The organism is uncultured Polaribacter sp., assembly GCF_947500975.1.
Taxonomy (GTDB): domain Bacteria; phylum Bacteroidota; class Bacteroidia; order Flavobacteriales; family Flavobacteriaceae; genus Polaribacter.
Genome location: NZ_CANMUE010000002.1, coordinates 115,343 through 173,013, shown reverse-complemented (window position 1 = coordinate 173,013; position 57,671 = coordinate 115,343). Strand labels below are relative to the sequence as shown.

The 57,671-nt window shown below is 28.3% G+C and carries 56 protein-coding genes (2 of these 56 running past the window's edge); 16 read left to right on the top strand and 40 right to left on the bottom strand.

The window, feature by feature from the left end; genetic code table 11:
- The 4 genes from murQ to Q0733_RS02780 all read left to right on the top strand — a co-directional run.
- Positions 1 to 239, top strand: the 3' portion of a protein-coding gene (gene murQ, locus Q0733_RS02795) for an N-acetylmuramic acid 6-phosphate etherase (protein WP_298779102.1). It extends 574 nt beyond the left edge of the window; only the last 239 of its 813 coding nucleotides appear in the window; the start codon falls outside the window, past its left edge; the stop codon is at positions 237 to 239.
- Positions 236 to 487 carry a DUF6095 family protein gene (locus tag Q0733_RS02790; RefSeq protein WP_298778700.1) on the top strand — a complete coding sequence of 84 codons (252 nt, stop codon included), beginning with the start codon at positions 236 to 238 and terminating at the stop codon, positions 485 to 487. Before murQ ends, Q0733_RS02790 begins: the two co-directional genes overlap by 4 nt.
- 2 nt (positions 488 to 489) lie before the next feature.
- On the top strand, positions 490 to 1,485 hold the full coding sequence (locus tag Q0733_RS02785; RefSeq protein ID WP_298778698.1) for a DUF6695 family protein: 996 nt from the start codon (positions 490 to 492) through the stop codon (positions 1,483 to 1,485).
- 169 nt (positions 1,486 to 1,654) lie between these two features.
- Positions 1,655 to 2,569: a hypothetical protein gene (locus tag Q0733_RS02780; RefSeq protein WP_298778696.1), complete on the top strand. Its 915-nt coding sequence runs from the start codon at positions 1,655 to 1,657 to the stop codon at positions 2,567 to 2,569.
- A 183-nt stretch (positions 2,570 to 2,752) separates the two neighbouring features.
- On the opposite strand, the gene ettA is transcribed toward Q0733_RS02780, so the two are convergent.
- From ettA to Q0733_RS02715, 13 genes are all read right to left on the bottom strand, one after another.
- Positions 2,753 to 4,444, bottom strand: a complete 1,692-nt coding sequence (gene ettA, locus Q0733_RS02775) for an energy-dependent translational throttle protein EttA (protein ID WP_298778694.1) — start codon at positions 4,442 to 4,444, stop codon at positions 2,753 to 2,755.
- A 53-nt stretch (positions 4,445 to 4,497) separates the two neighbouring features.
- Positions 4,498 to 4,680: a CAL67264 family membrane protein gene (locus tag Q0733_RS02770; protein WP_298778692.1), complete on the bottom strand. Its 183-nt coding sequence runs from the start codon at positions 4,678 to 4,680 to the stop codon at positions 4,498 to 4,500.
- Between the two features lie 90 nt (positions 4,681 to 4,770).
- Positions 4,771 to 5,367 carry a hypothetical protein gene (locus Q0733_RS02765; protein WP_298778690.1) on the bottom strand — a complete coding sequence of 199 codons (597 nt, stop codon included), beginning with the start codon at positions 5,365 to 5,367 and terminating at the stop codon, positions 4,771 to 4,773.
- Between the two features lie 75 nt (positions 5,368 to 5,442).
- Positions 5,443 to 8,013 carry an ATP-binding protein gene (locus Q0733_RS02760; protein ID WP_298778689.1) on the bottom strand — a complete coding sequence of 857 codons (2,571 nt, stop codon included), beginning with the start codon at positions 8,011 to 8,013 and terminating at the stop codon, positions 5,443 to 5,445.
- 445 nt (positions 8,014 to 8,458) lie between these two features.
- Positions 8,459 to 10,483, bottom strand: coding sequence for an NADPH-dependent 2,4-dienoyl-CoA reductase (locus tag Q0733_RS02755; RefSeq protein ID WP_298778687.1), 2,025 nt, complete (start codon positions 10,481 to 10,483; stop codon positions 8,459 to 8,461).
- 197 nt (positions 10,484 to 10,680) lie between these two features.
- Positions 10,681 to 11,550, bottom strand: a complete 870-nt coding sequence (locus Q0733_RS02750) for a pirin family protein (protein ID WP_298778685.1) — start codon at positions 11,548 to 11,550, stop codon at positions 10,681 to 10,683.
- The gene (locus tag Q0733_RS02745) at positions 11,547 to 11,984 is read right to left on the bottom strand and encodes a MarR family transcriptional regulator (RefSeq protein WP_298778683.1); all 438 of its coding nucleotides are present in this window, start codon (positions 11,982 to 11,984) and stop codon (positions 11,547 to 11,549) included. Before Q0733_RS02745 ends, Q0733_RS02750 begins: the two co-directional genes overlap by 4 nt.
- 2 nt (positions 11,985 to 11,986) lie before the next feature.
- Entirely contained in the window at positions 11,987 to 12,235 is a 249-nt protein-coding gene (locus tag Q0733_RS02740; RefSeq protein WP_298778681.1) for a glutaredoxin domain-containing protein, read from the bottom strand.
- A 6-nt stretch (positions 12,236 to 12,241) separates the two neighbouring features.
- Positions 12,242 to 12,772: an NADPH-dependent FMN reductase gene (locus tag Q0733_RS02735; RefSeq protein WP_298778679.1), complete on the bottom strand. Its 531-nt coding sequence runs from the start codon at positions 12,770 to 12,772 to the stop codon at positions 12,242 to 12,244.
- 44 nt (positions 12,773 to 12,816) lie between these two features.
- On the bottom strand, positions 12,817 to 13,224 hold the full coding sequence (locus tag Q0733_RS02730) for an OsmC family protein (protein WP_298778676.1): 408 nt from the start codon (positions 13,222 to 13,224) through the stop codon (positions 12,817 to 12,819).
- Positions 13,211 to 13,576 carry a DoxX family protein gene (locus Q0733_RS02725; protein WP_298778674.1) on the bottom strand — a complete coding sequence of 122 codons (366 nt, stop codon included), beginning with the start codon at positions 13,574 to 13,576 and terminating at the stop codon, positions 13,211 to 13,213. Before Q0733_RS02725 ends, Q0733_RS02730 begins: the two co-directional genes overlap by 14 nt.
- Positions 13,577 to 13,932: 356 nt before the next feature.
- Positions 13,933 to 15,375 carry a glyceraldehyde-3-phosphate dehydrogenase gene (locus Q0733_RS02720; protein WP_298778671.1) on the bottom strand — a complete coding sequence of 481 codons (1,443 nt, stop codon included), beginning with the start codon at positions 15,373 to 15,375 and terminating at the stop codon, positions 13,933 to 13,935.
- A 136-nt stretch (positions 15,376 to 15,511) separates the two neighbouring features.
- Positions 15,512 to 16,894, bottom strand: coding sequence for a trypsin-like peptidase domain-containing protein (locus Q0733_RS02715; RefSeq protein WP_298778668.1), 1,383 nt, complete (start codon positions 16,892 to 16,894; stop codon positions 15,512 to 15,514).
- Positions 16,895 to 17,024: 130 nt separating this feature from the next.
- Between Q0733_RS02715 and dapF the strand changes: the two genes are divergently transcribed.
- The 5 genes from dapF to Q0733_RS02690 all read left to right on the top strand — a co-directional run bounded on the left by dapF (position 17,025) and on the right by Q0733_RS02690 (position 21,107).
- The gene (gene dapF, locus Q0733_RS02710; RefSeq protein ID WP_298778665.1) at positions 17,025 to 17,795 is read left to right on the top strand and encodes a diaminopimelate epimerase; all 771 of its coding nucleotides are present in this window, start codon (positions 17,025 to 17,027) and stop codon (positions 17,793 to 17,795) included.
- Between the two features lie 109 nt (positions 17,796 to 17,904).
- Complete coding sequence (locus Q0733_RS02705; RefSeq protein ID WP_298778662.1) at positions 17,905 to 18,696, top strand: hypothetical protein; 792 nt, start codon at positions 17,905 to 17,907, stop codon at positions 18,694 to 18,696.
- Between the two features lie 62 nt (positions 18,697 to 18,758).
- Entirely contained in the window at positions 18,759 to 19,280 is a 522-nt protein-coding gene (locus Q0733_RS02700) for a GNAT family N-acetyltransferase (protein WP_298778660.1), read from the top strand.
- A gap of 28 nt (positions 19,281 to 19,308) precedes the next feature.
- Complete coding sequence (mltG, locus tag Q0733_RS02695; protein ID WP_298778657.1) at positions 19,309 to 20,337, top strand: endolytic transglycosylase MltG; 1,029 nt, start codon at positions 19,309 to 19,311, stop codon at positions 20,335 to 20,337.
- A 200-nt stretch (positions 20,338 to 20,537) separates the two neighbouring features.
- A complete protein-coding gene (locus Q0733_RS02690; RefSeq protein ID WP_298779099.1) occupies positions 20,538 to 21,107 on the top strand; it encodes a peptidoglycan-binding protein LysM in 570 nt (189 codons plus the stop codon).
- Here Q0733_RS02690 and Q0733_RS02685 read toward each other — a convergent pair whose 3' ends face one another.
- The 3 genes from Q0733_RS02685 to dnaA are packed head-to-tail and all read right to left on the bottom strand — an operon-like array spanning position 21,108 to position 23,717.
- Positions 21,108 to 21,812, bottom strand: a complete 705-nt coding sequence (locus Q0733_RS02685; RefSeq protein ID WP_298778654.1) for an SAM-dependent methyltransferase — start codon at positions 21,810 to 21,812, stop codon at positions 21,108 to 21,110. It abuts the gene before it with no gap.
- Positions 21,813 to 21,818: 6 nt separating this feature from the next.
- On the bottom strand, positions 21,819 to 22,277 hold the full coding sequence (locus tag Q0733_RS02680) for a low molecular weight protein-tyrosine-phosphatase (protein ID WP_298778651.1): 459 nt from the start codon (positions 22,275 to 22,277) through the stop codon (positions 21,819 to 21,821).
- Between the two features lie 12 nt (positions 22,278 to 22,289).
- A complete protein-coding gene (dnaA, locus tag Q0733_RS02675; protein ID WP_298778649.1) occupies positions 22,290 to 23,717 on the bottom strand; it encodes a chromosomal replication initiator protein DnaA in 1,428 nt (475 codons plus the stop codon).
- A 170-nt stretch (positions 23,718 to 23,887) separates the two neighbouring features.
- Between dnaA and Q0733_RS02670 the strand changes: the two genes are divergently transcribed.
- Positions 23,888 to 24,286, top strand: coding sequence for a thioesterase family protein (locus Q0733_RS02670; protein WP_298778646.1), 399 nt, complete (start codon positions 23,888 to 23,890; stop codon positions 24,284 to 24,286).
- On the opposite strand, the gene Q0733_RS02665 is transcribed toward Q0733_RS02670, so the two are convergent.
- From Q0733_RS02665 to Q0733_RS02645, 5 genes are read right to left on the bottom strand one after another with little or no spacing between them, the layout of a single operon-like run.
- Positions 24,275 to 24,886, bottom strand: coding sequence for a YigZ family protein (locus Q0733_RS02665; protein ID WP_298778641.1), 612 nt, complete (start codon positions 24,884 to 24,886; stop codon positions 24,275 to 24,277). The two genes, Q0733_RS02670 and Q0733_RS02665, sit on opposite strands and share 12 nt — an antisense overlap.
- On the bottom strand, positions 24,886 to 25,749 hold the full coding sequence (locus Q0733_RS02660) for an EamA family transporter (protein ID WP_298778638.1): 864 nt from the start codon (positions 25,747 to 25,749) through the stop codon (positions 24,886 to 24,888). The genes Q0733_RS02665 and Q0733_RS02660 overlap by 1 nt, the downstream gene beginning before the upstream one ends.
- The gene (locus Q0733_RS02655; protein WP_298778636.1) at positions 25,746 to 26,354 is read right to left on the bottom strand and encodes an HAD family phosphatase; all 609 of its coding nucleotides are present in this window, start codon (positions 26,352 to 26,354) and stop codon (positions 25,746 to 25,748) included. Before Q0733_RS02655 ends, Q0733_RS02660 begins: the two co-directional genes overlap by 4 nt.
- The gene (gene ribD, locus Q0733_RS02650) at positions 26,347 to 27,390 is read right to left on the bottom strand and encodes a bifunctional diaminohydroxyphosphoribosylaminopyrimidine deaminase/5-amino-6-(5-phosphoribosylamino)uracil reductase RibD (protein WP_367276289.1); all 1,044 of its coding nucleotides are present in this window, start codon (positions 27,388 to 27,390) and stop codon (positions 26,347 to 26,349) included. The genes Q0733_RS02655 and ribD overlap by 8 nt, the downstream gene beginning before the upstream one ends.
- Positions 27,391 to 27,393: 3 nt before the next feature.
- Entirely contained in the window at positions 27,394 to 27,858 is a 465-nt protein-coding gene (locus Q0733_RS02645) for an LEA type 2 family protein (RefSeq protein WP_298778633.1), read from the bottom strand.
- 53 nt (positions 27,859 to 27,911) lie between these two features.
- On the opposite strand from Q0733_RS02645, the gene Q0733_RS02640 reads away from it, so the two are divergent.
- Together Q0733_RS02640 and prmC are read left to right on the top strand one after the other, a co-directional pair.
- Entirely contained in the window at positions 27,912 to 28,403 is a 492-nt protein-coding gene (locus Q0733_RS02640; protein WP_298778629.1) for a GNAT family N-acetyltransferase, read from the top strand.
- The gene (gene prmC, locus Q0733_RS02635; RefSeq protein WP_298778626.1) at positions 28,400 to 29,332 is read left to right on the top strand and encodes a peptide chain release factor N(5)-glutamine methyltransferase; all 933 of its coding nucleotides are present in this window, start codon (positions 28,400 to 28,402) and stop codon (positions 29,330 to 29,332) included. The genes Q0733_RS02640 and prmC overlap by 4 nt, the downstream gene beginning before the upstream one ends.
- Positions 29,333 to 29,828: 496 nt before the next feature.
- On the opposite strand, the gene carB is transcribed toward prmC, so the two are convergent.
- The 4 genes from carB to Q0733_RS02615 form a co-directional block, all read right to left on the bottom strand.
- Complete coding sequence (carB, locus tag Q0733_RS02630) at positions 29,829 to 32,684, bottom strand: carbamoyl-phosphate synthase large subunit (protein ID WP_298778623.1); 2,856 nt, start codon at positions 32,682 to 32,684, stop codon at positions 29,829 to 29,831.
- Positions 32,685 to 32,791: 107 nt separating this feature from the next.
- Positions 32,792 to 32,953 (bottom strand): 50S ribosomal protein L34, encoded by a 162-nt coding sequence (rpmH, locus tag Q0733_RS02625; protein ID WP_144894959.1) that lies wholly within the window; start codon positions 32,951 to 32,953, stop codon positions 32,792 to 32,794.
- A gap of 129 nt (positions 32,954 to 33,082) precedes the next feature.
- Positions 33,083 to 33,505: a hypothetical protein gene (locus tag Q0733_RS02620; RefSeq protein WP_298778614.1), complete on the bottom strand. Its 423-nt coding sequence runs from the start codon at positions 33,503 to 33,505 to the stop codon at positions 33,083 to 33,085.
- Between the two features lie 233 nt (positions 33,506 to 33,738).
- Positions 33,739 to 34,296 carry a hypothetical protein gene (locus Q0733_RS02615; protein WP_298778612.1) on the bottom strand — a complete coding sequence of 186 codons (558 nt, stop codon included), beginning with the start codon at positions 34,294 to 34,296 and terminating at the stop codon, positions 33,739 to 33,741.
- A 120-nt stretch (positions 34,297 to 34,416) separates the two neighbouring features.
- Here Q0733_RS02615 and Q0733_RS02610 point away from each other — a divergent pair, with 120 nt between their 5' ends.
- Together Q0733_RS02610 and yidC are read left to right on the top strand one after the other, a co-directional pair.
- The gene (locus Q0733_RS02610) at positions 34,417 to 36,030 is read left to right on the top strand and encodes a CTP synthase (RefSeq protein WP_298778610.1); all 1,614 of its coding nucleotides are present in this window, start codon (positions 34,417 to 34,419) and stop codon (positions 36,028 to 36,030) included.
- Positions 36,031 to 36,181: 151 nt separating this feature from the next.
- Entirely contained in the window at positions 36,182 to 38,053 is a 1,872-nt protein-coding gene (gene yidC, locus Q0733_RS02605) for a membrane protein insertase YidC (protein WP_298778607.1), read from the top strand.
- A gap of 57 nt (positions 38,054 to 38,110) precedes the next feature.
- On the opposite strand, the gene Q0733_RS02600 is transcribed toward yidC, so the two are convergent.
- The 12 genes from Q0733_RS02600 to Q0733_RS02545 form a co-directional block, all read right to left on the bottom strand.
- Positions 38,111 to 39,076: a glycosyltransferase gene (locus Q0733_RS02600; RefSeq protein WP_298778605.1), complete on the bottom strand. Its 966-nt coding sequence runs from the start codon at positions 39,074 to 39,076 to the stop codon at positions 38,111 to 38,113.
- A 225-nt stretch (positions 39,077 to 39,301) separates the two neighbouring features.
- On the bottom strand, positions 39,302 to 40,117 hold the full coding sequence (locus Q0733_RS02595; protein WP_298778604.1) for an SDR family oxidoreductase: 816 nt from the start codon (positions 40,115 to 40,117) through the stop codon (positions 39,302 to 39,304).
- 81 nt (positions 40,118 to 40,198) lie between these two features.
- Positions 40,199 to 41,851 carry a DNA repair protein RecN gene (gene recN / locus Q0733_RS02590; RefSeq protein ID WP_298778601.1) on the bottom strand — a complete coding sequence of 551 codons (1,653 nt, stop codon included), beginning with the start codon at positions 41,849 to 41,851 and terminating at the stop codon, positions 40,199 to 40,201.
- 63 nt (positions 41,852 to 41,914) lie between these two features.
- Positions 41,915 to 42,805 (bottom strand): DUF4835 family protein, encoded by an 891-nt coding sequence (locus Q0733_RS02585; RefSeq protein WP_298778598.1) that lies wholly within the window; start codon positions 42,803 to 42,805, stop codon positions 41,915 to 41,917.
- Entirely contained in the window at positions 42,798 to 44,009 is a 1,212-nt protein-coding gene (gene coaBC, locus Q0733_RS02580) for a bifunctional phosphopantothenoylcysteine decarboxylase/phosphopantothenate--cysteine ligase CoaBC (protein WP_298778596.1), read from the bottom strand. Before coaBC ends, Q0733_RS02585 begins: the two co-directional genes overlap by 8 nt.
- Positions 44,009 to 44,329: a DNA-directed RNA polymerase subunit omega gene (locus tag Q0733_RS02575; protein ID WP_298778594.1), complete on the bottom strand. Its 321-nt coding sequence runs from the start codon at positions 44,327 to 44,329 to the stop codon at positions 44,009 to 44,011. The genes coaBC and Q0733_RS02575 overlap by 1 nt, the downstream gene beginning before the upstream one ends.
- Positions 44,330 to 44,336: 7 nt before the next feature.
- Positions 44,337 to 45,188, bottom strand: coding sequence for an outer membrane protein assembly factor BamD (locus Q0733_RS02570; RefSeq protein ID WP_298778591.1), 852 nt, complete (start codon positions 45,186 to 45,188; stop codon positions 44,337 to 44,339).
- Between the two features lie 229 nt (positions 45,189 to 45,417).
- On the bottom strand, positions 45,418 to 45,927 hold the full coding sequence (locus Q0733_RS02565) for a ferritin (protein ID WP_298778589.1): 510 nt from the start codon (positions 45,925 to 45,927) through the stop codon (positions 45,418 to 45,420).
- A gap of 14 nt (positions 45,928 to 45,941) precedes the next feature.
- Positions 45,942 to 46,817, bottom strand: a complete 876-nt coding sequence (dapA, locus tag Q0733_RS02560; protein WP_298778586.1) for a 4-hydroxy-tetrahydrodipicolinate synthase — start codon at positions 46,815 to 46,817, stop codon at positions 45,942 to 45,944.
- Between the two features lie 98 nt (positions 46,818 to 46,915).
- Positions 46,916 to 47,440 carry a hypothetical protein gene (locus Q0733_RS02555; RefSeq protein WP_298778583.1) on the bottom strand — a complete coding sequence of 175 codons (525 nt, stop codon included), beginning with the start codon at positions 47,438 to 47,440 and terminating at the stop codon, positions 46,916 to 46,918.
- Between the two features lie 126 nt (positions 47,441 to 47,566).
- Positions 47,567 to 51,217: a M1 family aminopeptidase gene (locus tag Q0733_RS02550; protein WP_298778580.1), complete on the bottom strand. Its 3,651-nt coding sequence runs from the start codon at positions 51,215 to 51,217 to the stop codon at positions 47,567 to 47,569.
- A gap of 104 nt (positions 51,218 to 51,321) precedes the next feature.
- On the bottom strand, positions 51,322 to 52,212 hold the full coding sequence (locus Q0733_RS02545) for an ATP-binding cassette domain-containing protein (RefSeq protein WP_298778578.1): 891 nt from the start codon (positions 52,210 to 52,212) through the stop codon (positions 51,322 to 51,324).
- A 150-nt stretch (positions 52,213 to 52,362) separates the two neighbouring features.
- On the opposite strand from Q0733_RS02545, the gene Q0733_RS02540 reads away from it, so the two are divergent.
- Together Q0733_RS02540 and Q0733_RS02535 are read left to right on the top strand one after the other, a co-directional pair.
- The gene (locus Q0733_RS02540; RefSeq protein ID WP_298778576.1) at positions 52,363 to 53,451 is read left to right on the top strand and encodes a M42 family metallopeptidase; all 1,089 of its coding nucleotides are present in this window, start codon (positions 52,363 to 52,365) and stop codon (positions 53,449 to 53,451) included.
- A 210-nt stretch (positions 53,452 to 53,661) separates the two neighbouring features.
- Positions 53,662 to 54,201, top strand: coding sequence for an NUDIX domain-containing protein (locus Q0733_RS02535; RefSeq protein WP_298778574.1), 540 nt, complete (start codon positions 53,662 to 53,664; stop codon positions 54,199 to 54,201).
- A 16-nt stretch (positions 54,202 to 54,217) separates the two neighbouring features.
- Here the strand turns inward: Q0733_RS02535 and Q0733_RS02530 are convergent, their stop codons facing one another.
- From Q0733_RS02530 to acs, 3 genes are all read right to left on the bottom strand, one after another.
- On the bottom strand, positions 54,218 to 54,970 hold the full coding sequence (locus Q0733_RS02530) for a DUF6503 family protein (protein WP_298778572.1): 753 nt from the start codon (positions 54,968 to 54,970) through the stop codon (positions 54,218 to 54,220).
- Between the two features lie 124 nt (positions 54,971 to 55,094).
- Positions 55,095 to 56,861: an ABC transporter ATP-binding protein gene (locus Q0733_RS02525; protein ID WP_298778570.1), complete on the bottom strand. Its 1,767-nt coding sequence runs from the start codon at positions 56,859 to 56,861 to the stop codon at positions 55,095 to 55,097.
- Between the two features lie 96 nt (positions 56,862 to 56,957).
- Positions 56,958 to 57,671: the final stretch of an acetate--CoA ligase gene (gene acs, locus Q0733_RS02520; RefSeq protein WP_298778567.1), read on the bottom strand. Its footprint extends 1,194 nt past the window's final position; only the last 714 of its 1,908 coding nucleotides appear in the window; its start codon lies off the right edge, out of view; the stop codon is at positions 56,958 to 56,960.

The following is a 57,671-nucleotide window of genomic DNA, read 5'->3' as shown; positions in this document are numbered from 1 at the left end:
GAATGAAAGCTGGTACTGCACAAAAAATAGTTTTAAATATGCTTTCTACAACAACAATGATTCAACTTGGAAAAATTAAAGGAAACAAAATGGTTGACATGCAATTATCTAACAAAAAATTGGTAGATAGAGGTGAAAGAATGTTAGTTAAAGAACTAAATATCAATCAAGAAACGGCAAGTAAATTATTACAGAAATATGGTAATGTTAGAAATGCCATTAAAAATTATAAAAAATGAGTACTGATTTAAACTTATTAGGTAAAGGTTTAATTCGTTTAGGAATTTTAATTCTTCTTTTTATACTTACCCCAATTATTTTAACAATGAGCTTTAAAGCCATAAAAAAATTCACAGAATCTCCTGAAATTTATTTTGCATATGGTTTATTTTTAATCAGTATAATACTATTAATTTTTACTTTATATTTTACATTTAAAACCTTTAAAGTAATTTCTAATGCAATATTTAATAATTATACAAAATAAATATGTCAAATTCTGATGGGATTATCATAATTCTTTCCTATCCAGACACTATAGTAAGACCTGCTTACTGGGAGCCATCAAGTAAAATATGGCCCAAAATAGGGATAGGTAGCAAACATGCTGTACAAGCTGGTCATGCAGCATTGGTTTTAATTAATAAAGAGAATTTAAGCATTAATTATTTTGATTTTGGTAGGTATATTACTACTTATGGTAATGGACGTGTAAGAAGTAAAGATACTGACCCTGAATTAGAAATACCAATTACACCAGAATTTAAAAATGGAGAATTATCAAATCTAAATAATATACTATTATGGTTAGAAAGACATCCAGAAAAAACACATGGAGAAGGTAAATTAATTGTTAGTGTAAATACAAAGATAGATTACAAAAAAGCAGAAAAATATATTAATAATTTAATTAAAAAAAAGGAAATACCTTATGGTGCTTTCATTAAAGGTGGTTCTAATTGTGCAAGATTTGTAACTGAAATCCTTATACAATCATGTAATCAAAAAAAGATAAAACAAAAATTAAAGAGTTCTAACTTGTTAACACCTAGCCCTATTGGAAATGTTATTAAAGGTAATTGTGATAATAAAATATACGAAGTATATAATCAAAAAATAAATGACTATAAAAACAGATCAATTTTAAAAGAATACAAAGAATCATTTTTTAATAAATTTGATGTAGAACCAAATCTAAAAGGGACCGAATTACCTGATAGAGAAATATTTAATTTAGAAAACGGCACCTGGCTTGGTGGTATTGGTAGTGGTGCTTGGTTTCAAATCACTGAACAAATAGATACAAAAAAGTATAAAATTGCTAGATATAATTTAAAGGGAGAAAAAGATTTTGAAGCATTATTTGCAATCAACAAAATAGATTTTAATCCCCAAATAAATTATAGTTTTATACATCCTACAAATTGTGTTGAAGCTTATATTAAGCAAAACGAAAACATTTTTAGTTTTGTTAAAACAAAATAAAAAAAACAACCTAAAACATTTAAAATAAACACTTTACCAACATTTAAAGTTTAGTTATAATAGTTTTAAAACACCTATTTTAAAACTTGGCACGCTATTTGAAATTATCATATCAAATGCGGAAGCCGAAAAGCAATTAGAGTAAGCAAAACAAAAAAAACCATATATTATGAAAAAAAGTGTACTTATTATTTTAGGGATGTTTATGATGGTTTCAACTGTTGAAGCTACAAATAACAAAAATAATCCAGAGAGGTTTAATCTAAATTACTCATACAACAATGCTGTAAATTTTATTGAAAGAGGAATAGAGTTTTATGTTTTTACAAATGGAGATTTTGATTTTGAAACTTATAATTCAAATTATAACAATAGAAATTCTAGATCAAACAGAGTAAGAATTAATAGAGATTTTAATGGTGTAATTAGAAGTGTAGGAAATGTTAATATAAATTATGATTATAGAGGAAATGTAACAAGAATTGGAAACATTTTTATAAGATATAATGGAAATAGACTTACAAATGTAGGAGATTTAAGAGTACGATATGATAGAAGAGGATTTCCTGTCTTTTATGGAAATGTAAAAGAATATTACTATAATGATGGTATTCGTTTTAATATTAATTTTGGTGATGTTTGTGATTATAACGATGCATATTTTTATAGAAACGATTTTAGAAGTAACTACTCTCAATTTAGAGAAGACAATAATTTCTTTTATTATAAAGCAAATAAAAATGCAAAAATTGGAAAAAGAAGTAGAATTTTAAAAAGAAGGAAACCAAGTTCTGTCATCAATAATAGAAAAATAATTTCTAGAAACAATAATAACTCTTATAGAAAATCAAATATTACTAGGAATAGTAATGTTAAAAATGGAACTAAAAGAAATACAAATTCTATTACCAACAGAAATAACAACAATGTAAGAGTAGAAAGAAACACAGGTTCTATAAAAAAAGATGTTAGAAAACATACTAAAAGAACTTCTAACACCAATTTTAATAGAAACATTAAAACTCAAAAATCAGAAAAAAACTCAAGATCATCTTCTGAAAAAGAAAATAGTAGAAAAAATTAAAGTTAAATGTGTATATTTAAATGACTTTAATAGAAAAATCACGCTTTTAAAGCGTGATTTTTCTATTATAAAGAAGATGTTTTACCTATATAAATCTGATAAAATAAATTTAGTTTTGAATGTTATCAAAATATATAGTACCTATCCCAGATTATAAAGCTTCATTTTTAAAATGAGGCTTTTTTATCTAATCAATTTTTTATATTTAATTCGTTTTGGCATTAAATCTCCTCCTAAACGTTTCTTTTTATTTTCTTCATAATCAGAAAAAGAGCCTTCAAAGAAATATACTTCACTATTCCCTTCAAAAGCTAAAATATGTGTACAAATTCTATCTAAAAACCATCTATCGTGACTAATTACTACTGCACAACCTGCAAAGTTTTCTAAACCTTCTTCTAATGCTCTTAATGTATTTACATCTAAATCATTGGTAGGCTCATCTAATAAAAGTACATTCCCTTCCTCTTTAAGCGTCATTGCTAAATGCAACCTATTACGTTCACCTCCTGAAAGTGTATTTACTTTCTTATTTTGCTCACTTCCAGAAAAATTAAAACGACTTAAATATGCACGAGAGTTTACTTGCTTTCCACCCATCATTACCAAATCTTGTCCATCAGAAAAGTTTTCCCAAATTGTTTTTTCGGGATTAATATCTGAATGTGCTTGATCTACATAAGCAATTTTAGCAGTTTCACCTACTTTAAAACTTCCATTATCAGGATTTTCTTCCCCCATAATCATTTTAAAAATTGTTGTTTTACCAGCACCATTTGGCCCAATAATTCCAACAATTCCTGCTTGAGGAAGATTAAATTCTAAATTATCATATAATAATTTATTTCCATAAGCTTTAGAAACACCAGTAGCCTCAATTACATTTGTTCCTAAACGTGGACCGTTAGGAATAAAGATTTCTAATTTTTCATCAACTTGTTTTTGGTCTTGACTCATTAACTTGTCATAATTTTTTAAACGCGCTTTTTGCTTTGTTTGACGACCTTTTGCTCCTTGACGAACCCAATCTAACTCTCTTTCTAAAGTTTTTTGACGTTTAGAAGCAGTTTTGCTTTCTTGCGCCATTCTTTGAGATTTTTGATCTAACCATGAAGAGTAATTTCCTTTCCAAGGAATTCCTTCTCCTCTGTCTAATTCAAGAATCCAACCTGCAACATTATCTAAGAAGTACCTATCATGCGTTACTGCAATAACAGTACCTTTATATTGTGCTAAATGATGCTCTAACCAATGTACAGACTCTGCATCCAAGTGATTGGTAGGCTCATCTAATAATAATATTTCTGGTTCTTGTAATAATAATCTACATAAAGCAACACGTCGTTTTTCACCTCCAGAGAGAACACCTACTTTTTTATCGGAATCTGGTGTTCTTAAGGCATCCATTGCAATTTCTAATTTGGTATCTAACTCCCAAGCATTTGCAGCATCAATTTTATCTTGAAGTTCCGCTTGTTGATTCATTAGTTTTTCCATCTTATCAGCATCTGAATAGACTTCTTCTAAACCAAACATGTCATTGATTTTATTGTACTCATCAAGAATTGCAACTGTTTCTGCAACTCCTTCTTTTACAATTTCTAAAACTGTTTTTTCTGGATCTAATTGAGGTTCTTGTTCTAAATATCCAACGTTATAACCTGGAGAAAAAGTTACATCTCCTTGATAATTCTTTTCTACGCCAGCTATAATTTTTAATAAAGTTGATTTTCCTGATCCATTTAAACCTAAAATTCCAATTTTTGCTCCATAAAAGAAGCTTAAATAAATGTCTTTTAAAACTTGTTTACCTGTAGATTGGTATGTTTTAGATAACTTATTCATCGAAAAGATTACTTTCTTATCATCACTCATTACTTTTATTTTTTTATAAATTTTAAAATGAAAATTGTTATTGAAGACTTATTTTATACTCTTCCTTTTAGGGCGTTAAAAACCCAAGCTATACAGAAAAATCCTATTCCTACTGTTGCAAACCCCCAACCAGCAACATCTTCGTATCTATATGCACCCATTAAAATTAGTACAACTCCCATCAAAATCATTAAAAATGTAGCCCACCCAAGAACTGTATTTTTATTCATACTCATATTATTTTAATTATTTAGTTAGAAAAGCAAATATCGACAATTATTTTTCATTTAAATAAAAAATCCTATGCTTAAACATAGGATATTTATTTACTGCCTTCTTTGTTCCCCTCCTCTACCACCACTTGGTCGAGAGTTTTGATTATTTCTATTCTCAGACTTTTTAGGTTTTAAACTTTCTTTCTTTTTCTTTTGATATTTTAACCATTTTTTATTCTGCTTCTCCGATAATAAACTTTCTAAATCATTATTTAGTTTTATTTCATTTTCATGAACCTCATCTCTTATCGGACGAATTACTTCATCTACTTTTACACGCATTTCTCTTCTACTCTCATTATCATCTCTTTTAGGAAATGAATTTATTACAAGATCAAGGTCTGATAATTTTTCAGAATTTAAAAAAGAAATTTCTCTAATTTTAAAATTATACTCCCTTAAAGCTTTACTAACCTTATATTTAGAATCATCATTTTTTATTTTTAACTTTTTTAAAACTTTATCTATTTCATAATAAAATAATCCAGCCGCTTCACTTGATTTAAACTCTTTAGGCTTTTTGTGATCTCTATCATCTTGTTGATTTTGCATAGAACCACTTCTTTGAACTCCTCCATTTCCTCCCGGGGGTTGAGCATAAAGACTAAAATTTAATAGTAAAATTGCAAAATAAAATATTTTTTTCATTATCAATTAATTAAGTTAATTATTAGTTTTTTAGATGTAAAACATCTAAAAAACTTGTATTATCTTAAAAAATAATTAATTATCATTCATTAATTTTTTAGGACTTACTCCAAAACGACTTTTAAATTTCACAGAAAAATAAGATGCACTCTTTATACCTACTGAATATCTAACACTATTAATATCTGCCTCTTCTTTATTTTTAATTTTTTTATATGCTTGTTGCAACCTCACTTCTAAAATAAATTTTACAGGTGTGAGTCCAGTTATTTTTTTAATTACCCTTTCTAACTTTCTTTTACTAAAATTTGCTTGCTCAGCCATTTTAGTCACTGAATACTCCTCATCATCTAAATGTTCAATTACAAAATCATATAACTGCTTTAACATTTTATCATCAAAAGATTCAACTTGAGTGGTTTCATCTTTTTCATCAAGACTTTCTTGCCAAGTTTTTCTTATTTCTTTATTACTGATTAGGTTATTAATTCTTGCTATTAACTCATTCTTATAAAAAGGTTTAATAATATAATCATCAACTCCAACATTATATGCTTCAATTTTATTTTCTTCATAGTCTAATGCTGTTACCATAATAAATGGCGTATTTTTACCTTTGGAATCTTTTTTTAATCTTTTTCTTAACTCTATACCATTCATCTCTGGCATTAACATATCTGATATTACTAAATCAAAATCATTATTTGTAAATTTTTCTAAACCTTCTACTCCATTCAAAGCAAAAGTACAGTTGTATTTAGGTGATAAAATCTTATTATAATAATCTAATAAATAAGAATTATCTTCAACTATTAATAAATTAATAGTTTTTTCTAATACTTTATCATGAATATTACGATTAAACTTATTTATTTTTTTTGAAATTACTTTTAATTCTGATTGTTCATCATTTTTATTTATTGGTAATGCTACCCTAAAAGTTGTCCCTTCACCTGCTACACTATTTGCAGTAATAGTTCCATTAAATTTATCTATAATATCTTTTACAATTGCTAAACCAATACCAAATCCTTCTGCTTTTTGTTCACCATCTTCTTGATAAAATTTATTAAAAATGTTTTTTTGATTTTGTTTACTTATACCAATACCATGGTCCGTAATATGGATATGAAAAAAATTATCCTTTATAAAAGTATTGAAAAATACTTCTGAGTTTTTTGGTGAAAATTTAATTGCATTATAAACCAAGTTATTAATAACACTTTCTAACTTATCTATATTTGTTAATAAAACATAATTAACAGGCAGGGTTGCATTGTAATTTAGAGTTATATTTTTCAATTTTGCTACACTTTCAAAACAAAAAAACAACATTTGCAAAACTGGTTCTATAATAATGTTTTCTAATGGTAGTTTCTCTTCTGTTTTATTTTCTTTTAGTAGAGTAATTACATCAGACACATTTCTTATAATTTTTTTACTGTTATCTTTAATTATATGAAGGTATTTTTTTGAATCTTCTTTACTTATATTTTTTTCTAAAGACAAATCTAAATATCCTAGTATTAATGATAAAGGTGTTCTTATTTCGTGAGCGATATTTACAAAAAGGGACGATCTAAACTTTTTAAACTCTTGTTCTCTTTTTAATTTAAATCTTAATTTTAAAAAATAAAATTGAAATAATAATACTAAAATTACAAGCAAAGCAATTGCAAATCCAATTAAATTTTTTCTTTTATTTTTTTCAGATAAAACAATTTCCTCTTTCTCATCTTCGGCTATTTCTTTTTCTGTATGACTTACATTTGTAAACGTTTTTATTAATGAATCTTTATGTTTAGTAGTAAAATGTAAAAATTTATTTTTATGAAGGGTGATATTTTTTAAATCATTCTTTAAAATATAATAATCTAATAGATTACTATGAGCTCGAGTTAATTTTTCTAAATCCCATTTTTGTGTATAAAAATTCTCGGCTTTTTTTAAATGAATATAAGCTTTATCTAAGTTATTTGCTTTTGTATACGACTTACCAAGAGTTAAATTAAGTACACTAAGGGTTGCTTTAACCATATTTTTGTACCTTTTATTAGTCTTTATTATTGAATCGTATTTTGCAATTTTAGCAAAATAAATCTCTCCATACTTTATTGCTTCTTTATGATTTGAAACATCATAAGTATAAAAAACTGATAATTCATGAATTGGTAAAATTTCTTTTACACCTACTTTTTTTTCTTTTGCAATTTGAATCGTTTCTTTTAATAATTTTTCAATTTCATCATATCTTTTTTCTCCTCGATATGACATAGCAACAGATTTAGAAGCAACAACATAACGCTCCCATTGATTTTCTTTTCTCAAGTGCTCCATCATTTTGTCTGCATAAATATTGCTATTCTCATAATCAGAAATTAACATATAATAACCAAACAACAAACGATAAACTTTTAATTTATCTTCTGGGTTTTTATAATTATCTTTTGAAAGTCTATTTACTAACTTAGAAGTTAAAAAAGGTTTATGGTCAACCCATAATATTTTTTGTATCGAATCAAATTCTTTTTCAGTAATAACTTTTTCTTCATTACTTCCAATAAAAGTTTCTTTTTTAGGTTGACAACTTAAAAAAGAAATAATAAAACTTAAAATTAGATACTTGTTAAAAAAAATATTTTTCATTGTTTTTATTCAAAAAAATAATTACTTATAACAGTTAATAACTATAGTTTTTAAAATATACTTTCGTAGTAAATAAAGAAATTAAATCTCTATAAAAAAGTAATTTTAAATTTTAGCTGAAGTATAAATAAGAATTTTAAATTAGGGATAAAATAAACTACTGTATGACAATTAATTACTAAAACAAATCAATTAAGAATTAATAAATAATAGTTGTTATTTGTTTACAAAATGTAAATTAATAAAAAAAATGGCGTTTTTGAGAAGAAAATAATTAAAAAAACAAACCTTACGTCGTATTTTAATTAAAATAACGAATTATAAAACTTTAAATTTGATATATAAATTTTTGAGATATTATTGTAATAAATAAAAACCCTCTATAAATTTTAAATGCCCCAACTTAAAACCTTCACTAAAAAAATAAGTGAAGGTTTTTTATATATTATAAAATAGCACCTAATCTAGCCCCTTGATTAATTGCTCTTTTCGCATCTAATTCTGAAGCAAAATCTGCTCCTCCAATAACATGTACATTTCTATTTGCATCTAACAAAGGCTGATATAATTCTTTAAATGGAGTTTGACCTGCACAAATAACAATGTTATCTACCTCTAAAGTTTTTTGTTCTTCATTTTGAGTAAAATGTAACCCTTTATCGTCAATTTTATCATAAGAAACCTCTCCTATGAATTGCACTTTCTTTTTCTTTAATGTTGATCTATGAATCCACCCAGTAGTTTTACCAAGATTCCCTCCAAATTTCCCAGCACTTCTTTTAAACATAAAAATCTCTCTTGGAGATGGATAAACTTCAGTTTTCATTCCTTCAATTCCACTTCTAGCTTCTAAAGTTTTATCAATTCCCCATTCTTTTAACCAAGCATCTATATTTTGAGAAGTAGACTCTCCTTCATGAGATAAGTACTCAGAAACGTCAAAACCAATTCCACCAGCTCCAATTACAGCAACTCTTTTACCAACAGGCTTTTTATGTTTTAAAACATCTAAATAACTCAATACTTTTTTGTTTTCTATACCTTCAATTCTTGGAGTTCTTGGTTTAATCCCAGTAGCAATCACAATTTCATCAAAATCTGATTTTAATAAATCATCTGTAGAAACTTTAGTATTTAGTTTTAATTCAACATTATGCAATTCAATTTGCTTGTTAAAATATCTAAGGGTTTCGTAAAACTCTTCTTTACCAGGAATTTGTTTTGCTATATTAAATTGACCACCAATTTCTTTATCTGCATCAAACAAAGTAACACTGTGCCCTCTTTGTGCAGCAATTGTTGAAGCAGCTAAACCAGCAGGACCAGCACCAATAACCGCTATTTTTTTCTTATTTTCTGTGGGATGATAATTTAATTCTGTTTCATGACAAGCTCTAGGGTTTACCAAACAACTGGCTACTTTTTGTTGAAAAACATGATCTAAACATGCTTGATTACAACCAATACAAGTATTTATTTCATCACTTTTATTTGCCTCGGCTTTATTTACCCATTCTGGATCGGCTAAAAAAGGACGTGCCATAGAAATCATATCTGCATCACCTTCCGATAATATTTTTTCAGCAGTTTCTGGCATATTAATTCTGTTAGAAGTAATTAACGGAATTGTTAATTCTTTTTTCATTTTCTTAGTAACCCAAGTAAATGCGGCTCTAGGAACTGATGTAGCAATCGTTGGTATTCTTGCTTCATGCCAACCAATTCCTGTATTGATAATGGTTGCTCCTGCTTTTTCAATTTCTTTCCCTAATTGAACAACTTCTTCCCAAGAACTCCCTTGTTCAACCAAATCTAACATCGATAACCTGTAAATAATAATAAAATCTTTACCTACAGCTTCTCTTGTTTGTTTTACTAATTCAATTGGTAAACGCATTCTATTTTCATATGCTCCACCATAATTATCTGTTCTTTTATTGGTTCTTTTCGCTATAAATTGATTGATTAAATACCCTTCAGAGCCCATGATTTCTACACCATCATACCCTGCTACTTTTGATAATTTTGCACAGTTTACAAAATCTTTTATAGTTCTTTTTATTCCAGATTGTGTTAATTTAAAAGGCTTAAATGGTGTTATCGGTGATTTTATTTTTGAAGGAGCAACATTAAAAGGATGATAACCATATCTACCTGAATGTAAAATTTGCATACAAATTTTACCTCCTTCTTTGTGTACAGCTTCTGTTATTTTTTGATGATGTTTAGCATGCTTTTTTGTGCTCATTCTTGCCGCAAATGGTCCAGTCCAACCCTGAATATTTGGCGATATCCCTCCAGTAACTATTAAACCTACTCCACCTCTAGCTCTTTCTGCATAATAGGTAGCAATTTTATCAATTCCATTTTTCTCCTCTTCTAAACCTGTATGCATAGACCCCATTAAGATTCTGTTTTTTAAGGTTGTAAATCCTAAATCTAATGGCTCAAAAATATGTTTGTATTTCATCTTTTTATTTTAAATTTATTATGCACGCATAATAGTTATGCAATATATGTTTATTTTATGAAAAGAAAAAGCCAAAGAAATTGATTCTTTGGCTTTTTAAAAGTATTCAACCTTTAGTTTAATACATGGCTGCAACAATTACTAATAATTCATTTTTATTTGTTGATTTAGGAACAATTATCTGTTTTTTTAAACTTCTAATACAAATATCCCATTTTTCCTTGTTGATAATCACGCATTGCTTCTAAAATTTCAGTTTGTGTATTCATTACAAAAGGACCATACTGTTTTATTTTTTCGTTAATAGGCTCTCCTGATAAAATTAATAATGTACTTTTTTGTTTTGCTTTAAATTCAATAAAGTTTCCATCTTTATTAAATGTTATCATTTGATTTTCTCCTTTTATTAAAAATGCGGAGTTATTTACTAAAACTTCTCCTTCTAACAAATAAATTAGGGAGTTATGATTCTCAGGAATTTCAATTTCCATTTGACCATTTTCATCAGCATTTACTGTAAACACATTAACAACAGTTTGAGTTTGTATCAATCCTGTTTTATCAGATTGCTTTCCTGCAATAATATTTAACTTCACTTTTTTATCATCAGAAAAAATTGTTGGAATTTGTTCTTCCTCTAAATGTTGATAATTTGGTGTTATCATTTTATCTTTTGCAGGCAAATTCAACCACAACTGAATTCCTTCTAACTCACCCCCTTTTTTTACAAACTCTTTGGTTGGTGCTTCTGCATGAATAATTCCATGACCAGCAGTTGTCCATTGAACTCCGCCTGCTTTTACAATCATTTCATTTCCCAAAGAATCTCTATGTAACTGTTCTCCTTTAAACAATAAAGTTATAGGCTCAAACCCCCTATGTGGATGTGGCCCTAAATCAAACGGATTGTTAAATTCTGAAATTGCATAAGGTCCATAATGATGTAATAATAAAAACGGATCTACATTTTCTACACCTTCTATTGGTAAAGGTTGACGTAATTTTATCGGCCCCATATTTACTATAGGACTTGTTACTTTATGTTGAATTATTTTTAAATTTTTCACCTTATTTTGTCTAATAAATTACTTAAAATTTCTGCTTCCTCTTCTGTTAAATTTTCTAAAAAAGAGAGGTTTTTATTTTTATCTATTGTAGATAAAATATCTAAACCTGCTTGTGCAATTTTTACATAAACCACTCTTCTATCGTGTTCACAACGCTCTCTTTCAATTAAATTTTTATCACATAATTTATCCATTAAACGAGTTGCATTTGGGGCTCTTTCTATCATTCTGCCTTTTACAATTTGCACCTTAATTTTTTCTTTTGCTCCTCTTAAAATTCTTAATATATTATATTGCTGAGGAGAAATTCCATAAGGTTTAAAAAAAACATTTTCTTTACTACTTAACCAGTTAGAGGTGTATTTAATATTTATAAAAGCCTTAATTTTATTATTAACAAACTTAGATTTTATGTCTTTAGATATATCACCCATATTTATGCTCTTAACTTTAAATCATGCATTATTTTATTAAACTCTTCAGTTGAAGGAGTTAAATAGACTTTATCACCAACAAACAGGGTTGGGAATTTTAAAAGTCCTCCATATAATTTTTTACTGTGTTCTCTTGCATCAAGGTCTTTTGTAACATCTTTATAAATATATGATTCATCTAATGAATTTAAAAAATTTTTAAATGCAACAGTGTAAGCATGACCTTGTTTCCCGTATAAAACTAGTTTCATTTATAATTAATTTAATAATTTTTCGAATTGATTTACTTTATTTTTTAGCTCCTTTACTAAGTCTTCATTTACTATTTTACCGTCTTTAAAATTATCATAAAAATTTGGTAAAGAAAAAGTTGTTATAGAATTTGCTCCCATATGCGGAAAAGATGCGGCTGCGGATTTTAATACAGTTGCTCCACCTCTTCCTCCGGGAGAAGTTGCCATTAATAATAAAGGTTTGTCTCTAAACACTTTTTTTTCTACTCTTGAACTCCAATCAAAAATATTTTTAAAAGCTGCTGTATAAGATCCATTATGTTCAGCTAAAGAAAGTATAAAACCGTCATAATTATCTAATAATGAAGAGAATTTTTGTGCCTCTTTTGGCACTCCATTTTGTTCTTCATCCGTACTATAAATTGGTAATTGATAATCTCTTAAATCAATCACATCAAAAGTAATTTTATCTAAATTTTGTGCTGCAAATATTGCTAATTGCTTGTTGATTGAAGTTGAGCTTGTACTGCCTGCAAATGCTAATATTTTTTTCATTTTGTGTTTTTTAATTCTTACTACTTTAAAAGTTTAAGAAAGGTTTACCTAATTTTTGATTCTATTTCTGTTTCTCCTTTTATCATTTTAGCAACAGGACATTTACCTGCAATATCTAACAGCTTTTTTCTTTGCTCATCTGTAACTTCCTTTTCAAAAGAAATTTCTTCTATCAAAGACTTTTTAATTCCCTTTGGTGTTAATTGCTCTTTTTGAGTAACATTTACAGTTATTCTACCTAAATCCCAATTTTTCCTCTCTGCATATAATCTTAAAGTAATTGAAACACATCCTCCAACTGCAGTTAGTAAATATTCAACTGGTGTTGGTGCTGTATTTCCACCTCCAGAGCTTAACGGCTCATCAATTACCAAAAAATGATTTCTAACTTTAGCTTCTGCTAAATATTTTTTTTCTGTTAAAATAACTTCTGATGTTTTAGTTTTTGCCATTTAACATTTTCTTTTGTGAAAAGTAAGAAATTATTAAAAGAATCAAAGCCAAAATAGCACCTGCTTGTTCTCCATCATTGATCATTATATGTGCAAAAAATGCTAAAATAAAAGCAAAGAAAAAACCTGCATAAGCCCACTCTTTAATTACTTTATTACTAAAAAGCCACAAAACGGTTATACCTAATAACTTTACAATTGCATATGGATAAATAATATAAGTTGGATAACCAAAATTGGTAAACATTAACGCTACTTCAGCGTGATTAAAAAAATACATTCCTGCTGAAAAAAGCATTAATAATGTTAATAAAACTGTAGAAATATAGTAAATAATTTTTGTTATTTTCATTTTTAATATTTTTTAGTATTTAACAAATTTAGTGAAATAACATTTATTTACCAAGGAAAATAAATCCACGGAACTTATTTGAAATAAATAATTGATATTGAGTTAATTATCTAATAGTACAAAACTTAGTAAATAAGCTTAGCCCTGATTGAAACGGCATCCTTTTTATAGTTTCTAAGCAATAATTATATAAAATAAGTAAGAAATTTAGATGGCTAACAAAAAAACTGAATATTAATAACTATAAAAAGATATAGTGAAAAGTAGGAAATTGCTGCAAAAAAAAATCCGAAACAATAAAGTTTCGAATTTTAATCTTCACTCTTTTATTGAATGAATTTTGCACTAAGAATATTTTAATAATATGTAAATCTTCTAACTTTGGCAATGTGTTTTGCTAAACGCATTACTTGATGAGAATACCCATATTCGTTATCATACCAAATGTATATAACAATAGTTTCTCCATCTGCAATGGTTGCTTTACTGTCAAAAATTGAAGGTGCTGTAGTACCTATAATATCTGATGAAACTAACTCATTATCAATGGAATATTTAATTTGTTCTACCAAATCACCTTCTAAAGCATATTTTTTTAATGTAGAATTAATAATGTCTTTAGAAACTATTGTTCTTAATTGTAAGCTTAAAATTGCTAAAGATCCATTAGGTACTGGAACTCTAATTGCATTGGATGTTAATTTACCTGCCAAAACTGGAATGGCTTTTGAAACTGCAGCTCCTGCACCCGTTTCTGTAATTACCATATTTAAACCCGCTGCTCTACCTCTTCTATATTTACCATGCATATTGTCTACCAAATTTTGGTCATTTGTATAGGCATGTATAGTTTCTAAATGTCCTTTTTTTATACCAAAATTATCTTCCAAAACTTTTAAAACTGGTGTAATTGCATTGGTAGTACATGATGCTGCTGAAAAAATACTTTCAGAATCTGGATTGTATAATTTATGATTTACCCCATGAACAATATTGGGGATCCCTTTTCCTGGTGCTGTTAATAAAACTTTACTTGCTCCTTTGGCAACTAAATGCCTTTTTAAAGCAACATCATCTCTAAAAGCACCTGTATTATCAATAATTAACGCCTCATTAATTCCGTATTTTGTATAATCTATATCTTCTGGCTTATTTGCCGAAATTATATAAACTGTTGTACCGTTTATAATTAATGCTTTGTTTTCTATATCAGTTTGTACTGTTCCTAAAAAATCTCCATGAACAGAATCTATACTTAACAAAGAAGCTCTTTTTTCTAAAACAGATTGTGTAATTTCTCCACGAGTAACAATTGCTCTTAATCGTAATTGAGAACCTTTGCCCATTTTAGACATTAATTCTCTTGCCAACAAACGCCCAATTCTACCAAAGCCATATAAAACAACATCTTTAGGTTCTATATTTGTTGATGCTGTTGCACCTTTAAGTTTCTTTTGTACAAATGCTACTTTATCTTCATTAGATTTTGGATTTAAATAACTCTCATAAGCTAATTTACCTATGTCTAATTTTGATGAAGGTAATTCTATTTGCTGTATTGCTTTTGCTATACTTAACGCATCTTGAATAGTAATAGGCTTGTTTACAAACTCTTTAGCATAATCAATTAAATTTAAAACTTCACTTGCTCTTTTATCTACTAAAGGATTTCTAAATAAAACTAATTCAATTGATTTATCATACCATAAATCGTTTACGATATTAATAAATTCAACTGTAGCTCTTCTATTTTTTGCTTGTAAAGCAACTTCTTTTTCGTAATTTATATTTACTGACATAATTAAGATGTATCTAAATTAATTTTCGGCAAAAGTATTTCTTTTTTTTAAAATACGAAATCGATTTCGTAAAAATTTTAAACATAAAAAAATCCTGATAAATTATCAGGATTTTTAACCAATTTAATTAAAATAATTAAAAACGAAACTTTTCTTTCTCTCCTTTTAAATTAACCAATTCAATTAGGTTATTTGCATATCTAGATGAAGATAACTGGTCTATTAATTTAGCAGCTTCTTCTGCATTATTTACTTCTTTATCGTTAATTTTTGTAATTATATAACCTGTTAAATCGTTTCTTTCATCTGCAGTTCTAACAATCTTTACACCTTTTTTAACTTTACTTTTTTTCTTATCCTTTTCAGATAAGTCTTTTAATTGCCATCCAAAAGATTTTGCAACAATCAATTTTTCTCTTTTACTCAATTTAACTTTTTTGTTTAATAATTCACCGCTTCTTTTTATGGTAACATCAACAAAATCACCAGGTCTTTTTGTAGTTAATTGTCCTTTTAGCTCAGAAAACTTTGTAATTTTAACATTATTAATTTTAGTAATAATATCACCTTCTTTTAAACCAGATTTTAAAGCCAAACTTTCTTCATCTATTCTTGCAATTTTTACACCTTCAATATTACCTTCTTTATCTTCAAAAGGAAAAAAACCGATTAAAGCCTCTTGCACAGCTCCAAATTCTAATAAATCATCCACAACTTTTTTAGCAATATTTGATGGTACTGCAAATGAATACCCCACAAAAGAACCTGTTTTAGATGAAATTGCTGTATTAATTCCTACTAATTCTCCACGTATATTAACCAAGGCTCCTCCACTATTACCTGGATTTACAGCAGCATCTGTTTGAATAAAAGACTCTATATTTCCGTTTCCTTCTAAATCTCTTCCTTTTGCACTTACAATTCCGGCGGTTACAGTAGATGTTAAATTGTAAGGATTACCAACTGCCAACACCCATTCCCCAACTTTAACATTGTTAGAATCTGCAAACGGAACGTAAGGTAAATCAATATCTGCATCAATTTTTAACAAAGCAATGTCATTACTTTTATCTGTCCCTATTAATTCTGCTTTGTATTTTTTCTTATTATTTAATGTAATTTCAATTTCATTAGCTGAATCAATTACATGATTATTGGTTACAATATATCCATCAGATGAAATAATTACACCACTTCCTGTACCAACTTGCTCAAACTTTCTCGTTCCATTTCTATTTCCAAAAAAGATATCTAGAGGATTAGATTGTGTTCTTATTGCTGTGTTTTTAACGTGCACAACTGAGTTTAAAGATCTCTCAGCAGCCAAAGTAAAATCTGTAGAAGCTACATCATCAGCAATAGTGTTAATTGCTGGATTATAACTTGTTTGTACAGTTTGCATTTTTGATGGCATTTCTCTTTCTATTACAACTGTATCGTTAAAAAAAGTTTTATAACCTACTAAAGTTAAAACTCCTCCTAAAATGGACATTCCTAATAAACCAAAAAATTTCTTCATAATTCTAAATTTTTAATAACTCAAATATATAATTTTAACATTTACAAAAAATCTGTTTAACTTGCTTTTAACGCATTTTAACCTTGTATTAACAGACTTTTTTTGAACTTGAAATCATTATCTTTGCTCTATGAATTTGACATTTTATAAATATCAAGGAACAGGAAATGATTTTGTTATGATTGATAATCGAACAAAAATCTTTCCAAAAAAAAATACTGACAAAATTTCACAAATTTGTGACAGACATTTTGGTATTGGTGCTGATGGAATTATTTTGATAGAAAATGATAATGACTTCGATTTTAAAATGATTTATTTTAATGCGGATGGGAGTCAGACTTTTTGTGGAAACGGTGCAAGATGCGCAGTTGCTTTTGCAAAGTTTTTAAATATTATTAAAAATAAAACTACATTTTTAGCCATTGACGGAGAACATTTTGCTGAAATTAATGATGGTATTATTTCTCTACAAATGATTGATGTTGATGACATAAAAGTAAATAAAAACTCCGTTTTTATGTATACAGGAACGCAACATCATGTAGAAATGGTGAATGAGTTAACTGATTTTCCTATTTATGAAAAAGGGAAAAAAATTAGATATTCATACGAAAACCCAGGAAGCAATGTAAATTTTGTTCAGCAAATAGATGATGCTACTTTTAGAGTTAGAACCTATGAAAAAGGTGTAGAAGACGAAACTTTAGCTTGTGGAACTGGTGTTACAGCTGTAGCTATTGCAATGCATAAAACCAATAAAACAAAAAGTAACCTAGTATCTTTACCTGTTGAAGGTGGCCTTTTAGAAGTTTCATTTATTGAAGAAAACGGCACTTATAAAAATGTATTTTTAAAAGGGCCTGCACAGTTTGTTTTTACAGGAAGCATTACTGTTTAAAATTAAGTTTGTATCTAAACTTGTTTTCTTATAACTTCGCTAATTACCAATATAAAACATTTAAACGTTGCATATTCGCATTAACGTTGTGTGCAATTAAAGCAGCCTAATGGAAATTAACGGAAAAACTATAATTTATGGAATAATAGGAGACCCGATTCAACAAGTCGCAACACCAGCATTAATGAATACTATTTTCAATAAAAAAAATGAGAATAAAATTCTAATACCACTTCACGTTAATAAACTTTCCTTGAAATCAACAATTGAAGGACTAAAAAATATTCAAAACTTTAAAGGTGCAGTTATTACAATGCCCCATAAGACAGGAATAGTTAAATATCTTGATGAAGTTTCGGACGAAGTTAAAAAAGTTGGAGCTTGTAATGTTATAAAAAGGACATCTAAAGGACTTATAAAAGGAACAGTATTAGACGGAAATGGATTTGTAGAAGGTTTAAAAAATCATACCCTTTCAGTTAAATCAAAAAATATATTTTTACTGGGCGCAGGTGGAGCTGCATCAGGAATTGCATATTCACTTTGCGCTAATGGAATAAGAAAGTTGACAATTTATAATAGGTCAAAAACTAAAGCTTATAACTTAATTCAAAACTTAAAAGCGCACTATCCGAATTTAGAAATAGTTTACGATGAGCAAATTTCTGAGGATACCGATATTCTAATTAACGCTACCCCTATTGGAATGAAAGAAAATGATAAACCTATATTATCACTCTCAAACCTTAAACCTAAAACTATTGTTGCAGAAATAATAATAAGCCCAGAAATCACCTGTACTTTAAAACAAGCGATTGAAAAAGGTTGTAAAATTCATAAAGGAATAGCAATGCTAGAAGGACAGATAAAGTTAATAAATGAATTTATGGACGAAGAATAATTAGATTCAACAATCTTAGCGGATCTTCTCTAAATTACACTTTAATATTTAAAATTTTAAAGATGATACTATCTAATAATAAAATAAATTTAAGAGCTCTAGAACCTGAAGATTTAGAGTTTTTATTCAATATAGAAAACAATGAATCTTTTTGGGAAGTAAGTCACACTCAAGCTCCGTTTTCTAAATATATTTTAAAACAATATATTGAAAACGCACATTTAGATATTTTTGAGGCTAAACAACTGCGTTTACTAATTGAAGATGCATCAACAAAAAAACAAATTGGTATGATTGATTTGTTTGATTTTAATCCGCAACATAAAAGAGCAGGTATTGGCATTTTAATTCAGCCAGATTTTCAGCAAAAAGGTTTTGCAACAGAAGCTCTATCTCTTTTAATTTCATATTCTTTTTCTCATTTACAATTGCATCAATTATATGCAAATATTACTTCAGATAATTCTAAAAGCATTTCTTTATTTGAAAAACAACAGTTTAAAAAAGTTGGAATTAAAAAAGATTGGATTTTATCTGAAGGAAAATTTAAACATGAAATTTTATTTCAATTGATAAATGAGTAATTTTGCTATTCTAAAAAAATTGAACACATTGAGAAAAAAGCTTATATACAGTATTATTGCAATAATTATTATTGTTAGTGGAGTAATAGCAAATAATTATTACCAAAAAATATTTGGAAAAACAATTACTAAAGACAGTGTTATTTTTGTAAATTCTTCTGATACTTTAACTGATATAAAAAATAAATTAGCTCCTTTTTCAGAGCATGCAAATGCATTTTTGCTAATTGCTTCAAAGAAAAATTTTACAAAACCAAAAAGCGGAAGATATTTTTTAAAAAAAGGTATGTCTAATAATGAATTAGTAAACATGCTAAGGAGTGGAAATCAAACACCATTAAAAATCTCCTTTAATAATCAAGATACATTAGAAAAATTTGCTGGTAGAATTGCTGAACAATTAGAAATAGATTCTGTTTCTATTATAAATTCTTTTACAAATAAAGAGTTTCTATCAAAAAATAAACTCACAAAAAAATCAGTATTACAAATTTGTATCCCTAATAGTTATGAATTTTACTGGACTACCTCTGCCGATAAATTTAGAAATAAATTATTATTAGAATATAATCGTTTTTGGAATTCTTCAAGAATTAAAAAAGCTAAAGCTTTAAATATGACAAAGAGTGAGGTAATTACTTTAGCTTCAATCGTACAAAAAGAAACTGCAAAAAAAGAAGAAAGACCTATTGTTGCTGGTTTGTATTTAAATCGCCTAAAAAAAGGGTGGCCTTTACAAGCTGATCCAACAATTATATATTGTGTTAAAGAAATAAAAGGGCAAGATTATGTTGTTAAAAGAGTTTTAACTGCTGATTTAGCTTTAAATTCTCCTTATAATACTTACAAAAATAAAGGATTACCTCCTACCTTAATTGCAATGCCAGATATTTCTAGTATTGATGGTGTATTAAATTCACAAAAACATAACTACATGTATATGTGTGCTAATGTTGATAAAATTGGGTATCATTCGTTTGCTAAAACACTTGCTCAACACAATAATAATGCAGCAAAATATCATAGGTGGATAAACAGTCAAGGTGTAAATAGATAAAAAATTAAATTCACAATAAAAAATCATTTTTATTGAAAACTTCAAAAATAAAACAAATAAATTACCTTTTTACCTAGGTAAAAGCACTTTTTTACTACACTATTTATAATTTCGACGAAATTAATTATTTGATTATCAGTATATTTAAATAATGTTATAAATTTGCACCGCTTAACAAAAAGGCTCAAGTTATTAAAAAGATATTATTTTTAGTTAGTGTTATTTTTCTATTTACAAATGCAATAGAATTCACAAATAAAAAGGTAGAAACTAAAAAGGTTACTTATCCTAAATATGTAGATTATAATATTCCATATTTAACAAATAACTTTATGGCTTTTAAAGAAGCTGTAGCTTTTAAAGAATCTCAAGGCAAATACGGTGTAATAAACACATTAGGGTATTTAGGTAAATATCAATTTGGAAAATCTACACTTAAAAGATTTAAAATTTACAATACAAATGAATTTCTTCAAAACCCTGAGTTACAAGAAAAAGCTTTTGTTGCTTTATGTAAAGTAAACAAATGGATTTTAAGAAAAGATATTAATCGGTCTGTTGGTAAAACTATAAACGGAATTAAAATTACTGAGTCAGGAATTTTAGCGGCTGCACATTTAAGTGGTGCAGGTAATGTAAAGAAATTCTTACGAAGCAATGGAATTCAAAAGTTCTCTGATGCTTATGGAGCTTCAATTCAGTCTTACCTAAGAAAGTTTGCTGGTTATGATGTTTCTATCATTGAAGCTAATAGAAAAGCAACGGTTTAATTACTTCTGAATAATAAAAATTGCAGGCTTTTTATGTAAGTCTGGTTGTTGATTTTTCCAATCTTTTACCATCTTTGTTTTAATATACTCTGTTGGTAATGTTATATCTGCAGCAATACATAAAGAAGTTGTTGGTGATAAAATTGTCTTTAAATCGGCAAGCATTTTTTCGTTTCTATACGGAGTTTCTATAAAAATTTGCGATTGATTTTTATCTAAAGAAAACTTCTCTAACTCTTTAAGTTTACGTTTCCTTTCGCTCTTATCAATTGGCAAATACCCATTAAAAGCAAAGTTTTGACCATTCATTCCAGAACTCATCATTGCCATTAGTATTGATGATGGCCCAACTAAAGGTACCACTTGTATATTTTTTTGATGTGCTAGTTTTACAATACTTGCTCCAGGATCTGCAACTGCAGGAACCCCAGCTTCCGACAATAAACCAACGTTAATACCATCTTTACAAACATCTAAATATTTATTGGTTTCAATTTCTTCAGCATACTTATCTAACAACATTAAATGCAATGAAGGTTGTTGTTTTTTTGGTGATATTTTCTTGATAAACCTTCTTGCAGATTTCTCATTTTCAACAATATAATAATCTATTTGCTCTACCACTTTTTTTACTGATAAAGGCATTACCTCTAAAGGCTCTGTATCTCCTAAAGTTGTGGGAATTAAATAGAGTTTACCAATCATAATTATTTATTTAGAGGCTAATTTATTTGCAATTATCTCACAAGCTTCATCTAACATTTTATAAACATCTACAAAACCTTGATCTCCTCCATAATATGGATCTGGAACAGATAAATTTTCATTTGGATAAGACTCATTTAAGATTAGCCTTACTTTTTTTGAGTCATTTTCATTTCTAGAAAGCTTTAAAATATTTTGATAATTGCTTTCATCCATTGCATAAATATAATCAAATTCATCAAAATCTTTAACTACAAATTTTCTTGCTCTTTGATCATTAATGCTGATGCCATAGTTTTTAGCTACTTCAATAGAGCGTTTATCTGGTAAATTACCAACATGATAGGCAACAGTTCCTGCGGAATCAATAACAATTTTATCGGTATATACTTTGGATTTCAAGATACCTTCAGCTAGCGGAGATCTACAAATGTTCCCCAAACAAACCATCAATACTTTTATCATAAAAGCAAGGTTTTAGAAAGTTAATTTCTTTGTTAAATCGTCTACGTATTTTCTAAACTGCTTGTCAGTTTCTGTTAAGTTGTCTACTGTTTTACAAGCATGTAACACAGTTGCATGATCTCTTTGTCCAATTTGATTACCAATACTTGCTAATGAAGTTTTTGTTAATCTTTTTGCAAAAAACATAGCTAACTGTCTTGCTTGCACAATATGCCGTTTTCTAGTTTTTGATTGTAATGTAGCCACATCCATATCAAAATACTTAGAAACTTCTTTTTGTATATAATCTATAGAAACTTCTTTTTTGGTGTTTTTCACAAATTTATCTACAATTTGTTTTGCCAATTCTATAGAAAACTCTCTTCTATTAAAAGATGCTTGAGCTATCATAGAAATTAAAACACCTTCTAATTCTCTAACGTTAGATTTTATATTTTTTGCAATATATTCTATAATTTCTTCTGGCATTTCAACACCATCCCTATACAATTTGTTTTGTAAGATAGAAATTCTAGTTTCGTAATCTGGTGCTTGTAATTCTGCTGATAATCCCCATTTAAAACGAGATAATAAACGCTGCTCAATGTCTTGCATATCTACAGGCGCTTTATCTGAAGTTAAAATTACTTGCTTTCCGTTTTGATGTAAATGATTAAAAATATGGAAAAATACATCTTGCGTACCAGCTTTACCAGATAAAAATTGAACATCATCAATAATTAAAACATCTATCATTTGATAAAAATGAATAAAATCATTTCTAGTATTCGATTTTACAGAATCTATAAACTGTTGTGTAAATTTTTCCGAAGAAATATATAAAACAGTTTTATCAGGATATTTATCTTTAATATCAACACCTATTGCGTGTGCTAAATGTGTTTTTCCTAAACCCACTCCACCATAAATTAACAATGGGTTAAAAGAAGTCCCTCCTGGCTTGTTAGCAACAGCCATTCCTGCAGAACGTGCTAATCTATTTGAATCTCCTTCAATAAAGTTTACAAAATTATAATTAGGATTTAATTGCGATTCTATTTTTACCTTCTGTAAACCCGGAATAATAAACGGATTTCTTAATTCTCTCTTATTGGATTCTAAAGGAACTGTTACTTTTTGTGGTTTTAAAGGGTCTCTATTAGAACTCGGAATTTTAACAATTTGTGGTCTGTTAGAACTATAATTGTTTTCCATTTTAACATCGTAAATCAATTTAGCATCATTGCCTAATTGCCTAACTAATGCAACTCTTAAAAGTTTGATATAGTGCTCTTCCAACCATTCATAAAAAAATTTACTTGGTACTTGTATTGTTAACGCTTCTCCTGAAAGTTTTACTGGTTTTATAGGTTCAAACCATGTTTTATATGCTTGGGGTTTAATGTTGTCTTTTATAAAAGTCAAACATTCATTCCAAACTGAGTCAGCAGTTAAAGTCATTCTAAATTTTAGTAATTTTTTTATTAATAATTCTGATAAAAGGTCAAAAAAGAGGCCTTTTCAATAGCCTTACAAAAGTGTGAATAAAATTCAGTATAAAAAAATGAATTTGCTATTGATTATTAATTATTTTTTACGTAAAATACTCAAAAATTAATTATTCATAAGTTTTGAAAAAATCATTAACAAAAACTAGAGTTCGTTATTCTGAAACTGATCAAATGGGCGTTGTTTATCACGGAAACTACGCTCAATTTTTTGAATTAGGAAGAACAGAATGGTTACGTTCTTTAGGGGTTACATACAAAGATATGGAAATCAACGGAATAATGCTTCCTGTTATTTCATTAACCTGTAATTTTATCAAATCTGCTTTATATGATGATGTTTTAACTATTGAAACTGTACTTAAGAAAAAACCAATGGTAAAAATTGAGTTTGATTATAAAGTTACAAATCAAAACAACGAATTAATTTGTACCGGAAGTTCAGTTTTAGCATTTATGAATATGAAAACAAGCAAACCTACAAGGTGTCCAAATTATTTATTGGAAAGTTTAGATTTTTAACTCTTTTATCTCAACTTTATACAAATTATTAAAAATATCAAAAATAGTTTGAGCGTCTTTTTTTCTAATAGATATTGTATACTCACAATCCATTTCTAGCTTTTGAGCAACTATATTTATGTTTTTCTCCTTTACAATTCTCATTACTTTATTCATTAAATCGTAACTAAATTTTAGTTTATAAAGAATGTCAATTGTTTTATCAACAATTTTAGATGCTAATAAAGCTAACTGTGCAGAGTTTTTATAAGCATTTATTAAACCACCAACACCTAATTTTGTCCCTCCAAAATAACGAACAGAAACAATTAAAATATTGGTAACTTCAAAAGATTGAATTTGTCCATAAATTGGCATTCCTGCAGAATTACTAGGCTCTCCATCATCATTTGCTCTAAACTTTTTTTGTTCTACTCCAATTTGATATGCATAACAAAAATGACGGGCAGAATGATGTTTTTTCCTCAATCCATCAATAGCATTTTTAACATCATCTTCATTAAAAACTGGAAATGCATAGCCAAAAAACTTACTGTTTTTATCTTTAAAAAGTGTTTCTTCAGAAGGATTTTCTATCGTCTTATACGCATCTTTTTCCATTAGGCAATTGCTACAATTATAATTCCAAATATAGCCAAGACAATACCAATTTTATTTTTAAAAGTAAATTTTTCTTTAAAAAGCAAAACTCCAATTATTGTAGAAAGAATAACAATACCAACATTATTAATCGTAAATAATGTAGAACTTTCAAAACTATCAGCTTGTAAAGCTTTAATTAAAAAGACAATAGAATAATAATTTGGAATTCCTAAAACTATACCTGCAATAATATTTTTAACACCAAAAGGAGTTCTTTTCTTTATCGTTTTTATTAATAAAATAATAAACCCAAAAACAGCAGCAATACCAAACAAACTCCCAGAAAAAACAGAAACATCTTCCTTTGGCACAAAAGTAACCTCTACATATTTTAAAATAGTATCTATAGCTCCTGAACCAAAAAACAGTAGAATAGGAAATAACAAACCAGCATTTTTATTTACTGACTTTTCTTCTTTTGCAGAAGTAAAGTATACGGCAAATAGAGCTATAACGATTCCAACAATTTTTAAGAAAGTAACAGATTCACTATACAAAAACACTCCAAAAAAAACAGGGATAACTACTGACATTTTTCCTGCAACTGACGCGACAGATACTCCATTTTTTTGTGATGTCATTGCCATTACAAAAAAGATAGATACAAACAAGGCTCCTAAACAAACGGCTCCAAAAAACCAAGGTTGATTAGGCACTTCTGATATTGAAAAACTACTTTTATCTAGAGTAAAACCCATTGTAAAAGCAACAATATAGTTAACAAAAATAGCCTTCAAAACATCAACTTTATAAATGCCAAAATATTTAAAAATGACAAACAATCCTGAAGAAAAAAGTATACTTAAAAATAGATAAATCAATAGATAATATTTTTTGTAAATAATTCAGTTACATCTTCTTCACCTGGAATTAAATTCCACACATGAATCCCTAATTTATTGGCTGTATTAGTGTTTTCTTTTAAGTCATCTACAAATAAAGTTTCATCGGCAATTAGTTTATTTTCCTTTAAAACATACTCATAAATTTCTGAATCTGGTTTTCTAAAATTAATTTCATGTGATAAATAAAACCGCTCAAAGCAATTTTTAAATTCATTATAAAATTTTTCTCCTAAAGAGTTTTGAATCCGTTTTATGTGTAAATCGTTTGTGTTGCTCAACAAAAACAACCTGTATTTTTTACTTGCAGATAATTCTTTTAAAAAATTCAATCTTTTTTGAGGAAAATCTAACAGAATAGCATTCCACGCGAAAACTAAGTTTTCTTTTGGTATTTTAAATTTACCATTAAAGAAGTTGATAAAATTATCTGTAGATATCAAACCTTTTTCGTACTGATGATACATTCCAATCATTTCATCAGTAATATTTGTAACTCCTAATTTTGCCATTTCATTAAAAGTTGCAAATTTATCAAGATTGATAAATATATCTCCAAAATCGAAAATGATGTTTTTAATCATTCTTATATATTTTTAAAATGTCGTTTTTAATTCTTTTTTCTGATGTTACATTTCCTGAAAAAACAGGTGCTTTAACACCGTTTTCAAAAGAAAATCCACCCATAAAAACATGAGCTTCATCCCATAATTTTTCATCAATAAATGTTTGTAATGTCTGCGAACCCCCTTCAATAATTACAGATTGAATATTGTGTTTTTGTAAAACTATACAAATTTGTTGGGCAAGATTACTATTAAAATCTATTCTTTCAAAAATTACATTTTCTATTTTATTTTCAAGCTTATTATCATCCCCAGTTAAAACAATTGTTTTTACTGTTCCATCAAAAACACTAAAATCTGATGGAATTCGTAAAGTTTTATCCAGAATGATTCTTGTTGGATTGTTTCCAAACCAACTTCTAACATTCAATTTAGGATTATCAGCAATAACAGTATTTGTACCTACCAAAATCGCATGCTCATTACTCCTTAATTTATGCACTAATTGTTGCGAATATTTATTGGAAATCCAAATTGGCTTTTGCTCAAGTTTAGATAAAGGCGCAATAAAACCATCAATAGTTTCAGCCCATTTTAAAATAATATAAGGCCTTTTTTTATTCTGTACAGTAAAAAATCGTTTATGATGCTCTTTACATTCATCCTCTAACACACCTATAATAACATTAATTCCTGCATTTCTCAAACGTTCAATCCCTTTTCCTGCAACCAAACTATTTGTATCAACACAACCAATAACTACATTTTTAAATTGATGTTTAACCAATAAATCTGCACAAGGTGGCGTTTTTCCAAAATGTGAACATGGTTCAAGTGTAACATAAATAGTTGCCTCCTTTAATAGTACTTTGTTCTCAACAGAGTTTACCGCATTAACCTCTGCATGATTATTACCATATTCAGATGTAAAACCTTCACCAATAATTTTATTTTGATGAACAATAACTGCTCCAACAGAAGGATTTGGGCGTGTATTTCCAATTCCGTTTTTTGCTACTTGTAAACAACGTTTTATGTAAAATTCGTGTTTGATAACTTAGAATTTAATTTTTAAATCTTGAGTTTGATCTATAGGATAAGTACTAGAAAAACCTAATACCTTATACTTTATTTCTCCTTTAAACTGTATTTTTATTGATTTATTAAAAACCGATTTTAACAAACCTCCTAAAATTCCATTTTTATTTTTACCAAAAATTTTATGTGTAGGAATTACTACTTTTAACGGAACTTGAAACTCACTTCTTACAGGAACTTTAAACTCATCCGAAGAAACTTGTGCTACTTCAGTATCATTTACAATCACTTTAATTTCATCTGTTGATATCTTACCTCCAACATCATTAGGGTTTTCAAAAAAAGCATTTGCAGATAAACGGATTGTATCTGAAGCTACAGAAATTAGTTTTAAATTATCAACCTTAATAAAAACGGGGCTCTTATTAACTGAACAACTGAAAATAAATAAAAATAACACTAAAAAATAGAGTCCTTTTTTCATAATAAATATTTAAAAAAATTAGGTAACTTGCTACTGCAAAAATACAGGAATAAATGACAACAGAAGATTTTATCATCAGAGAAATTAAGCCTAAAGATAATCCAGAAATTGCTCAAGTAATCCGTAATGTTTTGGTTGAGTTTGGAGCTCCAAAAATAGGTACAGCTTTTGAAGATAAAGCTACCGATAAAATGTTTGAAAACTTTGACAAACACACTTCTGTGTACTATGTAATAGAGCATAAAAACAAAGTTGTTGGCGGCGCAGGTATTGCACAATTAGATAATTTTGAAGGTAAAACCTGCGAACTACAAAAAATGTATTTTTTACCAATAACTCGCGGAAAAGGATTAGGCTCTAAATTAATTTCGACCTGTTTACAAAAAGCAAAACTACTTGGTTTTAACCAATGCTATTTAGAAACAATGCCTTATATGACTGCTGCAAGAGCATTATATGCTAAAAATGGTTTTGTAAACTTAGAGCAGCCAATGGGTAATACTGGACATTATTCTTGCAATGTTTGGATGATAAAAACATTATGATTTTAAAAGAATTTCGACTTTTTTTCACAGAACAACTTTCTGAAATTTATCCAGCAACTGAAATAGATTCTTTCTTTTTTATTTTGATAGATGAATATTTAAATTTAAAAAGAATTGACACTGTTTTAAAACCAGATTTTACAATTAATGATGATAAAATTATCATATTAAAAACAACTTTAGAAAGATTAAAAAAAGAAGAACCTATACAGTTCATAATTGGAAATACCGAGTTTTACGGTCTACCTTTTTTGGTTGATAAAAACACATTAATACCAAGGCCAGAAACTGAAGAATTAGTAGAATGGATTTTAGAAGAAGTTGCAAAACCTCAAAGTTTTAAAACGGATAAATTGTCAATTCTTGATATTGGAACAGGTTCTGGTTGTATTCCTATATCATTGGCCAAAAACTTACCAAACTCAAAAATTTCTGCCATTGATATTTCTGATGAAGCATTGATTATTGCAAATAAAAATGCAAAAATAAATAATGTCGATATTAATTTTTTGCAAAAAAATATTTTAACAACTACTTCTTTAAATGTCATTGCGAATGAAATGAAGCAATCTGGTAATAATAAGATTATTTCGTCGGAAACCAATCATAATAACAAATTAGAGTTTGACATTATTGTCTCAAATCCCCCTTATATTAGAGAATTAGAAAAAGTTGAGATAAAAAATAATGTTTTACAAAACGAGCCTCATTTAGCGTTATTTGTTTCTGATGAAGATCCTTTATTATTTTATGATAAAATTGCTGATTTAGCAAAACAACATCTTACCAAAAATGGTTTGTTATTTTTTGAAATAAATCAATATTTAGGAAAAGAAACAGTAAAAATGTTAGCAAACAAAGGTTTTAAAAACATTGAGTTAAAAAAAGATTTATTTGGTAATGATAGAATGATAAAGGCTAATATTTAATATTTTTTCATTTTTTTTATATCATTATTTTATTCAAAAAAGTTAATACTCTAGCCTTAAAACCTAGTATTTAAACATAAATTTGAAAAAACGGAATACTTTCTAACATTAACTAGGCTCATTCTCTTTCAATTAAACTGTGACTTTTTATAAAATATATTGTCTAAATAAATATAGAATAAAACCAACTTTTATAATAATTAGACTATGAATCAAGATATAACCAAAGAATTATTCATTCTTTTAATAACCTCAGTAATAATCTACTTTACTGGTAGTTATATTACAGCTATCAGCAACATAAAAACTATTTTTGATGGAATTGTAACTTTACTATTATTTTTTACATTACTTACTTTTACAATAAATATTTTTCTTTTACTAAGTAAAATATTTAAGAATATTTTAAATTTAAGAAGTTTATAAAAAATAAACAAGTACATACTTAAACAAAAAAAGCAACCTATTGGTTGCTTTTTTTTAATCAAATTTTGACTTATTTATTCAAATACATTTTACGTCTTGAATATAAATTATAAAATTCATCATCTTTTAAACTATCAATAAACAGAATACTTTCTCCTGTCGATTTCATTTCTGGACCTAATTTTTTATTTACATTAGGAAACTTATTAAAAGAAAAAACTGGTTGTTTAATTGCAAAACCTTCTAATTGAGGATTAAAATTAAAGTCTGTTACTTTCTTTTCTCCTAACATAACTTTAGTTGCATAGTTTACATAAGGCTCTTTATAAGCTTTTGCTATAAACGGTACAGTTCTAGATGCTCTAGGATTAGCTTCAATAATATAAACAGTATCATCTTTTATAGCAAACTGAATATTAATTAAACCAACGGTTTTTAATTCTCTTGCTATAGTGTGAGTATGATCTTTAATTTGTTGCATTACAAATTCTCCTAAATTAAAAGCTGGTAAAGTTGCATTAGAATCTCCTGAATGAATTCCACAAGGCTCTATGTGCTCCATAATTCCGATGATGTAAACATTTCCATCAGCATCACAAATTGCATCAGCTTCCGCTTCAATTGCTCCATCTAAATAATGATCTAACAACAACTTATTATTTGGCATTCTACCTAATAAATCCACAACATGCTCAACTAATTCTTCTTTATTGATTACAATTTTCATCCCCTGTCCTCCTAAAACATACGAAGGTCTTACCAAAATAGGAAAATCTAATTCATCAGCTAAAACCAAAGCTTCATCTGCAGTTTCTGCGATACCATACTTAGGAAAAGGAATTTTATTGTTTTTTAACATTGATGAGAATCTTCCTCTATCTTCAGCAATATCTAAAGCTTCAAAAGAAGTACCAATAATTTTAATACCGTATTTAGTTAATTTTTCTGCTAACTTTAATGCAGTTTGCCCTCCTAATTGAACAATTACACCTTCTGGTTTTTCGTGACGAATAATGTCATAAATATGCTCCCAAAAAACTGGCTCAAAATATAACTTATCAGCTGTATCAAAATCAGTAGAAACTGTTTCAGGGTTACAGTTAATCATTATCGTTTCATAACCACATTCTGCAGCAGCTAAAACTCCGTGTACACAACAATAATCAAACTCAATACCTTGTCCAATTCTGTTCGGTCCAGATCCTAAAACAATAACTTTCTTTTTATCTGTAACAACACTTTCATTTGCAATGATAATTTCTCCATCAGCAGTTTCAATTTCGTTTTCAAAAGTTGAATAATAATAAGGTGTTTTTGCGGTAAACTCTGCCGCACAAGTATCTACTAACTTAAAAACACGCTGTACTTTTAAATCTTCTCTTTTACTATAAACTTCACTTTCTAAACAACCTAACATATGCGCTAATTGCCTATCACCATAACCTTTTTGCTTAGCTTCTAATAATAAATCTCTTTGAAGCGTATCAATTGTATAGGTAGAAATTTCTTTTTCTAGTTGAAATAACTCTTCATATTGTTTTAAATACCACATATCAATTTTTGTGATATCATAAATCTGACTTAGAGGAATACCCATTGCAATTGCATCATAAATTGCAAAAACACGATCCCAACTTGCATTGGTTAATTTATCAATTACTTGGTTGTAATCTTTATAACCTTTACCATCTGCTCCTAACCCGTTTCTTTTAATTTCTAAAGATTGTGTTGCTTTGTGTAATGCCTCTTGGAAAGAACGTCCAATTCCCATAACTTCTCCAACGGCCTTCATTTGTAAACCTAAAGTTCTATCTGACCCTTCGAATTTATCAAAATTCCAACGTGGTATTTTTACAATTACATAATCTAAAGTTGGCTCAAATAAAGCTGAAGTAGATTTTGTAATTCCGTTTTCTAATTCATCTAATGTATAACCAATAGCTAATTTTGTAGCTACTTTTGCAATAGGGTAACCCGTTGCTTTACTAGCTAAAGCTGAAGAACGTGAAACACGTGGATTAATTTCAATTGCAATAATATCTTCTTTTTCATCTGGAGAAACAGCAAACTGAACGTTACAACCTCCTTCAAAATCACCAATTGATCGCATCATATGAATTGCCATATCACGCATTTTTTGGTAAGTTTTATCTGATAATGTCATTGCCGGAGCAACTGTTATTGAATCTCCTGTATGAATACCCATCGGATCCATATTTTCGATTGAACAGATAATTACTACGTTATCATTTTTATCACGTAATAATTCTAATTCATACTCTTTCCATCCCATCATTGCTTTATCAATCATCACCTCATGTATGGGTGATGCTTCTAAACCTCTGCTCAATAATTCGTCAAAATCTTTTGGATCATATACTATTGATGCTCCTGCTCCACCTAAAGTATATGATGAACGAATAACTAACGGAAAACCATATTCTTGTGCAATTTCTTTTCCTTTTAAGAAAGATGTAGCTGTGGCTTGTGGCGCCATTGGCACATCAATCTTCAACATCAACTCTCTAAATTGCTCTCTATCTTCAGTAACATTAATTGCGTCAATATCAACACCAATTAATTGTACATCAAAATCTTTCCAAATTCCTTTATCATCTGCTTCAATACATAAATTTAATGCTGTTTGACCACCCATTGTTGGTAAAACTGCATCAATTTGAGGATGCTCTTTTAAAATTTGAATAATTGATTTTGTTGTTAAAGGCAACAAGTATACATGATCAGCCATTGAAGGATCTGTCATAATAGTTGCTGGATTAGAATTGATTAAAATAGTTTCAATTCCATCTTCTCTTAAAGAACGTAGAGATTGTGATCCTGAATAATCAAATTCGCATGCTTGCCCAATAACAATAGGTCCTGATCCAATAATTAAAATGGAGTTTAAGTCTTTTCTTTTTGGCATCGTAATTAACTGTGTTTTATTAAGTTGTAAAAATAATTAGGTCTTAGGTATAAAAAAAGGTGTTACTACGAATAGTAACACCTTTATTATTAACAAATTGTTAATCATTATCTTTTTGGTCTTGCTTCAGATGAAACAGATATTTTCTTTCTTCCTTTAGCTCTTCTTCTAGCTAAAACTTTTCTACCATTAGCAGAAGCCATTCTTTCCATGAAACCATGTTTGTTTCTTCTCTTTCTCTTTGATGGTTGATACGTTCTTTTCGGCATTATATGTATTTTTAAAAATCTTCTTTTATTATTTTTTGCTTCACAGTTTTATACCTAACCAAAAGCGTGTGCAAATATACAACTGTTTTTATTTATGGCAAATACAATTTCAAAAAAAATTAAATATTTTCACTTTATTCTATTTAACAACTTTTTCATTGATTTTTCTCCTAAGTCATAAGACTTTTTATGAATTGAAATTGGTTGAAACTCTCTAATACCAGAATAAATATTTCGTGTTTCATTAATAGTAACGTCAGCTGTACAACTCATTTCAATAAATATTTGATTATTTTTTATGTCAAAAATTTTAATAAATGAAATTGCACCAGCTTTTGAACTCGATAATCTTTTTTTATTTAACGAAGTTAAAGTGTTTTTATCTAATTCCTCTAAATATTGAATTTTAGTTAAAATAATATAATCAAAATCTGTATACTGTTTTAGAAATTGAACATTTTTATTTGTAATATCATAATCAATTGAAAAAGGTATGCATAATTTACCTATATTATTTTTATACTGGTTTTTTTTGATTACATTTTCTTTCAATTCATCTTGAAAAAACTTAAAAATAAAAGGAAAATTTGTCCCATTATTAAAATTAGACTTACCTATAGTTGTATGGTTTTATATATATTTTACATTATTTCTATCTAACTTTTTATTAAACGTTAAATAATCATAGTTATAATCTGCTAGGTTAAAAGTTATCCCTTTTGGAAACAAAACCGAACAAGAAAAAAATAGCCCACAAAAAAATATTAAATATTTATATTTCAAAACTAAAAATTATATCCAATTCTTATGTGAAGATCAACTACTAGACCATCAGACTCGCTAACACTTGGGTACTTTTGATTTATATAAAATAAATACCCCAAACCTAGACCTAATTCGTAGTTTATTTTCATACTTAAACTTCTTCTAATTCCCCATTTTGGTATAATTGAAAAACTATCTTCTGCTCTATTTAAGTTATCATCAAAAGAAGAAATTTCAAATAAACTAGATCTATAACTTGTTTTAACTGTTAAAAAATTAGCTGAATTATTTGTTACATTTAAACTTTTTTTAGCACGTTTTTTAAAATTATAATACCAACGTGGTTCTAAATTTACTTCTGGCGCAAGAAAAAAGCCAACTCCTGCTGTGATTTCAGAATACAAACCAATTTCAGTTCTTAATGTAAATTGATCTGCAAACCTAACTTCATTATTAAACCATCCTCCAACAGTACCAATTTGAATACTATTTAAAGATCTTTCAATTGTTTTACCTAAAGCCTGAGAAAACAAAGAAAAAGAAAAGAAAAGGAAAGTTATTACAATTATTTTTTTCATAACATTTTTTTTCAAATTTAAATTTAAATTTAAATTAAACAATCAAAAATTATAATTTTATCTCTTTTTTATTTGTGATAAAAACTAGAGTTAGTACTTTTGCGCAAACCTAAGACTACCATGCACAACACTAAATACGTTTTTGTAACAGGGGGCGTAACATCATCACTTGGAAAAGGAATTATTGCTGCTTCTTTAGCTAAATTATTACAAGAAAGAGGATTTTCTGTTACTATCCAAAAATTAGACCCATATATTAATATAGATCCAGGAACCTTAAACCCTTATGAACATGGCGAGTGCTATGTAACTGATGATGGTGCTGAAACTGATTTAGATTTAGGACATTATGAGCGTTTTTTAAATATCCCTACAAGTCAAGCTAACAATGTTACTACTGGTAGAGTTTATCAATCTGTAATAAATAAGGAAAGAAAAGGAGAGTTTTTAGGAAAAACGGTTCAAGTTATTCCTCATATTACTGATGAAATTAAACGTAGAATTCAAATTTTAGGTGAAACTGGCGATTTTGATATTGTTATTACTGAAATTGGAGGAACAGTTGGGGATATAGAATCTCTACCTTATGTTGAGTCTGTAAGACAAATGTTGTGGGAAAAAGGAGAAGAAAACGCAATAGTAATTCACTTAACCTTAGTGCCTTATTTAGCTGCAGCGGGTGAATTAAAAACAAAACCTACACAACACTCAGTTAAAATGTTGATGCAAAGTGGTGTAGGACCAAATATTTTAGTGTGTAGAACTGAGCATGAAATTTCTGATGATATTAAAAGAAAATTAGCCCTTTTTTGTAATGTTAAAAAAGAAGATGTAATACAATCTATAGATGCAGAAACTATTTATGATGTTCCTAATTTAATGTTAGAACAAGGTTTAGATGAAGTAGTTTTAAAGAAACTAAAATTATCATCACCTTTAAAACCAGAATTAAAAGTTTGGAACAATTTTGTTCAGAAACATAAAAACCCAACTTCTGAAGTAGAAATTGGGTTAATTGGTAAATATATTGAGCTACAAGATTCTTATAAATCAATTACCGAAGCTTTTATTCATGCAGGTTCATCTCATGAAACAAAAGTAAAAGTTAGATGGATTCATTCTGAAAGCTTAACTCCTAAAAATGTTGAGAAAAAATTACAAGGATTAAACGGAATTTTAGTTGCGCCTGGTTTTGGTGATAGAGGTATTGAAGGTAAAATTAAAGCTGTAAAGTATGCCAGAGAAAATAACATTCCGTTTTTTGGAATTTGTTTAGGAATGCAGATGGCGGTTATTGAATTTGCTAGAAATGTATTGAATTTAGAAAATGCTAGTTCTACAGAAATGAATAAAAGCACAAAACACCCAGTTATTAATTTGATGGAAAGTCAAAAAAATGTAACAGAAAAAGGTGGTACAATGCGTTTAGGAGCCTGGGATTGTAATATATCTAAAGGCTCAAAAGTTTATAATGCTTACAAATCTGAATTTATTAGTGAACGTCACAGACATCGTTTTGAATTTAATAATGACTATTTAGCTCAAATTGAAGCTGCTGGAATGAAAGCTACAGGAATAAACCCTAAAACTGGTTTAGTTGAAGTTGTTGAAATCCCTAACCACCCTTGGTTTGTCGGTGTACAATATCATCCAGAATATAAAAGTACCGTTTTAAAACCGCATCCATTATTTGTGAATTTTATAAAAGCGGCTTTAAAACAATCAAAAAGTTAATTTAGTAAAAAAAGGAATACTATTTGAACTATTAAATAGTATATAATTTAAAGTAGTAAACATCATATAAAAATTGCTTTTTAACTACATTTGTCGTTTTTTTATCAAGATTTCGTCTTGACTTTATGACAAATTGACACCAAATAAAAACATGGAACAAAAAAAATTCGATTACAATTCTTTTATAGGAATGATTCTTTTAGGAGGAATTATGTTGTGGTATTTTAATACGAATGCACCAAAAGAAAACCCTGAAGAAATTAACAATGAAGAAGTAGTAAATGTATCAAATAACAAAAAAGAAGATGCAAAAAATACTGTTCAAATATTTGAAAATGATTCCTTAAAACAAATTGCTTTTCAAAATAAACTAGGAGCTTTTGCACAAAGTGCTATTAATGGTTCTGATGGTAGTTCAGTTTTAGAAAATGATTTAGTTAAATTAACCATTGATAATAAAGGTGGGCAAATTGTAGAAGCTTTAATTAAAAACTACAAAACCTACGATTCTTTACCTTTATATATGATTAAAGACAACAACTCGTCTTTTAACATTAATTTTGGAACAACAGATAACAGAATTTTAAACACAAAAGATTTACTTTTTGAGCCTTCCTTAACTAAAAACGGAGATAATCAAGTATTATCAATGAAACTAAAAGTTTCTGACACTCAGTTTTTAGAATATAGATATGAAATGAAACCTAAAAATTATATGGTTGATTTCTCTGTTAGATCACAAGGATTAAGTAATGTTATCAATTCATCTAATACAATTAATTTAGATTGGTCTTTAAATGGGTTTAGAAATGAAAAAAGTATTCGTACAGAAAACACAATGTACTCTTACTATTATTATAAAACCGAAGATGAAGTTGATTATTTAAATGCTGGGAAATCTGAAATTATAAATGATGTAGATTGGGTTGCTTACAAACAACATTTTTTTACTTCTAATTTATTAACAGATACTCCTTTTAATAATGCAACAGTAACTTCTACTGATTTAGTAGAAGATGAAAAAATTGATACTGTTTTTACAAAAAGATATGAATTAAAAACACCTTTGGCTTTAACAGGTGGAGAATTAAATTATAACATGAAATGGTTTTACGGACCAAGCGATTATAATTTATTAAAAACTTTTGAGGGTACAGATTTAGATGAAACAGCAGATTTAGGTTGGGGTATTTTTGGTTTCTTAAACAGAACTGTATTTTATCCTGTATTTAATTTCTTAAAAGTTTTTTTATCAAACTACGGATTGATTATTATTTTAATGACTATTGTGGTTCGTTTAATTATGTCTCCACTAGTTTATAAATCTTATTTGTCAAGTGCAAAAATGAAGGTGATAAGACCTGAGTTAACTGCCTTAAATGAAAAATATCCTGGTAAAGAAAACGCTATGAAGCGCCAGCAAGAAACCATGGCTATTCAACGAAAAGCTGGAGTTAGTATGATGTCTGGTTGTATACCAGCATTGTTACAAATGCCAGTATTCTTTGCATTGTTTAAATTTTTTCCTACCAACTTATCATTAAGACAAGAAAAATTTTTATGGGCAAATGATTTATCTTCTTACGATACCATTTTTAAACTTCCTTTTTCAATTCCTTTTTATGGAGATCACGTAAGTTTATTTCCTATTTTGGCTTCAATTGCAATTTTCTTTTACATGAAAATGAACCAAAGTCAGCAAGCAAATATGCAAGCTCCTGCACAAGAAGGAATGCCCGATATGAGTAAAATGATGAAGTATATGATTTACTTCTCTCCTATTATGATGTTATTTTTCTTTAACAATTATGCAAGTTCTTTAAGTTTGTATTACTTTATTTCTAACTTACTAACAATAGCAATTATGTTAGTAATTAAAAATTTTGTAATTGATGAAGATAAAATTCATGCGCAAATAGAAGAAAATAAAAAACGTCCTGAAAAAGCAAAGAGCAAATTTAGACAGCGTATTGATACTGCTATGAAACAAGCGCAAGAACAACAAGCAAGACAAAAGAAATAGAAAAGTAATTTTCTTTCAATAAATTTAATAAAACCCAAAACTTAATTGTTTTGGGTTTTATTTTTTATTAAAAAATTGTGATTGCAAAAAACCTAAACCATAACCTAAAAATTGTACTAGAGAAGTAATTATACTTAAAAAAGCAACATAGATGTTTTTATTTTGAAATAAAGAATCTACAAAAATTACTATAAAATAAAATCCATAGAAATATAATAATTGATGATAACCAAAAACAGATAAAATAATACTAACATCTAAACCTAAAATAAATAGACTTGGAAACCAATAAGTAATTTTAGAGGTTTTGGGGTGTTTTTTATTTAAAATTGGTCTTGCAGTTCCAAAACCAAAAGTTTGGTTAAAAAACTGCTGAATACTACTTCTTCGTTTATGATAAACAAAAGCTTTTTCAATCAACTGTGTTTCAAAACTATTTTTCCAAAGACGAAATGTTAAATCTATATCTTCTCCATTTTTCATTTTTGAAAACCCTTGTGTTTCTTGAAATGCTTTCTTAGAAATTCCTAAATTAAAACTTCTTGGTTGAAATTTACCAACCGCTTGTTTCTTACCACGAATTCCGCCTGTTGTTAACACTGAGGTCATAGAATAATTAATTGCTTTCTGTAGCCATGTAAAGCTTTTATGTGCTGCGTCTGGACCACCAAAAGCATCAGTATACTTTTCTTTTAAAGCTTTTTTTACTTCAAACAAGTATTGATTTGGAACAATTACATCTGAATCTAAAATGATAAAATAATTTCCAGAGGCTTTTTGCATTCCGAAATTACGGCTTGCGCCTGCTCCTGTATTTTCTTTAAAAAAGTATTTTAAATTTAAAGTTGATTTGTATTTCTCTACAATTTTATCACTTTTTTTAGTTGAACCATCTTCTATGATTAAAACCTCAAAATCGTCAGAAAAATTTTGTTTTATTAAGCTTTCTAACAACTCGTCTATTTCTTGCGGACGATTGTAAACTGGAATTATTATAGAAAAAATAAGTTCTGAAGGATTCAAAATTTTTTATGCTAAAATTATGATATTGTAAATGTAAAAAAACAAAAAACGCAAACCTAAATAGATTTGCATTTTATATTTTTAAATTTCATAAAAGCTAGTAAAATTGCTTAGCCCTGATTGAACGATTTGTTTGAGCTCTTTTGAGGCACGAAAAAAGCGAGTAGTGAAAGCAGGAAATAGCTTCAAAAAACCACAAATACTTTATGAACCTAAATTAATTTTCTACTGTTCCCCTATAAATTTATCCATAATCGGATCTGAAACTCCCATGTTAGAGAATCCGCCATCATGAAATAAGTTTTGTAAAGTAACTTTTTTCGTCAAATCTGAAAACATGGTAATTGTATAATCCGCACATTCTAAAGCAGTTGCATTTCCTAATGGAGACATTTTTTCTGCATACTCAATAAAACCATCAAAACCTTTTACTCCACTACCTGCAGTTGTTGGGGTTGGCGACTGAGAAATTGTATTTACACGAACTTTATGATCTCTACCAAAAAAGTAGCCAAAACTACGCGCAATACTTTCTAAATATGCCTTATTATCGGCCATATCATTGTAATCTGGAAAAACTCTTTGCGCAGCCATATAAGTTAAAGCAACTATAGAGCCCCACTCGCTCATGGCATTTTTGTTGTATAAAACATTCATTACTTTATGAAAAGAAACTGCTGAAATATCCCAACCTTTGGTGGTAAAATCATATTTAGGGTCTGTATAATGTTTTCCTTTTCTAACGTTTACAGACATGCCAATTGAATGCAAAACAAAGTCTATTTTTCCGCCTAAAATCTCCATAGATTTTTCTACAAGATTATTTAAATCGTCTATTGATGTGGCATCTGCTCCAATAACTTGAGAGCCTGTTTTTTCTGCCAAAGCATTTAATTCGCCCATTCTTAAAGCAATTGGCGCATTTGTTAATACAAACTCAGCACCTTCTTCATGCGCTCTTTCTGCAACTTTCCAAGCGATTGAATGTTCGTTTAAAGCTCCAAAAATAATTCCTTTTTTTCCTTTTAATAAATTGTACATAACTGTAAAATATTAGTTGTAATTGTTTTATTGTTTACAAGAGTTTTAGACTTCTACAAATTAACATTAGTTGGCAAAAAATTAATTTAATAATTCTTTTGCATGTGTAATTGCAGTTTCAGAAATATTTTTACCACTTAACATTTCAGCAATTTCTACAATTCTTTCGTCTTTATTTAGCTGCCTTAAATTGGTAGTTGTTATACTATTAATTTCTTCTTTAAAAACCTTATAATGATTTTGACCTTTTGCAGCAATTTGAGGTAAATGTGTAATTGCTATTACTTGCATATTTTTACTCATTTGCTTCATAATAGCAGCTATTTTGTTAGAAACTTCACCTGAAACTCCAGTATCTATTTCATCAAAAATAATAGTTGGTAATTGTGTGTTTTCAGATAATACCTTTTTTACTGATAACATAATTCTTGATAGTTCTCCACCAGAAGCTACTTTTTTAAGTTCACCAAAATTACCGCCTTTATTGGCTGAGAATAAAAACTCTAATTCGTCTTTTCCGTTTAAAAAATAATTTTTTACTGGTTTTATATTGATTGAAAAGCGAGCATTTTCCATTCCCAAATCTGATAATAAGAATTCTAATTCAGTTTTTAAATTGGGAATGACTTTAGTTCTATTTGCAGAAATAACACTTGCTAATTGATCTAATTGTTTAGATACTTTATTAATTTCTTCATTCTTTTTATTGATAACTTCTTCCCCATTTTCTACTTGAGAAACTTTCTCAGATAAACTTTCAAAAACCAATAACAATTCTTCATTAGAATTTACGTAATGTTTTTTCTGTAAATTGTAAATTAGTTGTAATCGATCATTAATTTTTTCTGCTTCATTAGGATTAAAATCGACATTTTCATTAGCATTTTCCAATTCCGCAACAATGTCATCAACTTCAATTTTTACGCTTGTAATTCTTGCCGATAACTCTTGATATTCTTTAGAAAAAGCGGCTATTTTTAATAATCTATTTTCTAAAGTGTTTAGCAAATTCTGAATTCCAATTTCTTCATTTACAGAAATTTCTAAAGATTCAGATAAATTACTTTTTATGTCTTCAATATTATTTAGCTTATCTAAAGTTTCTTCTAAATCTTTTTGTTCATCAACTTTTAAATTTGCTTCTTCTAACTCTTTACACAAATGAAAATTATAATCATATTGTTGATTTGCCTCTCTTTGTATTTCTTCTAATTGATGCAACTCTTTATTCAATTGATTTAATTTCTTTAAACCTCGTTTGTAAGAATCTACTTTTGCTTCATTTTTTGCCAAAGCATCAATTACAGAAAACTGAAAGTTAGAATCTGATAACTGCATTGTTTGATGTTGAGAATGCACATCAATCAATTTGGTTTTTAATTCATTTAAAATCGATAGTTTTACAGGAGTATCATTTACAAAAGCACGCGATTTTCCTGAAGGAAGAATCTCTCGCCTTATTATTGTTAAATCTTCATAATCTAAATCTTCATCTTCAAAAAAAGATTTTAAGTTATAGTTTGAAACAGCAATTTTAGCCTCTACAATACATTTTCTTGAAGTATCTTTTAAAGAAGATAAATCTGCTCTATTACCCAGAACCAAACCTAAAGCTCCTAAAAGAATAGATTTTCCTGCACCAGTTTCTCCAGTAATTATTGATAATCCTGAAGAAAAATCAATAGATAACTGATTGATTAATGCGTAGTTATTTATGGTAAGTTGTGTTAGCAAATTCTCTAATTTTTAAAGAATAAAAGTAGCTATTTTAGTTTAGAAAAAATAGTAAAAAAAAGATTACTCAATATTTCTCCACTTAGTATTATTGTTTGGAGAAATTTTACGTAAAACTGCCTTTAATCGATCCGCTTTTCTTGTTCTTGGACCATCAGAATAAATATTTACAACCTCATCGGCTTTTGCATCAAAAAAACTTCTGATTAAAAAATTACCAATCGTTTTATTATAAATACTTTCTAAATCTAAAAGGCTATCTTCTATTTTTTGCTTTCCAGTTTCTTTATTATCAACAAAATTATCTAAACCTAACATATGATAATCGTAAAGAATTTTTCTGAATCTAGTTAATTTTGGCGATAATAAATTGTCAATCAACAAGAAACGATTTTGCTCACCAACAACATTTTGCCATGCCTCTATATTACTTTGTTGTGCTTGTAACATAACATTTTGCGCTTCTTTTAACTCATTACTCCCACCATTTAAAGCAAAAGTATCAGCATCAACCCCTAAAATAATATTCACATAAAAAACGATGGTTGAAATTAAGTTGCTATCAAATGAATTCTTATTATAAATTAATGGATCAAATTCATTATACTTAAATGTAAAATCATTGTCTTTAATATTTATAATAGGAGTGGCATAACTAGATCCATAAACTGGTCTGGTAGATTGTACTTGTAAAGTTGCAGTAAACGTATTATTATCTCTAGCAGTAATAATAATTGTCATAGCACAATCAATTTTTTCTTCCGTTTTTACAATTCTATTTGTCCATTTTGTTTGATTGACAAACTCGGTTAAAGAACTTTGTAATGTTGTAAAAACCTGCCTATTTGACCCTCCTATTTGGTCATAATTCACATTTACCAAACAATTTAATTCTTGAGAATTAATATTGATTGTAATTAAACATAAATAGAAAAATATAAAAAGTTTACGCATTTAGTTTTATAATAATTTCATTGATAATATCAACAGCAACATCTGTTTTTGATTTTAACTCAAATGGTTTTTCATTCAAATTTTTATCAATAATAGTAATTTTATTTGTGTTAGTAGCAAAACCTGCACCTTTATCTTGTAAAGAATTTAAAACGATAGCATCTAAATTTTTACGCTTTATCTTACTTTTTGCATTTTCAATTTCATTATTTGTTTCTAATGCAAAGCCTACTAAAAATTGATGTTTTTTAATTTCTCCTAAAGACGCTAAAATATCTTTTGTTGGTTCTAACTCTATGTTTAACGTAGCATCCTTCTTCTTTATTTTCTGACTTACAATATTTTTTGGTCTGTAGTCTGCTACGGCTGCAGATAAAATTGCAATATCACAATCATTAAAATATTGATGAGAAGCTGTATACATCTCAGCAGCAGAAACAACATCGACTCTTTTTACAAATGAATGTTTTATTTGTTGATGACTAGGTCCACTAATTAAAAAAACCTCAGCACCTAAATTTGCTGCCACTTTTGCCAAAGCAAAACCCATTTTTCCAGAAGAATGATTTCCAATAAAACGTACAGGATCTATTGCTTCATAAGTTGGCCCAGCAGTAATTAAAACTTTTTTACCTTTAAGGGGTAACTTTAATAGTATATCGTTTTCAATAAAAGAAACTATATCCTTAGGTTCTGCCATTCTACCTTCCCCAACTAAACCACTAGCTAGTTCTCCTGAAGTTGCTGGGATCATTACATTATTAAAAGATTGTAATTTTTCTAAACTTTCTTTAGTTGATGGGTGTTTATACATATCTAAATCCATTGCAGGAGCAAAATAAACAGGGCATTTTGCAGATAAATAGGTGGCTAATAATAAATTATTACAAACACCATTTGCCATTTTAGAAAGTGTATTTGCTGTTGCTGGGGCAATTAACATATAGTCTGCCCAAAGACCTAAATCTACATGATTATTCCATAATTCATTTTCATCTTCTTTGGAGTAAAAAGTAGAATGAACTGGGTTTTTAGAAAGTGTAGAAAGTGTAAGAGGTGTTATAAAATCTTTAGACGCAGGAGTCATTATAACTTTAACTTCTGCGCCTAGTTTTATAAAAAAACGGACTAAACTAGCTGTTTTATAAGCGGCAATTCCAGCTGTAATGCCTAAAAGAATTTTTTTTCCGCTTAAAACAGACATTATTCTGTTTCTGGTGTTCTGTGATATACTTTACCATTTAACCACTCATCAACAGCAAGAGCAGTTGGTTTTGGTAAACGCTCATAAAATTTAGAAACTTCAATTTGCTCTTTATTTTCAAAAACTTCTTCTAAACTATCATTATAAGTAGCAAATTCTTCTAATTTATCTACTAACTCTTTTTTCAAATCATTATTAATTTGTTCAGCTCTTTTTGAAATGATAGAAATTGCTTCATAGATATTTCCTGTAGTAGCTTCAATTTCATTTTTATCATAAGTAATAGTACTCATGGCAGCATTTGTATCTTTATAATCCATAATGTTTTTATTTCTCTGTTGAGTTTTCTAATTCTTTTATTTTAGCAATAATGTTATCTAATCTTTCTTTTTCAGATTGCATTTTTGCTAACATTTTATCTGAATCTTTTTTGTATTTAGTTTCCGGAAAATTTCTTTTAAGCTTTTCATATGCTTCAATTGCATCTGAAATTCTTTCTGGTTTTCTTCTATCAGTACTTTTTAAAACAAAGTCATGTGCAGATTTTAATCTGTAATACAAAGCTTCTTCTTTAAAGTATGAACCTAAGTGATCTGACAATAAGTTATCAAAAGCCTGTATAGCAGCTTTATAATTTCTTAAATCGTAATCAGCTGTTGTATAATACGTTTTAGCAATTTCAAAAGATTTTTTTTGAAGCTTGTAGTTTAACTCTTTATAATGTTTGTTAGCTTCTACTATTTTATCAGAATCAGGATAATTATTTATAAAATTTTGAAATGCTTCTAATGCTTTTTTTGTATCTGTTGGGTCTTTACTAAAAACCGGAGATGCTAATTTGTAACTATAAGCTGATAAGAATGCAGCTTCTGCTTTTTTAGAACTTTTAGGGTAATTATTTGTAAAACGATCAAAATAATATCCAGCTATGCTATAATTTTTTTCATTAAAATTAGATTGACCAACCATAAATTGAATACGCTCCATTTGTGGTTTTCCTCTATATGAAGGTGTGATTTTTTCGAACAAACGCAAAGCTTTACTGTACTCTTTACTTTCGTACATTTTTACAGCCATTTTATATTGCTCTTCAATAGTTCCTTTATTTAACACTTTTTGGTATTCTCCACAAGAAGTTAACAAAAGGCTAAACAGTAATAAAAACGCTATTTTTTTCATTTTTTGCATCGGGCAAAATTAGTGATTAATAATGGATAATAAAAGTATTTATTTTTCATGAAATAATTCTTTTTATTTAAAACTTTAAATACCTCAAAAAAATGAGGAACTACAAGTTTTAAAGATGATTATTTCAACAAAATAAAACACATTCTTTTATGCTAATTTGTGTGATGCAATAATCACAAAAAAAGACTTAAATAAATGGTAAATTGATGCTAAATGTTTGTTAAGGTTCTAAAGTATCAGTAGGAATTAGTTGTTTAATATCATTATCAAACAAATAGAAACCTCCTTTATCATCGCCAATTAAGTTAATTTTATCTAAAATAGTTCTTGCCAAAGCTTCTTCTTCAATTTGCTCTGCAACATACCATTGTAAAAAGTTATGTGTTGCATAATCTTTTTCTTGCAAACTAATATCTACTAAACTATTTATTGATTCTGACACAGCAATTTCATGATTCAATAATTCTTGAAACATTTCTTTAAAAGATCCAAATGACTCTGGTGGTGTAGTTAAAGCTGATACTTTTGCATGCCCTCCTCTTTCATTTATAAACTTCACTAATTTTAACATATGCATTCTTTCTTCATCAGATTGTGCATACATAAATTGAGCAACCCCTTCAAAACCTTGAGTTTCTGCCCAAGAAGCCATAGATAAATATACTTGAGAAGATTGTGCCTCAACTACTACTTGTTTGTTTAAAGCCTCTTCAATTATAGTTTTTAACATAATAATTTGTTTATTTAAAATTCTGAAACAAATTTACTAATTTTTGAATGAAGTTGTGTACTTGCTTTTACTAATGGTAAGCGAACTGTATTATTACAAATACCTAGTTCTTGTAAAACCGTTTTAATGCCTGCTGGGTTATTTTCTTCAAAAATATAATCAACAATATCCATCATTTTAAAATGAATATCATAAGCTTCTTTGTTTTTACCTTCTAATCCTAATTGAATCATTTTAGAAAATTCTTTCGGAAATGCTTGTCCAATTACAGAAATTACACCTGAACCTCCTGCAAGAGCTACACCTAAAGCTAAATCATCATCACCAGAAATAATTAAAAAATCAGCTGGCTTGTCTTTTAATAAAGCATTATACTGTTGTTGATTATTACCTGCTTCTTTTACCGCAACCACATTGCTAAAATCTTTTGCCAAACGTAAAGTTGTTGTTGGCTCCATATTTTTAGCGGTTCTACCTGGAACGTTGTATAAAATTATTGGTTTATCAGTAGCTTCAGCAATAGCCTTAAAATGTTGGTAAAAACCTTCTTGGGTTGGCTTGCTGTAATAAGGTGCAACAGAAAGAATTCCATCAATTTCTGATAAATTACTAGTTTGTAATTCTTTTACCACTTCTAAGGTATTGTTACCTCCAACACCTAAAACTAATGGTAAACGCTTGTTATTTGCTTTTACAATTACATCAATTATTAATAACTTTTCTTCTTTAGAAATTGTTGCACTTTCTGCAGTTGTACCATTAATTACTAAATAATTTGTACCATTATCTATATTGAAATTCACCAATTTTATAAGCGCTTCAACATCTACAGTTAAATCTTCTTTAAATGGAGTAATTAAAGCAACACCTGTACCAATAAATTTTTGCATCCTGAATATTTTTGTAGCTGTAAAATTACAATATTCAGTTTAATCTAAAAGATAAATAAACACTTTTGATGAAGAATAAACAACTTTGTTTTTGAAGTTTAATTTTTTAGTTTTTTAAGTATTAATAAATACTTTTTTAACTCTTGTAAAAATTTTTCAATATTAGAAACAGATACATCAAACTCTATATCAAATAATTGTTGGTTTACTTTAGATAAACCTACTTTAAATTTGGCATTAGATTGTAAAACTGCATTTTCTAAATACAAGTTTTCTTTATTAAAAAAACCTATTAACAAATCAAAAGGTTCATCTATAAAGCTCTTAAAATTTGGCTGAGCTACTTGTCCGTTCCATTTAAAATCTATTTCAGAAAAATTCACAAAAGAAACTTCTTCCTTTTTAATTTGGGGTTTGTAACTATATATTTTAGCATTTTTAAGCCCTAAAATCTCTTCAACTTTATCCTTTACATTTAAGTTTTTAGAAATTTCTTCTGTAGTTAAAATACCAACACTTTTAATTTCTTTATGGCAAACAACTCTATTATTCTCTTTTTCTATAAGAGTTTTTCTAAATTGTTTTTTTATTAAAACTTCTTTAATTTTTAAAATACTAATCAAATCTTCACTTTTAACTATGTAAAAATACTTTTATTTGTTTGAAGTTCCAATATTATAATTTGATTAATCTTAATTACAAAAAATAATATTGAAACAATTGCTATTTTCCTTTATTTTATATTTTTTTTAAAGCTTTCTTCTATTATCTTCAGAAACAGTATCAATTAATTTATTATAAGGATCTATACCAACCTCAGTAGGTTTTTTATCAACAATAATGGTAATTTTATTATTGATTGCTGTAATTTTATGTTTCTTAAAATACAACTCTACTTCTTTCATTTTTCCATCAATTTCTTCTTCAGTAAAAATACCAACGTCAATATAATCTGCTAACGGAACTGATAAAATTGGTTTTTTCATTTTATCTGTTTTATAACTTAAAGTATCTCCTACTTTCTCACCATAATAACGTTTTCCTTTTTCATCATTTCTATATTTCGAAACTTCAAACTCAATATCTACTTGGTATTTTCCGTTTTCTAATTGCGTAGTTTTTGCATCTAAAACCCTATTTCTATATAGCGTAATTGTCTCAAACATATCTTTAATTACATATTGTAAAGAATCTGGAGTTACTTCTCTTATATAATTTACCATTTCTATAGATGTTGTATATGGTGGTTCTTGAAACTTTACTTTTTCTACATACTTTTTTAGAGCTCCATTTAAGTTTGCTTCTCCAATATAATCACTCAACGCATAAAAAACTAACGATCCTTTTTGATAACGAATATATCCTTGTCCGTCATTATACATTAACGCATTTTCTCGTTTTCTTTCTAAAGTTCTTTGCAATAAATAATCATCTAAAGCCTTCTTTAAAAAGGTTCTCATTTTAGCTTTTCCATGTTGATGTTCTAACACTTTTAAAGCCACATATTCAGACATACTTTCTGATAACATTGTTGCTCCTAAAACATCTGCTCCGATAACTTGATGTGCCCACCATTGATGTGCAACTTCATGAACAGTTACTGCAAAAGGATAATCTACTCCATCATCATTTTCTTCATCTACATCTGCAATAAAACCAAAACCTTCAGAAAATGGAATTGTATTTGCAAAAGATTGCGCGAACGTTCCTCCAGTTCTTGGAAACTCAATAATTCTTGCCTGTTTATGCTGATAAGGACTAAAATTATTTGCATTGTAATCTAATGAATTTTTCATCCCTTTCATCATTCTATCTAAATTAAAATCATGAGGTTTGTGATAATAAATTTCTAAACTTATACCTTTATACATTTCTTTTTTCACTTCATACCTTGCAGAATTAAAAGCATAGAAATTTAAGATTTTACTATCCATTTTATAATGAAAATACTTGCGCCCGTCTTCTTCCCATTCTTTCTGTAAATATCCTGGGGCAATTGCAATTTGATCTTTAGATGTTGATACTGTTGCTTCAAAATCTATCCAATCGGAATCTTTAGAAATGTACGTATCACCTAAAGCTGTTGAATCTGAAGGATGTGCTTGTAAATTATTTGGAGGTAAATCGTATTTTTTACGCGTTTTATTATCTCTCAACTCTCCTTCAGATGAATACCCTAAACGAGGAAACATTGAAAAACTACTAATAAATGTTCCGTTTTCTCTTACTGGAGAATTTCTTCTATATGTTGTATTTTCTTTGCTTTTTATAGTAATTGCCAACTCTAAAGTATCGCCAGGCATTATTTTTTTATCAAATTGATAAATATCAAAATTTTGAATTGTGTCTTCTAAAACCAAGTTATTTGGCTTGTTAAAAACAAATGTACTTTCTAATGAATTATGATTTAAAAAAATACTATCAATTTCTTGATTCGTTTTGTTTACCATTACAAAAGTTGCAGCCGCATCAAAATTTCTTTTCTTCGGAAAAATATTTACATCCGTTTTAACGGAAACAATTCTTGGTTGCTCATAACCTTCAAACTTTTTGTACTTTTTTTCCCATTCAACTTGTCTTAATTCAGCTTCTTTTGATGATGTTCTTTTTCCTTTACTTGCCGTTTCTTGATAAATTGAAAACCCAAGACCAAGAAACATCATTAAAAACAATGCAAAACCAATAGCATAAGCTCCTTTAAATCGTTTTTTTGCAATCGAAAATCTTTCAGCAAATGAATTCGGAATTCCACGAACCCAAAATAATGCGGATGTAATTAACAAAACCAAACCGCATAAAATCCAATAAAACTTATATGCCAAAAATGGCGTTAAAACTCCATAACCATTCATATCTGAATAGCTAAATCCTGGGCCTTGATTATATTTAAAAATATCTTGCTCTACACCTGCTAATGATAAAAATGGCATTCCAATAGAAATTACTAACAAAACAAATAAACCTAAATATGGATTACCAATTAAGGTTTGAATAAAGATTGATAAAAACGCCCAAGCTAAATATCCTAAAATACTTAATAAAAATAATTCTTTAATATAATGGGTAAATTCAAAATTATAATATCCTTTATAAATTTGAAAAATCATTCCAGAAATCATAATCACTGCCAATAAAACTATTTGCATTTTTATCAATGCAATTACTTTTGAAAATAACAACGTCCAATTAGGAATTGGAGTTACATCAATAATATGATTAGCCCTTGCAATTTTGGCTCTATGCACCAACATACCCGCATATAAAAATGTACAAATATTTATAGATAAAGAAAAAACATTTCCAACATTTAACATCTTCCAGGTAACTGGTAATGTTGGTGTTCCAAAAATATTACCAACTTCAGAAAGTGTAACAATCATTAAAACCAAACCAACTAAAACTATACTAATAAATGCCCAACTTTTAACAATATATTTAAAATCGATGTTAGATAATTTCCATGTTGTTTTTAAATTCTGGATAAAAGAATAATTGTAATTTACTTTTGGTAAAACAATTTTTGTAATCCCACTAATGTTAGATTTTGTACTTCTTTCAGCTTTTGGTTTTCGAAAAGAAATAGATATTGAATGCTGACTAAAAGTAAAAAACTTATACACCAAACCAAATATTATTGTTGAAATTGCCAACCATAATAAACGATTGTAAACAATCATTTCTTTTATAGGGATTTGCAATTCATTTTGTTCTGATGGTGTCCAATACTTTGTATAATAGTTAGATGCAGCTGCTCCAAAAGGATCTAATATTGCAGCTAAGGTTCTATGCTCTGGTTCAGAAAGTAAGCTTTCTAAAACTCCTTGACCAAACATTAAAATAATTACGGTTATAAAACCTGCCGCAATATTTCTTGTAAAAGCAACAACTGCAAATACAATAGCGCCAAACAATAAAATATTTGGCAAAATAAACACAAAATACGTTTGTAAATAAGTAATAGCATTTAAAGGACCAACGATATCAGGGTTGGTTCCTGGAAATCGAAAACCAATAATCATACCTAATACAATTGCTAATGCAATTAAAGAAACTATTAAAATTGAGCTAAAAAACTTCGCAAATAAATAGTTGGCTTTTGTAAATGGATAAGAATATAAAATGGTGTGCATTTCGCTTTTAAAATCTCTATAAATAGAAACCCCTACTATTGAAGGAAATAGGAAAAAGATTAAAATAGTTAAAGTATTAAATAATCCTGTAACTCCTATTGGCGAATTTACAATCCTAGAAGAACCCGTTGTTGCCGTTATAGAATCAAAAAAACCAGCAGTTGTAGCTGATAGAAAAAATGATAATAATAAAAAAATTGATATATAAATATAAAACGCAGGTTTTTGAAACCAGTATTTTAATTCTTGTTTAAATATTGTTGTAAACATAATTAATAAAGTTATGAATGATGAGTTATTAGTGATGAGTTTTTGTTGGGTTTTAAAATTAAAATCTAAATTTATTTTAACTTAAAACTCATAATTAAAAACTATTAACTTGTTAATACTGGTTCATCTTGTTTTAAAGCAATAAAATATACATCATCTAATTGAGGAGCTACTTCTACAAAATCATCAGATGGTTTTTCTACCGAATGTACTCTAATATTTAACGTATTATCTTGATTGTAGTTTGATGATAAAACATTATAGTTTTTTTCTTCCTCCTCTAAATCATCTCTTTCTATTGTTTTTGTCCAAATTGTGTTCTCCAATTCTTTAGTTGCTTCTTGCGGAGTTGTATGTTTTAAAATTCTACCACCATTTAAAATTGCCATTTCATTACACAATTCTTTTACATCTTCAACAATATGCGTAGAAAAAATAACAGTACAATTAGTACCAACTTCTCGTAAAACATTTAAAAATCGGTGTCTTTCTGCAGGGTCTAAACCAGCAGTTGGCTCATCAACAATAATTAATTTTGGGTTGTTTAAAAGCAGCTGTGCAATTCCAAAACGTTGTTTCATTCCACCGGAATAACCTGCCACTTGCTTGCGCCTTACATCATATAAATTAGTAATTTCTAACACTTCTTTTACAATTGCATTTCTTTCTGTTTTATTAGATACTCCTTTTAAAGTAGCAAAATAATCTAACAAATCTTCAGCAGACATTTTTGGGTATACACCAAAGGATTGCGGTAAATACCCCAATACTTTTCTGAGCGACATATTATCTTCTAAAACATTAATATCACCAAACATAATTGAGCCAGAATCTGGACTTTGTAAAGTTGCAATAGTTCTCATTAAAGACGATTTTCCTGCACCATTTGGACCTAACAAACCAAACATTCCTGTTCCAATTTCTATACTTAAATCATCAATAGCTTTTACACCATTTTTGTATGTTTTTGTCAAATTACTAATTACTAACTTCATTATATTGGTTTTAGTTTTTCTACTTTTTAATTAATGTAAAAGTAAGCACTTCTGTTACACTTTTTTGTGATTTTTTTAATGATAATCATAAAAATTCGTTTTATTTTTACAATTATCAAGAAAAAATTAATTTTTATAAATATATAAATAATGTCGAAAAAATCAATTTTAAATAAAAAATCGCTAACCTTTTTAGAAAAGTATTTAAACAATGCTGCTCCAACAGGTTATGAATGGGAAGGTCAAAAAATTTGGATGGACTATTTAAAACCTTATGTAGACACTTTTATTACAGATACCTATGGCACAGCAGTAGGTGTTATAAATCCGGATGCAAAATACAAAGTTGTTATTGAAGGGCATGCAGACGAAATTTCTTGGTATGTAAATTATATTTCAGATAATGGGTTGATTTATGTCATCAGAAATGGCGGTTCAGATCATCAAATTGCACCAAGTAAAGTTGTAAATATTCATACCAAAAACGGAATTGTAAAAGGTATTTTTGGTTGGCCAGCAATTCATACAAGAAATAGAGCTAATGAAGAAGCTCCAAAACCAGATAATATCTTTATTGATACAGGTTGTGCAACTAAAAAAGAAGTTGAAGATTTAGGAGTACACGTTGGGTGTGTAATTACCTATCCAGATGAATTTCATATTTTAAATGGCGATAAATTTGTTTGTAGAGCACTAGACAATAGAATGGGTGGTTTTATGATTGCAGAAGTTGCTCGTTTATTAAAAGAAAATAAGAAAGAATTACCTTTTGGATTGTACATTACAAATTCTGTTCAAGAAGAAATTGGTTTACGAGGTGCAGAAATGATAACCCAAACCATTAAACCAAATGTAGCAATTGTAACAGACGTTACTCACGACACAACCACACCAATGATTGAACAAAAAAAAGCTGGTTTATTAGAAATTGGTAAAGGACCTGTTGTAGCTTATGCACCTGCTGTACAACAAAAATTAAGAGATTTAATTACTGAAACTGCTGAAGCTAAAAAAATTCCTTTTCAACGTTCTGCGCTTTCTAGAGCTACAGGTACAGATACGGATGCCTTTGCATATAGTAATGGTGGTGTTGCATCTGCATTAATTTCTTTACCCTTAAGGTACATGCACACAACTGTAGAAATGGTACATAGAGATGATGTAGAAAACGTAATTAAAATAATTTATGAAACTCTTTTAAATATTAAAAACGGAGAAACTTTTTCTTATTTTGATTAAATAAAAAAGACAAACGTCATTGCGAGGAACGAAGCAATCTTTTCATTAAAAAGAGATTACTTCGTCATTCTTCCTCGTAATGACATTCGTTTGTCATTTCGGATGAAACGCAGTGTAATTGAGAAATCTCAACTTTTATTTTTTTTAGTTTTCTCCATAAAGTCGAAATGACAACCTGATTCTCTATTCATAAAATTCGCACCTTTTTCTATGGATGAATTAATAGATATTTTAACATCAGAAGGAGAACCAACAGATAAAACTGCTTTAAAATCTGAAGCACATAAAAATGGTTGGTTTCATGCAACTGTTCATGTTTGGATTTTTACTTCTGATAAAAAAATACTACTTCAAAAAAGAGCATTGACTAAAAAGGTATTTCCTGGTTTGTGGGATATTTCTGTTGCAGGACATATTGGAGCGGGAGAAAATATTTTAACTTCCGCAAAAAGAGAAGTTTTAGAAGAAATTGGCTTAGAAATACAAGAAGAAGATCTTATTAAAATTGGTACAAGAAAACATCAAATTTCTCATAAAAACGGAATTCAAGATAATGAGTTCCATCATGTTTTTATTGCAGAATTAAAAACAGATATATCAACATTAAAAATTCAAACAGAAGAAGTTGATGACATTAAATTGTTTGATTTATCTACTTTAAAAAACACAAAAAACCTTGAAAACATTTTGCTCCCAAGGTTTCATGATTATTATGTTTCTGTTTATGATAAAATTATTTCAACTTTTTAAAATAATTCCAATAAACTTATTCTACTGGCTTCTCATAAAATGAATCTGCTAATTTAGCTTGACTTACTAGTGGTAAAGTAAATACTGTTGCTGGTCTTGCAGGTTCAGTTGGAGTTCCGTTTTCATCTTTTTTATACCAAGTAATTTCTTTTGGTAAAAGAAGTCCGTTTACGTTTTCCCACTTATTGTATTTTATAATTTTATATTTATCACTTGGCTTTTTAGATCTAAACGTAACAGTGTACGCCAACCATTCCATTTGATATGTTTTTGGGTTATAATACACAATATAATTATCATCAGGAGAAGTTCCTTTATCTGAAGCATAAGAGATTTTATATCCAGGGTAGTTTATTCCTTCAAAAGATAAATCATCCACTTTTTCGTAGGTAATTCCATCATCTGCCAAAACAAAAGGCATTGCATAAAAGTAGAAGTACAAATTATAATAAAAATCTTTATTTCCTTTAAAAGCAGTAGAATCCACCTGATCTAACCAAACTTCTTGCCCATTAAAACCTAAAGAATATTTTGGCGAATTGATAATAATTTTACGCGAATGTAAATCTGAAGTATGTACTTCTTCACCTTTATTAAATGATAATACTTTTGCTTTTCTCCAAGTATTGATTCCTCCATGCTTTTCAAAAACCTTTGCTAATTCATTAGGAAAGGTTTCTTTTTTAGTCTCTTTAGCAACCTCTTTTTTAGCTCCGTTTTTACATGAAACTCCAATAATTATTAATGATAATAGAAATATTTTCTTCATTTTTATTTGTTTTTTTTAAAGTCGAATTTTTAAATATGAGCTTACAAAATTAAAAAATCTTTATCTTAATAACCTTTTCATTTAAAATGATAATTTCTGTGGAGTAAGAAGATTTATTTTTCAATTAAATTTTTGCTTGATACGTATACAAGTCAAAGTATCGTCCTTTTAAAGCTATCAATTCATCATGTGTTCCTCTTTCTGCAATGTTTCCAGATTCTATTACTAAAATTTGATCCGCTTGTTTTATTGTACTTAATCTGTGCGCAATAACAATAGTTGTTCTATCTTTTACCAATTCTGATAAACTTTTCTGAATTAAAGATTCACTTTCGGTATCTAAACTAGAAGTTGCTTCATCTAAAATAATAATTTTAGGGTTTGCCAAAATAGCCCTTGCAATTGCCAATCTTTGTCGCTGACCACCAGAAAGCTTCACTCCTCTTTCTCCAATTAAGGTATCTAAACCATCATCAAAACGATCTGTAAACTCATTTACATATGCAGCTTTTACAGCATTTTGTAATTCTTCTTCAGTTGCATTTGGTCTTGGAAATAAAATATTTTCTCTAATAGTTCCTTCAAATAAAAATTCATCTTGTAAAACCACACCTAAGTTTTTACGATAACTAGATAATTTTACTTTAGACATATCTTTATTGTCAATTGTAATTTTACCAGATTGAGGATTTAAAAATGTTGCAGATAAGCCTGCAATTGTAGACTTACCAGAACCAGAACTCCCCACTAAAGCAGTTACAGAACCCGCAGGAACTTGAAAATTGATATTACTCAACACTTCTTTTCCTTCTTCATAAGCAAAAGAAACATCATCAAAAATAATTTCTCCCTTTATCTTTTCTAAAACAATTGTTCTTTCTTCATCATCTTCTTCGGCTGACATATTCATCAACTCTTCTGTTCGGTCTAAACCTGCCAAAGCCTCGGTTAATTGACTACCAACATTACTCATTTGTACAATTGGCGCCACCATAAAAGCTAATAGAAACGTAAACTGAATAAAATCTCCAAAAGTCATTGTACCTTGCATCATATAATAACCGCCAATTCCCATAACACCCGTAGTTGCTAAACCAATTAAAAAAGTAGACGAACTTGTCATTATAGCAGTTGCTGTCATACTTTTTTTAACGTTTGTAAAAATATCTGCAACTCCTTTTTCAAAAATTTTACTTTCTTGCTCTTCTGCATTAAAAGCTTTTATAACTCTAATACCTCCTAAAGTTTCTGTTAAACGCCCTTTTACCTCTGCATTTATTTTCCCTCTTGCTCTAAAAATTGGACGAATATATTTAAATGATTTTAAAGCGATTAACCCGAATATTGATAATGGTACAAAAGTAAAAATAGTCATCCAAACATTCATTTTAATTAAAATAACTAAAGTTATAATTGCAGTAAACGAACCTCCTATTAATTGAACTAAACCGGTTCCAATTAAATTCCGAACACCTTCAACATCAGTCATAATTCTAGACACTAAAGCACCAGATTTTGTGTTATCAAAAAAATGAATAGGTAAAGTCAACACTTTCTTTTGAACTTCTGCTCTTAATTCTGATATTAAATATTGTGCTTGTATACTTAACACTTTTGTTAATAAAAAAGAAGTTACTGCTTGCACTAAAATAGCGCTAATTACAATTAATATTAAAGTATATAATTGATCATAATTTTTACTAGGCACCACTTCATCTAACAACACTTTACTTTGTAATGGTAAAATAAAACCTGACAAACTTCTAATAATAATTAAAATTAAACCTAAAAACACTAAGTTTCTTCTTGGCCAAATAATGGTTTTAAAAGCTTGTTTTAAAGTTACTTTTGGTTTCTTTTTATTTTCTGATTTATCTTTAAGATACTGCATAAATTATTTTAAGAATATAGATAAATAATGATTGTCAATTTATGTGCCAATAAAAAAGTATGACAGATTAACAAAATATACTTTAAAATATGACAATTAAATTCTTTTATCGATAATACTCTGAACACAATCAGGATTTAATAGTGTAGAAACATCGCCTAAATTATCCATTTCATTGGCAGCTATTTTACGTAAAATACGTCTCATAATTTTTCCAGAACGCGTTTTTGGCAATCCTTCAGTAAACTGAATTTTATCCAACTTTGCAATTGGACCTATTCTATCTGTGATTAGTTGATTGATTTCTTTTCGTAAATTATCATGATTTCTACTTTCTCCTGAATCTTTTAAAGTAATATAACCGTATAAAGCACTACCTTTTATATCATGAGGAAAACCAACAATAGCCGATTCTGCTACAGCAGGATGTTCATTTATTGCATCTTCAATTGGCGCAGTTCCTAAATTATGACCAGAAACAATAATCACATCATCTACTCTACCTGTAATTCTGTAATAACCAACCTCATCTCGCAAGGCTCCATCACCAGTAAAATAATTATTTTCAAAAGCAGAGAAATAGGTTTCTTTATAACGCTTGTGATTACCCCAAATAGTTCTTGCAATACTTGGCCAAGGAAATTTAATACATAATCTCCCCTCTACTTGATTCCCTTCTAACTCCTTACCATTTTCATCCATCAAACAAGGTTGAATTCCAATAAAAGGCAAAGTAGCATAGGTGGGTTTTGTTGGCGTAACATAAGGTATTGGTGTAATCATCATTCCGCCAGTTTCTGTTTGCCACCA

Excerpts from the sequence above, each read along its gene's own strand:
- Q0733_RS02790 (WP_298778700.1), top strand. The coding sequence starts at position 236 with ATGAGTACTGATTTAAACTTATTAGGTAAAGGTTTAATTCGTTTAGGA.
- Q0733_RS02785 (WP_298778698.1), top strand. The coding sequence starts at position 490 with ATGTCAAATTCTGATGGGATTATCATAATTCTTTCCTATCCAGACACT.
- Q0733_RS02780 (WP_298778696.1), top strand. The coding sequence starts at position 1,655 with ATGAAAAAAAGTGTACTTATTATTTTAGGGATGTTTATGATGGTTTCA.
- ettA (WP_298778694.1), bottom strand. The coding sequence starts at position 4,444 with ATGAGTGATGATAAGAAAGTAATCTTTTCGATGAATAAGTTATCTAAA.
- Q0733_RS02770 (WP_298778692.1), bottom strand. The coding sequence starts at position 4,680 with ATGAGTATGAATAAAAATACAGTTCTTGGGTGGGCTACATTTTTAATG.
- Q0733_RS02765 (WP_298778690.1), bottom strand. The coding sequence starts at position 5,367 with ATGAAAAAAATATTTTATTTTGCAATTTTACTATTAAATTTTAGTCTT.
- Q0733_RS02760 (WP_298778689.1), bottom strand. The coding sequence starts at position 8,013 with ATGAAAAATATTTTTTTTAACAAGTATCTAATTTTAAGTTTTATTATT.
- Q0733_RS02755 (WP_298778687.1), bottom strand. The coding sequence starts at position 10,483 with ATGAAATACAAACATATTTTTGAGCCATTAGATTTAGGATTTACAACC.
- Q0733_RS02745 (WP_298778683.1), bottom strand. The coding sequence starts at position 11,984 with ATGGGTGATATATCTAAAGACATAAAATCTAAGTTTGTTAATAATAAA.
- Q0733_RS02740 (WP_298778681.1), bottom strand. The coding sequence starts at position 12,235 with ATGAAACTAGTTTTATACGGGAAACAAGGTCATGCTTACACTGTTGCA.
- Q0733_RS02735 (WP_298778679.1), bottom strand. The coding sequence starts at position 12,772 with ATGAAAAAAATATTAGCATTTGCAGGCAGTACAAGCTCAACTTCAATC.
- Q0733_RS02730 (WP_298778676.1), bottom strand. The coding sequence starts at position 13,224 with ATGGCAAAAACTAAAACATCAGAAGTTATTTTAACAGAAAAAAAATAT.
- Q0733_RS02725 (WP_298778674.1), bottom strand. The coding sequence starts at position 13,576 with ATGAAAATAACAAAAATTATTTACTATATTTCTACAGTTTTATTAACA.
- Q0733_RS02720 (WP_298778671.1), bottom strand. The coding sequence starts at position 15,375 with ATGTCAGTAAATATAAATTACGAAAAAGAAGTTGCTTTACAAGCAAAA.
- Q0733_RS02715 (WP_298778668.1), bottom strand. The coding sequence starts at position 16,894 with ATGAAGAAATTTTTTGGTTTATTAGGAATGTCCATTTTAGGAGGAGTT.
- dapF (WP_298778665.1), top strand. The coding sequence starts at position 17,025 with ATGAATTTGACATTTTATAAATATCAAGGAACAGGAAATGATTTTGTT.
- Q0733_RS02705 (WP_298778662.1), top strand. The coding sequence starts at position 17,905 with ATGGAAATTAACGGAAAAACTATAATTTATGGAATAATAGGAGACCCG.
- Q0733_RS02700 (WP_298778660.1), top strand. The coding sequence starts at position 18,759 with ATGATACTATCTAATAATAAAATAAATTTAAGAGCTCTAGAACCTGAA.
- Q0733_RS02685 (WP_298778654.1), bottom strand. The coding sequence starts at position 21,812 with ATGATTGGTAAACTCTATTTAATTCCCACAACTTTAGGAGATACAGAG.
- Q0733_RS02680 (WP_298778651.1), bottom strand. The coding sequence starts at position 22,277 with ATGATAAAAGTATTGATGGTTTGTTTGGGGAACATTTGTAGATCTCCG.
- dnaA (WP_298778649.1), bottom strand. The coding sequence starts at position 23,717 with ATGACTTTAACTGCTGACTCAGTTTGGAATGAATGTTTGACTTTTATA.
- Q0733_RS02665 (WP_298778641.1), bottom strand. The coding sequence starts at position 24,886 with ATGGAAAAAGATGCGTATAAGACGATAGAAAATCCTTCTGAAGAAACA.
- Q0733_RS02655 (WP_298778636.1), bottom strand. The coding sequence starts at position 26,354 with ATGATTAAAAACATCATTTTCGATTTTGGAGATATATTTATCAATCTT.
- Q0733_RS02645 (WP_298778633.1), bottom strand. The coding sequence starts at position 27,858 with ATGAAAAAAGGACTCTATTTTTTAGTGTTATTTTTATTTATTTTCAGT.
- Q0733_RS02640 (WP_298778629.1), top strand. The coding sequence starts at position 27,912 with ATGACAACAGAAGATTTTATCATCAGAGAAATTAAGCCTAAAGATAAT.
- prmC (WP_298778626.1), top strand. The coding sequence starts at position 28,400 with ATGATTTTAAAAGAATTTCGACTTTTTTTCACAGAACAACTTTCTGAA.
- carB (WP_298778623.1), bottom strand. The coding sequence starts at position 32,684 with ATGCCAAAAAGAAAAGACTTAAACTCCATTTTAATTATTGGATCAGGA.
- rpmH (WP_144894959.1), bottom strand. The coding sequence starts at position 32,953 with ATGCCGAAAAGAACGTATCAACCATCAAAGAGAAAGAGAAGAAACAAA.
- Q0733_RS02615 (WP_298778612.1), bottom strand. The coding sequence starts at position 34,296 with ATGAAAAAAATAATTGTAATAACTTTCCTTTTCTTTTCTTTTTCTTTG.
- Q0733_RS02610 (WP_298778610.1), top strand. The coding sequence starts at position 34,417 with ATGCACAACACTAAATACGTTTTTGTAACAGGGGGCGTAACATCATCA.
- yidC (WP_298778607.1), top strand. The coding sequence starts at position 36,182 with ATGGAACAAAAAAAATTCGATTACAATTCTTTTATAGGAATGATTCTT.
- Q0733_RS02595 (WP_298778604.1), bottom strand. The coding sequence starts at position 40,117 with ATGTACAATTTATTAAAAGGAAAAAAAGGAATTATTTTTGGAGCTTTA.
- Q0733_RS02585 (WP_298778598.1), bottom strand. The coding sequence starts at position 42,805 with ATGCGTAAACTTTTTATATTTTTCTATTTATGTTTAATTACAATCAAT.
- coaBC (WP_298778596.1), bottom strand. The coding sequence starts at position 44,009 with ATGTCTGTTTTAAGCGGAAAAAAAATTCTTTTAGGCATTACAGCTGGA.
- Q0733_RS02575 (WP_298778594.1), bottom strand. The coding sequence starts at position 44,329 with ATGGATTATAAAGATACAAATGCTGCCATGAGTACTATTACTTATGAT.
- Q0733_RS02570 (WP_298778591.1), bottom strand. The coding sequence starts at position 45,188 with ATGAAAAAAATAGCGTTTTTATTACTGTTTAGCCTTTTGTTAACTTCT.
- Q0733_RS02565 (WP_298778589.1), bottom strand. The coding sequence starts at position 45,927 with ATGTTAAAAACTATAATTGAAGAGGCTTTAAACAAACAAGTAGTAGTT.
- dapA (WP_298778586.1), bottom strand. The coding sequence starts at position 46,817 with ATGCAAAAATTTATTGGTACAGGTGTTGCTTTAATTACTCCATTTAAA.
- Q0733_RS02550 (WP_298778580.1), bottom strand. The coding sequence starts at position 51,217 with ATGTTTACAACAATATTTAAACAAGAATTAAAATACTGGTTTCAAAAA.
- Q0733_RS02545 (WP_298778578.1), bottom strand. The coding sequence starts at position 52,212 with ATGAAGTTAGTAATTAGTAATTTGACAAAAACATACAAAAATGGTGTA.
- Q0733_RS02540 (WP_298778576.1), top strand. The coding sequence starts at position 52,363 with ATGTCGAAAAAATCAATTTTAAATAAAAAATCGCTAACCTTTTTAGAA.
- Q0733_RS02535 (WP_298778574.1), top strand. The coding sequence starts at position 53,662 with ATGGATGAATTAATAGATATTTTAACATCAGAAGGAGAACCAACAGAT.
- Q0733_RS02530 (WP_298778572.1), bottom strand. The coding sequence starts at position 54,970 with ATGAAGAAAATATTTCTATTATCATTAATAATTATTGGAGTTTCATGT.
- Q0733_RS02525 (WP_298778570.1), bottom strand. The coding sequence starts at position 56,861 with ATGCAGTATCTTAAAGATAAATCAGAAAATAAAAAGAAACCAAAAGTA.